The sequence below is a fragment of the Serratia sp. PGPR-27 genome (genome assembly GCF_022678525.1).
Classification (GTDB): Bacteria; Pseudomonadota; Gammaproteobacteria; order Enterobacterales; family Enterobacteriaceae; genus Serratia; species Serratia nematodiphila.
In genome coordinates this window covers 1-53,846 of sequence record NZ_JALBYS010000026.1, presented here as the reverse complement: position 1 = coordinate 53,846, position 53,846 = coordinate 1, and the positions used below count along the sequence as shown (strand labels likewise).

General features: G+C 60.9%; 57 protein-coding genes and 2 pseudogenes (1 of these 59 running past the window's edge). 20 read left to right on the top strand and 39 right to left on the bottom strand.

The window, feature by feature from the left end; translation table 11 throughout:
- The 8 genes from MMS95_RS15460 to MMS95_RS15425 all read right to left on the bottom strand — a co-directional run.
- On the bottom strand, nucleotides 1-1,039 hold the 5' portion of the coding sequence (locus MMS95_RS15460) for an HlyD family type I secretion periplasmic adaptor subunit (protein ID WP_004940475.1). It extends 293 nt beyond the left edge of the window; the window shows 1,039 of its 1,332 coding nt (coding positions 1-1,039); the start codon lies at nucleotides 1,037-1,039; the stop codon falls past the left edge of the window.
- Nucleotides 1,036-2,814, bottom strand: coding sequence for a type I secretion system permease/ATPase (locus MMS95_RS15455; protein WP_166444898.1), 1,779 nt, complete (start codon nucleotides 2,812-2,814; stop codon nucleotides 1,036-1,038). The genes MMS95_RS15460 and MMS95_RS15455 overlap by 4 nt, the downstream gene beginning before the upstream one ends.
- 72 nt (nucleotides 2,815-2,886) lie before the next feature.
- Complete coding sequence (locus MMS95_RS15450) at nucleotides 2,887-3,453, bottom strand: heme acquisition protein HasA (protein WP_004940479.1); 567 nt, start codon at nucleotides 3,451-3,453, stop codon at nucleotides 2,887-2,889.
- Nucleotides 3,454-3,531: 78 nt separating this feature from the next.
- Nucleotides 3,532-6,219: a TonB-dependent receptor gene (locus tag MMS95_RS15445; RefSeq protein WP_033634028.1), complete on the bottom strand. Its 2,688-nt coding sequence runs from the start codon at nucleotides 6,217-6,219 to the stop codon at nucleotides 3,532-3,534.
- 156 nt (nucleotides 6,220-6,375) lie between these two features.
- Nucleotides 6,376-7,329, bottom strand: coding sequence for a FecR domain-containing protein (locus MMS95_RS15440; RefSeq protein ID WP_242141905.1), 954 nt, complete (start codon nucleotides 7,327-7,329; stop codon nucleotides 6,376-6,378).
- Between the two features lie 76 nt (nucleotides 7,330-7,405).
- Nucleotides 7,406-7,906: an RNA polymerase sigma factor gene (locus MMS95_RS15435; RefSeq protein ID WP_033637263.1), complete on the bottom strand. Its 501-nt coding sequence runs from the start codon at nucleotides 7,904-7,906 to the stop codon at nucleotides 7,406-7,408.
- 147 nt (nucleotides 7,907-8,053) lie between these two features.
- On the bottom strand, nucleotides 8,054-8,254 hold the full coding sequence (locus tag MMS95_RS15430; RefSeq protein ID WP_015376810.1) for a YaiA family protein: 201 nt from the start codon (nucleotides 8,252-8,254) through the stop codon (nucleotides 8,054-8,056).
- Between the two features lie 47 nt (nucleotides 8,255-8,301).
- Nucleotides 8,302-8,706, bottom strand: coding sequence for a nuclear transport factor 2 family protein (locus tag MMS95_RS15425; protein WP_033634029.1), 405 nt, complete (start codon nucleotides 8,704-8,706; stop codon nucleotides 8,302-8,304).
- Nucleotides 8,707-8,802: 96 nt separating this feature from the next.
- On the opposite strand from MMS95_RS15425, the gene MMS95_RS15420 reads away from it, so the two are divergent.
- A complete protein-coding gene (locus MMS95_RS15420) occupies nucleotides 8,803-9,546 on the top strand; it encodes an AraC family transcriptional regulator (RefSeq protein WP_242141903.1) in 744 nt (247 codons plus the stop codon).
- Nucleotides 9,547-9,582: 36 nt separating this feature from the next.
- On the opposite strand, the gene aroL is transcribed toward MMS95_RS15420, so the two are convergent.
- The 4 genes from aroL to MMS95_RS15400 all read right to left on the bottom strand — a co-directional run bounded on the left by aroL (nucleotide 9,583) and on the right by MMS95_RS15400 (nucleotide 14,020).
- Nucleotides 9,583-10,107: a shikimate kinase AroL gene (gene aroL, locus MMS95_RS15415; RefSeq protein WP_033634031.1), complete on the bottom strand. Its 525-nt coding sequence runs from the start codon at nucleotides 10,105-10,107 to the stop codon at nucleotides 9,583-9,585.
- Nucleotides 10,108-10,216: 109 nt separating this feature from the next.
- A complete protein-coding gene (locus MMS95_RS15410; protein ID WP_004940503.1) occupies nucleotides 10,217-10,735 on the bottom strand; it encodes a GNAT family N-acetyltransferase in 519 nt (172 codons plus the stop codon).
- Between the two features lie 53 nt (nucleotides 10,736-10,788).
- Nucleotides 10,789-12,912: a TonB-dependent siderophore receptor gene (locus tag MMS95_RS15405; RefSeq protein WP_242141901.1), complete on the bottom strand. Its 2,124-nt coding sequence runs from the start codon at nucleotides 12,910-12,912 to the stop codon at nucleotides 10,789-10,791.
- Entirely contained in the window at nucleotides 12,905-14,020 is a 1,116-nt protein-coding gene (locus MMS95_RS15400; RefSeq protein WP_242141899.1) for an ABC transporter substrate-binding protein, read from the bottom strand. The genes MMS95_RS15405 and MMS95_RS15400 overlap by 8 nt, the downstream gene beginning before the upstream one ends.
- Before the next feature lie 219 nt (nucleotides 14,021-14,239).
- On the opposite strand from MMS95_RS15400, the gene MMS95_RS15395 reads away from it, so the two are divergent.
- Nucleotides 14,240-14,701, top strand: coding sequence for a GNAT family N-acetyltransferase (locus MMS95_RS15395; RefSeq protein WP_033634034.1), 462 nt, complete (start codon nucleotides 14,240-14,242; stop codon nucleotides 14,699-14,701).
- Here MMS95_RS15395 and MMS95_RS15390 read toward each other — a convergent pair whose 3' ends face one another.
- Complete coding sequence (locus tag MMS95_RS15390) at nucleotides 14,702-15,259, bottom strand: rRNA adenine N-6-methyltransferase family protein (protein ID WP_103085979.1); 558 nt, start codon at nucleotides 15,257-15,259, stop codon at nucleotides 14,702-14,704. It lies immediately after the preceding gene.
- A 241-nt stretch (nucleotides 15,260-15,500) separates the two neighbouring features.
- Nucleotides 15,501-15,785 (bottom strand): YdgH/BhsA/McbA-like domain containing protein, encoded by a 285-nt coding sequence (locus MMS95_RS15385; RefSeq protein ID WP_033634035.1) that lies wholly within the window; start codon nucleotides 15,783-15,785, stop codon nucleotides 15,501-15,503.
- Nucleotides 15,786-16,094: 309 nt separating this feature from the next.
- Here MMS95_RS15385 and MMS95_RS15380 point away from each other — a divergent pair, with 309 nt between their 5' ends.
- On the top strand, nucleotides 16,095-17,270 hold the full coding sequence (locus MMS95_RS15380) for a low temperature requirement protein A (protein WP_242141898.1): 1,176 nt from the start codon (nucleotides 16,095-16,097) through the stop codon (nucleotides 17,268-17,270).
- 197 nt (nucleotides 17,271-17,467) lie between these two features.
- Here the strand turns inward: MMS95_RS15380 and MMS95_RS15375 are convergent, their stop codons facing one another.
- The gene (locus MMS95_RS15375; RefSeq protein WP_085336572.1) at nucleotides 17,468-18,829 is read right to left on the bottom strand and encodes an esterase-like activity of phytase family protein; all 1,362 of its coding nucleotides are present in this window, start codon (nucleotides 18,827-18,829) and stop codon (nucleotides 17,468-17,470) included.
- A gap of 426 nt (nucleotides 18,830-19,255) precedes the next feature.
- Between MMS95_RS15375 and aqpZ the strand changes: the two genes are divergently transcribed.
- Entirely contained in the window at nucleotides 19,256-19,951 is a 696-nt protein-coding gene (aqpZ, locus tag MMS95_RS15370) for an aquaporin Z (protein WP_004940529.1), read from the top strand.
- A 57-nt stretch (nucleotides 19,952-20,008) separates the two neighbouring features.
- Here aqpZ and MMS95_RS15365 read toward each other — a convergent pair whose 3' ends face one another.
- Entirely contained in the window at nucleotides 20,009-20,779 is a 771-nt protein-coding gene (locus tag MMS95_RS15365; protein WP_242141895.1) for a class I SAM-dependent methyltransferase, read from the bottom strand.
- 117 nt (nucleotides 20,780-20,896) lie between these two features.
- On the opposite strand from MMS95_RS15365, the gene MMS95_RS15360 reads away from it, so the two are divergent.
- The 3 genes from MMS95_RS15360 (at nucleotide 20,897) to MMS95_RS15350 (ending at nucleotide 23,192) form a co-directional block, all read left to right on the top strand.
- Nucleotides 20,897-21,700 (top strand): helix-turn-helix transcriptional regulator, encoded by an 804-nt coding sequence (locus MMS95_RS15360; RefSeq protein ID WP_171403051.1) that lies wholly within the window; start codon nucleotides 20,897-20,899, stop codon nucleotides 21,698-21,700.
- Nucleotides 21,701-21,807: 107 nt separating this feature from the next.
- On the top strand, nucleotides 21,808-22,548 hold the full coding sequence (locus MMS95_RS15355) for a DUF2076 domain-containing protein (RefSeq protein ID WP_004928461.1): 741 nt from the start codon (nucleotides 21,808-21,810) through the stop codon (nucleotides 22,546-22,548).
- Nucleotides 22,549-22,643: 95 nt separating this feature from the next.
- The gene (locus MMS95_RS15350) at nucleotides 22,644-23,192 is read left to right on the top strand and encodes a GNAT family N-acetyltransferase (RefSeq protein ID WP_015376798.1); all 549 of its coding nucleotides are present in this window, start codon (nucleotides 22,644-22,646) and stop codon (nucleotides 23,190-23,192) included.
- Here MMS95_RS15350 and MMS95_RS15345 read toward each other — a convergent pair.
- The 6 genes from MMS95_RS15345 to MMS95_RS15320 all read right to left on the bottom strand — a co-directional run bounded on the left by MMS95_RS15345 (nucleotide 23,183) and on the right by MMS95_RS15320 (nucleotide 27,736).
- Nucleotides 23,183-23,434 carry a hypothetical protein gene (locus tag MMS95_RS15345; protein WP_004928468.1) on the bottom strand — a complete coding sequence of 84 codons (252 nt, stop codon included), beginning with the start codon at nucleotides 23,432-23,434 and terminating at the stop codon, nucleotides 23,183-23,185. The two genes, MMS95_RS15350 and MMS95_RS15345, sit on opposite strands and share 10 nt — an antisense overlap.
- Nucleotides 23,435-23,520: 86 nt before the next feature.
- On the bottom strand, nucleotides 23,521-23,979 hold the full coding sequence (locus MMS95_RS15340; protein ID WP_242141893.1) for a DCC1-like thiol-disulfide oxidoreductase family protein: 459 nt from the start codon (nucleotides 23,977-23,979) through the stop codon (nucleotides 23,521-23,523).
- A gap of 75 nt (nucleotides 23,980-24,054) precedes the next feature.
- Nucleotides 24,055-24,384, bottom strand: coding sequence for a hypothetical protein (locus MMS95_RS15335; RefSeq protein ID WP_015376796.1), 330 nt, complete (start codon nucleotides 24,382-24,384; stop codon nucleotides 24,055-24,057).
- Nucleotides 24,385-24,623: 239 nt separating this feature from the next.
- Nucleotides 24,624-25,799, bottom strand: coding sequence for a type I restriction endonuclease (locus MMS95_RS15330; protein ID WP_242141891.1), 1,176 nt, complete (start codon nucleotides 25,797-25,799; stop codon nucleotides 24,624-24,626).
- Nucleotides 25,800-26,109: 310 nt separating this feature from the next.
- Nucleotides 26,110-26,736 carry an isochorismate family cysteine hydrolase YcaC gene (gene ycaC / locus MMS95_RS15325; RefSeq protein WP_033653308.1) on the bottom strand — a complete coding sequence of 209 codons (627 nt, stop codon included), beginning with the start codon at nucleotides 26,734-26,736 and terminating at the stop codon, nucleotides 26,110-26,112.
- Nucleotides 26,737-26,854: 118 nt separating this feature from the next.
- A complete protein-coding gene (locus tag MMS95_RS15320) occupies nucleotides 26,855-27,736 on the bottom strand; it encodes a pirin family protein (RefSeq protein ID WP_015376795.1) in 882 nt (293 codons plus the stop codon).
- 125 nt (nucleotides 27,737-27,861) lie between these two features.
- On the opposite strand from MMS95_RS15320, the gene MMS95_RS15315 reads away from it, so the two are divergent.
- On the top strand, nucleotides 27,862-28,770 hold the full coding sequence (locus tag MMS95_RS15315; RefSeq protein WP_033634044.1) for a LysR family transcriptional regulator: 909 nt from the start codon (nucleotides 27,862-27,864) through the stop codon (nucleotides 28,768-28,770).
- On the opposite strand, the gene MMS95_RS15310 is transcribed toward MMS95_RS15315, so the two are convergent.
- Together MMS95_RS15310 and MMS95_RS15305 are read right to left on the bottom strand one after the other, a co-directional pair.
- Nucleotides 28,771-29,154, bottom strand: coding sequence for a VOC family protein (locus MMS95_RS15310; protein ID WP_121976153.1), 384 nt, complete (start codon nucleotides 29,152-29,154; stop codon nucleotides 28,771-28,773).
- Between the two features lie 2 nt (nucleotides 29,155-29,156).
- Complete coding sequence (locus MMS95_RS15305; RefSeq protein ID WP_004940586.1) at nucleotides 29,157-29,939, bottom strand: DeoR/GlpR family DNA-binding transcription regulator; 783 nt, start codon at nucleotides 29,937-29,939, stop codon at nucleotides 29,157-29,159.
- Nucleotides 29,940-30,111: 172 nt separating this feature from the next.
- On the opposite strand from MMS95_RS15305, the gene MMS95_RS15300 reads away from it, so the two are divergent.
- Nucleotides 30,112-30,729: a hypothetical protein gene (locus MMS95_RS15300; RefSeq protein WP_242141889.1), complete on the top strand. Its 618-nt coding sequence runs from the start codon at nucleotides 30,112-30,114 to the stop codon at nucleotides 30,727-30,729.
- A 36-nt stretch (nucleotides 30,730-30,765) separates the two neighbouring features.
- Here the strand turns inward: MMS95_RS15300 and MMS95_RS15295 are convergent, their stop codons facing one another.
- The 4 genes and pseudogenes from MMS95_RS15295 to MMS95_RS15280 all read right to left on the bottom strand — a co-directional run bounded on the left by MMS95_RS15295 (nucleotide 30,766) and on the right by MMS95_RS15280 (nucleotide 32,921).
- The gene (locus MMS95_RS15295) at nucleotides 30,766-31,029 is read right to left on the bottom strand and encodes a DUF333 domain-containing protein (RefSeq protein WP_016928925.1); all 264 of its coding nucleotides are present in this window, start codon (nucleotides 31,027-31,029) and stop codon (nucleotides 30,766-30,768) included.
- Between the two features lie 50 nt (nucleotides 31,030-31,079).
- Entirely contained in the window at nucleotides 31,080-31,568 is a 489-nt protein-coding gene (locus tag MMS95_RS15290) for a DUF2501 domain-containing protein (RefSeq protein ID WP_015376789.1), read from the bottom strand.
- Between the two features lie 126 nt (nucleotides 31,569-31,694).
- On the bottom strand, nucleotides 31,695-32,285 hold the full coding sequence (gene pagP, locus MMS95_RS15285) for a lipid IV(A) palmitoyltransferase PagP (RefSeq protein WP_015376788.1): 591 nt from the start codon (nucleotides 32,283-32,285) through the stop codon (nucleotides 31,695-31,697).
- Nucleotides 32,286-32,441: 156 nt separating this feature from the next.
- Nucleotides 32,442-32,921, bottom strand: a pseudogene (locus tag MMS95_RS15280) (universal stress protein).
- A 675-nt stretch (nucleotides 32,922-33,596) separates the two neighbouring features.
- On the opposite strand from MMS95_RS15280, the gene MMS95_RS15275 reads away from it, so the two are divergent.
- Nucleotides 33,597-35,276, top strand: coding sequence for a thiamine pyrophosphate-binding protein (locus tag MMS95_RS15275; protein ID WP_242141887.1), 1,680 nt, complete (start codon nucleotides 33,597-33,599; stop codon nucleotides 35,274-35,276).
- Between the two features lie 55 nt (nucleotides 35,277-35,331).
- Here MMS95_RS15275 and MMS95_RS15270 read toward each other — a convergent pair whose 3' ends face one another.
- On the bottom strand, nucleotides 35,332-36,435 hold the full coding sequence (locus tag MMS95_RS15270; protein WP_015376785.1) for a DUF1615 domain-containing protein: 1,104 nt from the start codon (nucleotides 36,433-36,435) through the stop codon (nucleotides 35,332-35,334).
- Between the two features lie 178 nt (nucleotides 36,436-36,613).
- On the opposite strand from MMS95_RS15270, the gene tehB reads away from it, so the two are divergent.
- Nucleotides 36,614-37,477: an SAM-dependent methyltransferase TehB gene (tehB, locus tag MMS95_RS15265; protein WP_242141884.1), complete on the top strand. Its 864-nt coding sequence runs from the start codon at nucleotides 36,614-36,616 to the stop codon at nucleotides 37,475-37,477.
- On the opposite strand, the gene MMS95_RS15260 is transcribed toward tehB, so the two are convergent.
- Both MMS95_RS15260 and ada read right to left on the bottom strand, forming a co-directional pair.
- Nucleotides 37,472-38,185 (bottom strand): 2OG-Fe(II) oxygenase, encoded by a 714-nt coding sequence (locus MMS95_RS15260; RefSeq protein WP_015376783.1) that lies wholly within the window; start codon nucleotides 38,183-38,185, stop codon nucleotides 37,472-37,474. The two genes, tehB and MMS95_RS15260, sit on opposite strands and share 6 nt — an antisense overlap.
- On the bottom strand, nucleotides 38,182-39,237 hold the full coding sequence (gene ada, locus MMS95_RS15255) for a bifunctional DNA-binding transcriptional regulator/O6-methylguanine-DNA methyltransferase Ada (RefSeq protein WP_103085975.1): 1,056 nt from the start codon (nucleotides 39,235-39,237) through the stop codon (nucleotides 38,182-38,184). The genes MMS95_RS15260 and ada overlap by 4 nt, the downstream gene beginning before the upstream one ends.
- Nucleotides 39,238-39,474: 237 nt before the next feature.
- Between ada and leuE the strand changes: the two genes are divergently transcribed.
- Entirely contained in the window at nucleotides 39,475-40,113 is a 639-nt protein-coding gene (gene leuE / locus MMS95_RS15250) for a leucine efflux protein LeuE (RefSeq protein ID WP_004940625.1), read from the top strand.
- Nucleotides 40,114-40,272: 159 nt separating this feature from the next.
- Nucleotides 40,273-41,772 (top strand): aldehyde dehydrogenase family protein, encoded by a 1,500-nt coding sequence (locus MMS95_RS15245; protein ID WP_099981839.1) that lies wholly within the window; start codon nucleotides 40,273-40,275, stop codon nucleotides 41,770-41,772.
- Nucleotides 41,773-41,805: 33 nt separating this feature from the next.
- Here MMS95_RS15245 and feaR read toward each other — a convergent pair whose 3' ends face one another.
- From feaR to MMS95_RS15230, 3 genes are all read right to left on the bottom strand, one after another.
- On the bottom strand, nucleotides 41,806-42,705 hold the full coding sequence (gene feaR, locus MMS95_RS15240) for a transcriptional regulator FeaR (protein WP_103086028.1): 900 nt from the start codon (nucleotides 42,703-42,705) through the stop codon (nucleotides 41,806-41,808).
- 138 nt (nucleotides 42,706-42,843) lie between these two features.
- Complete coding sequence (locus MMS95_RS15235; RefSeq protein WP_015376779.1) at nucleotides 42,844-43,485, bottom strand: protein disulfide oxidoreductase DsbA; 642 nt, start codon at nucleotides 43,483-43,485, stop codon at nucleotides 42,844-42,846.
- 107 nt (nucleotides 43,486-43,592) lie between these two features.
- On the bottom strand, nucleotides 43,593-43,997 hold the full coding sequence (locus tag MMS95_RS15230; RefSeq protein ID WP_033634055.1) for an Exc2 family lipoprotein: 405 nt from the start codon (nucleotides 43,995-43,997) through the stop codon (nucleotides 43,593-43,595).
- A 194-nt stretch (nucleotides 43,998-44,191) separates the two neighbouring features.
- On the opposite strand from MMS95_RS15230, the gene MMS95_RS15225 reads away from it, so the two are divergent.
- Nucleotides 44,192-44,440, top strand: coding sequence for a hypothetical protein (locus MMS95_RS15225; protein WP_004940639.1), 249 nt, complete (start codon nucleotides 44,192-44,194; stop codon nucleotides 44,438-44,440).
- Here MMS95_RS15225 and MMS95_RS15220 read toward each other — a convergent pair.
- On the bottom strand, nucleotides 44,437-45,204 hold the full coding sequence (locus MMS95_RS15220) for an NAD(P)H-dependent oxidoreductase (protein ID WP_085336581.1): 768 nt from the start codon (nucleotides 45,202-45,204) through the stop codon (nucleotides 44,437-44,439). The two genes, MMS95_RS15225 and MMS95_RS15220, sit on opposite strands and share 4 nt — an antisense overlap.
- A gap of 84 nt (nucleotides 45,205-45,288) precedes the next feature.
- Between MMS95_RS15220 and MMS95_RS15215 the strand changes: the two genes are divergently transcribed.
- Entirely contained in the window at nucleotides 45,289-45,669 is a 381-nt protein-coding gene (locus MMS95_RS15215; protein WP_004940645.1) for a helix-turn-helix domain-containing protein, read from the top strand.
- On the opposite strand, the gene MMS95_RS15210 is transcribed toward MMS95_RS15215, so the two are convergent.
- Nucleotides 45,666-46,247: a flavin reductase family protein gene (locus MMS95_RS15210; RefSeq protein ID WP_049242861.1), complete on the bottom strand. Its 582-nt coding sequence runs from the start codon at nucleotides 46,245-46,247 to the stop codon at nucleotides 45,666-45,668. The genes MMS95_RS15215 and MMS95_RS15210 overlap by 4 nt on opposite strands.
- Before the next feature lie 174 nt (nucleotides 46,248-46,421).
- On the opposite strand from MMS95_RS15210, the gene MMS95_RS15205 reads away from it, so the two are divergent.
- The 5 genes from MMS95_RS15205 (at nucleotide 46,422) to MMS95_RS15185 (ending at nucleotide 52,072) form a co-directional block, all read left to right on the top strand.
- Nucleotides 46,422-48,023 carry an ABC transporter substrate-binding protein gene (locus MMS95_RS15205; protein ID WP_099981836.1) on the top strand — a complete coding sequence of 534 codons (1,602 nt, stop codon included), beginning with the start codon at nucleotides 46,422-46,424 and terminating at the stop codon, nucleotides 48,021-48,023.
- A 278-nt stretch (nucleotides 48,024-48,301) separates the two neighbouring features.
- Nucleotides 48,302-48,826, top strand: coding sequence for a cytochrome b561 (gene cybB, locus MMS95_RS15200; protein WP_099981845.1), 525 nt, complete (start codon nucleotides 48,302-48,304; stop codon nucleotides 48,824-48,826).
- A gap of 53 nt (nucleotides 48,827-48,879) precedes the next feature.
- Nucleotides 48,880-50,166: a hypothetical protein gene (locus tag MMS95_RS15195; RefSeq protein ID WP_242141882.1), complete on the top strand. Its 1,287-nt coding sequence runs from the start codon at nucleotides 48,880-48,882 to the stop codon at nucleotides 50,164-50,166.
- Nucleotides 50,163-51,338, top strand: coding sequence for a hypothetical protein (locus MMS95_RS15190; RefSeq protein ID WP_242141880.1), 1,176 nt, complete (start codon nucleotides 50,163-50,165; stop codon nucleotides 51,336-51,338). The genes MMS95_RS15195 and MMS95_RS15190 overlap by 4 nt, the downstream gene beginning before the upstream one ends.
- Nucleotides 51,339-51,451: 113 nt before the next feature.
- A complete protein-coding gene (locus MMS95_RS15185) occupies nucleotides 51,452-52,072 on the top strand; it encodes a hypothetical protein (protein WP_242141878.1) in 621 nt (206 codons plus the stop codon).
- A 65-nt stretch (nucleotides 52,073-52,137) separates the two neighbouring features.
- On the opposite strand, the gene pqqE is transcribed toward MMS95_RS15185, so the two are convergent.
- The 3 genes and pseudogenes from pqqE to MMS95_RS15170 form a co-directional block, all read right to left on the bottom strand.
- Nucleotides 52,138-53,274, bottom strand: a complete 1,137-nt coding sequence (gene pqqE / locus MMS95_RS15180) for a pyrroloquinoline quinone biosynthesis protein PqqE (RefSeq protein ID WP_242141876.1) — start codon at nucleotides 53,272-53,274, stop codon at nucleotides 52,138-52,140.
- Nucleotides 53,267-53,545 (bottom strand): pyrroloquinoline quinone biosynthesis peptide chaperone PqqD, encoded by a 279-nt coding sequence (gene pqqD, locus MMS95_RS15175; RefSeq protein ID WP_103085264.1) that lies wholly within the window; start codon nucleotides 53,543-53,545, stop codon nucleotides 53,267-53,269. Before pqqD ends, pqqE begins: the two co-directional genes overlap by 8 nt.
- Nucleotides 53,545-53,846: pseudogene (locus tag MMS95_RS15170) on the bottom strand (pyrroloquinoline quinone biosynthesis protein C); the annotation flags it as partial. The pseudogene MMS95_RS15170 and the gene pqqD, both read right to left, overlap by 1 nt.

Sequence of the window (53,846 nt, the reverse complement as noted above, 5' to 3'; positions counted from 1 at the left end):
CCTGCACTTTATCGATCAACTCGACCGGGATGCGCGCTTCTACCTGCAGCCCGCGATCGCTGGGCACGATCTCCATCAGTTGCTGACCGGCGCCAATCACGCCGCCTTCGGTGAACACGCTCAACCCCACCACGGTGCCCGCCACCGGCGCTTTCACCTGCGTATGCCCCAGATCGGCCTCCGCCTTGGCCAGGCGGTTATCCAGCTCGTCCAGCTTCATCCGTACCTCGGCCAATTGGCTGCTGACCTCTTTTTGATACTCCTCCCGCCGCTGGATCGCCCGCAGTTTCAGCTCCAGGATCTGGCGCCCCAGACGGCCGATATTGCCGCTGTCCTCGGATGCCTGGCCGTCGATCTGCGCATGCTGCCCCTCCAGATCCAGCAGCCGATTGCGCGCCACATACCCTTGCGCCGCCAGCTTGCGCATGCCGCCCAGTTGCTCCTGCAGCATGGCCTTTTGCCGTTGCTTGCTGGCGTAAGACTGCCGAACCCCTTCCAACATCGCCTGCGATCCGGCGATGCTTTCCGCGATCGCCGCCAGCTCGCTCTGCAGCGCCGCACGGCGGCTGGTGAACAGCTGTTGCTGCAGCAGCATCAGCGACATCACCTCCGGCTCTTCTCGCCGCGTTTGCAGCGATGGCGGGAAAGCGATCGCTTGCAGACCGTCGCGCTCGGCTTGCAGCCGCGCCTGCTGCGCGGCGTTGCTCAACTGCTGGCTGCGCAGCGCATCGCGCTGGGTGCGGCTGTCGACGGTATCCATCAACAACAGCACCTGCCCGGCGCGGACCCGGTCGCCCTCATGCACCTGAATCTGCGACACCACCCCGCCGCTCGGGTGCTGCACCGCCTTGCGGTTGCCGGCCACCACCACGCTGCCGGAAACCGGCACGCCTTTGTCCAGCGGCGCCAACAGCCCCCACAGCAGGAAACCGCCAAACCCCAACAGCACCAGCCAGCCTCCCAGCCGCAGATAACGGCCTTCGTCGAACTGCCGGGAAAGGGCGTCGATATCGCCGGGGATCACACTCTGATTGCTCATACTTTTCGTTCACCGCTGGCCGTTTTGGCGAAGTTGGCGTAATTGACGTTGAAGCCGCCGTTGCTGCGCCCGGCATTGGCCGGTGCGGCGGCGGGCGCAAAACCAGGCAGTTTTTTCAGGATGGCGTCGCTGGGGCCGAAGTGCTGTATCTGGCCGGCGCTCAGCACCAGCAATTTGTCGGTGGTCGCCAGGATCGCCGGTTTATGGGTCACCAACACGATGGTGGTGCCGCGCGCCTTCAGCGCTTCGATCGCCCGCTGCAGCGCCCCTTCCCCTTCGCGATCGAGGTTGGCGTTCGGTTCGTCCAGCACCACCAGCGCCGGAGATCCATACAGCGCGCGCGCCAGCGCCACCCGCTGACGTTGGCCGCCGGACAGGCCGCTGCCGCCTTCACCCAGCTCGGTCTCATAGCCTTTCGGTAAATGCAGGATCAGCTGATGCACGCCGGCCAGCGCCGCCGCGGCCACCACCTTCTCGGCGTCGACCTGCCCAAAGCGGGCGATGTTATCCGTCAGGGTGCCGGCGAACAGCTGGATATCCTGCGGCAAGTAGCCGATATGCGGCCCGAGTTGTTGCTTGTCCCACTGCTGAATGTCTGCACCGTCCAGCCGCACGTCGCCGCTGAGCGGCGTCAGCGCGCCAACCAGTTGGCGCATCAGCAGGGTTTTGCCGGAGCCGGACGCGCCAATCACGCCCAGCACCTCGCCGGCCTCCAGGCGAAAACTGACGCCGTGCAACACCGGTGCCGTGCCGCCTGGCGCACTAGCGGTCAACTGATTCACGACCAATGTACCGCCGGGTGCCGGCAGCGGCAGACTCGGTATTCGTGGCGGGTTAGCGGCCAGCATCACCTCCAGCCGCTGCAAGGACTGGCGCGCAGATGACCACTGCTTCCAGGCGCCGATCAGCTGATCGATCGGCCCCAGCACCCTGCCGATCAGGATCGATCCGGCGATCATCATGCCCGGCGTAATGTCGCCGTTGACCGCCAGCAGCGCGCCGCAGCCCAACATCAGCGACTGCAGCGCCAGCCGCACGGTTTTCGACCAGGCGGTGACCGCGGCGATTTTCTCGCTGGCGCGGTTCTGCAGCAGCAGGAACTGCTGATGCTGCCGCAGCCAGCGCAGGCGCAAGTCGGTCAACATGCCCATGGCGGCGATGGCTTCGGCATTGCGCAGGTTGCCGTTGGCCTGCTGCGTGGCGCTCAGCGCGACGCGGCCGGCCTCCGCCAGCGGCGCCTGCGACACCCGCTGGTTGAGCCAGGCCAGCAGCACCAGCACGATCACCCCGGCGCTGGCCAACGCGCCAAGCCAGGGGTGGAGCAGAAAAACCACCAGCAGATAAACCGGGAACCAGGGGGCATCGAAAAAGGCGAACAGCGCATTGCCGGTGGCGAACTGGCGCAGGTTGGTCAGATCGTTCAATGCCTGCCCCGCCAGCGGGTTGCCGGTTTTCAAATTGGTTTCGAAGGCGGCGTCATAGACTCGCTGATTGAGGCGCATATCCATCTGGGCGCCAAGGCGGATCACCACCTGGCTGCGCACCCACTCCAGCAGGCCCATAAACAGGTAAAGGCCGACCACCATCAGGGTCAGCATCGCCAGCGTCATGCGGTTGCCCGACGGCAACACGCGATCGTAGACCTGCAGCATATACAGCGCCGGGGCCAGCATCAGCAGGTTGATCACTGCGGTAAACAGCGCAATGCCCCAAAATCCGCGCCGGTATGCGGCCAGCACGCTCATCACTTCTCCGCGCCTGACGGCGTTTTTCATGGCGTTTTCCATCGGCTAAAAACGAGAAAACGCCCGCCGGGGCACACGGCGCCGGCGGGCAAACGGCCGCGATCAGGCCGCCAGCAATTCCGGGCTGTCGGCGTGTTGCACGCCCACCGCCGTCGCCGCCGCCACCTGATCGAAGGTGGAGTTGACGCTCAGACCGTAGTCGTCGAGGATGCCGTTCAGCGCGGTTTCCAGCGCGCCGGTATCGCCGGACATCAGGCCGTACACCACCTGGTGCACCACGCCATCGTGGCCCTGCGCCTGCAGGCTGCTGAGATTCAGGCCGCCGAAGCTGACGTCAGGCACCTGGATGTTGTACGGCGTAGAGCCGCCGCCGTTAAGGCCGTCGCCGAACGACAGGGAATCCAGTTGACCGTACAGGGTGTGCGCCGGTGCGTTAAACAGGGTGTAGGTCAGGTTGCCGCCCGCCACGAACGAGGTGATGTTGTTGGCGGTGCTGGTCACGGCATATTGGCTGCCGGACAGGCTGCCGCCGTAGAAACCGCCGCTGTTGGAGTCGGTGACATTACCGTTGGTGTGGTTGATATCGCCAAACGACGACGCCCACTCGTTCAGATAGTTATGGATGCTGTAGCTGCCGAAACTGCTGTCATAGTTGACTGAAAATGCCATTTCTCTATCTCCATTGATGAACGGCGCCCCTTGCGAGGCGACCTCTGTGCTCAACGATGAGCAACGCCCTTTTACTGCTTAAAAACGGTACTCCACCCCGCCCTGCACGCTGCGGCCGCGCCCCAGGGTATTGGCCAGCGTCTCGCCGTAGCTGACGACGTAGGCGCGGTTGGTCAGGTTCTCCACCGAGCCGCGCAGCGTCAGGCTGTCGGTCAGTTTGTAGCTGGCGTACAGATCGAACAGGGTGTACTTCGGCCAGTCGGCCAGATACGGGTAGTTGGACGGCACCGAGCTGTCCTGATAGCCCGGCGCGAAGCGCACGGTCACCCCGGCGTCCAGCTTGCGATCGAAAGCGCGGCCGCCCAGCGTCACCGAGCCGCGATCGCCCGGCAGGTAAGCGGCGGTGCCGAACTGCGAGCCGCCGTCGCAGGACACGGCGTCATTCGCCGTCGGATCCTGCTCCGCGTAGAAATTGCCCGGCCGGGAGTTGGCGCCGTAACGCAGGCGATTGCCCAGCCAGGCGTTCCTGGAGCAAAACTCGTTTTTACCGATCATGTGGGTGTAGGTCAGGTCGGCGTAGAACACCCCGGCGTCATAGTTGAGCTGGTACTCCAGCCCGCGGAAACGGGTTTTCGACAGATTGTTGACGTAGGCGGCGTTGCCGATGCTCGGCTGCACCAGCCCCGGCTTGTCGCGGTTAATCGCCAGGTTGATGTAGTTATCCACTTTGGTGTCGAAATAGGCCACCTTGGCTGCCAACCGATCGCCCTCAAACCACAGGTCAGGCTGCTGCACGTTGAACCCCACTTCCCAGGCGCGCGAGCGCTCGGCCTGCAGGAACGGGTTGGGATATTGCGTAGAGGTGCTGTGCGCGCTGCCGTTGGTCAGCGTTTCGGTGATCGCCGGCGGCCGCCAGGATTTGCCGTAGGTGGTATACAGCTCCAGCCACTCCACGCCGGGACGCACCGCCAGCGCCAGCGTCGGCGACAGCTTGCCCTGATCGCGATCGACGTTCCACTCCTGCTGCGTGGTCGTCGCCAGGCAGTTGCGCAGCCGCAGCTGTTTGCAGGGATTCTCCGCCGTATACGGGAAGTCGGCGTAGCTCAGGCCGGTCTGGCCACGCAGGCGATAGCGGTCGTAACGCAGCCCACCTTCCAACGTCAGCCAGCCGTCGTAGTCATAGGTCAGGTTGGCGAACAGGCTGGCTACCGAACGGTTGCCGGCCGGCGTCACCCCTTCCATGCCTTGGCGGGAAGAGTCGCTGGTCGCTTTGTCGTAATAGAACTCCAGCCCGTAATTGGCGCGGAAGTCATGCCCCGGCGCCAGGCTGAAGCGCGAGGTGTTTTGCGCCTGTGCGCCATAGGTACGCAGGCGGGTGCGCGTCGCGTAGCCGTTGTCCAGCAGCGAACTGGTGCTGTAGGTGTCGCTGTCATCCTGAGTATCGACGTAATACAGCTTGGCCTGAAAATCGAGCCAGTCGACGTCTTCCGGCGCCAGGCTGTAGTCGAACGCCGCGTTGCGCGCCATCACGTCGGTGTAGCCGGTGCGCTTCCAGCCCAGTTCGTAGGGCGGGCGAGTGCCCAGGTTAGTCAAGGTGCCGGCGATCGGCGATGCGGTCTGGGTCTGCAGATAACTCAGCTGCAGGCGCTGGTTGGCGGGCAGATTCCAGCCCACCTTGGCCAGCCGCGAGTGCATGCGGTAATGGGTGTCGGGGATTTTGTTGTTCTTGATGCTCTCGGCGTAGCGATCGTAATTGCCGGTGTCGTTATTGATGCGAATGTTGCCGATGTCGCCCTTGTTGCCGGGCCAATAGTCGCCGAGGTGGCGTTCGCTGGCGGCCAGCAGGATATCGCCGGTTTCGTTGCCCAATGCCAGTATGCCGCTGCCGATGAAGTGGGTGCCGTTATCGCCGGTGCTGGCGTGCAGCTTGCCGCCCAGCTCTTTGCCCGGCGCCAGGAAATCGCTCGCGCTGACGGTATTGAAGGTGGCGATGCCGCCGAGCGTGCCGGCGCTGCCCATACCGCCGCTGGTGCCCTTGTCGATGGTCACGCCGGACAGCAGTTCAGAATCGATGTACATGGTGCCGTTACGCTGGCCATGGCCGCTCTTTTGAAAATTCTGCCGCATGCCGTCGATGTTCATGTTCACCCGGCCATAGTCTTGTATGCCGCGGATGTTGACCGACAGCGCCGGATCTTGCTGACTGACGCTAGAATAGGCCCCCGTGGTCTGTTCCAGAATATCGGCCGCGTGCCGCGCCGGGCGGTTGTCCATCTGTTCGCGGCTGATGACGCTGACCGAGCGCGGTTCGTCGTAAACCCAATCGTTGGCGTTGATGCCGCCGGCGCCCAGCACCGTCAGGCTATCCAGCGCCAGCGCGCCGCCATCGCCGTTCGCCGTCGGCAGCCGGCTCAATACGATCTGCCCCTGCGGCTGCAGGCGGAAAGCCACCGGATTGCCGCCGATCAAGCGCCTCAGGCCCTGTTCAACGCTCATGCTGCCGTTCAGCGCCGCCGCCTGCATGCCATCGAGCTTCACCTCGTCGAAAAACACCTGCATGCCGGCCTGCTCGGCGAAGCGCAACATGGCGCTCTGCAGCGGCTGCGCCGCAATGTTGAAATGCTTTTGCTGTGCAGCCTGCGCACCGTTCGCCTCAGCCTGGACGGCGAGCGCCACAGCCGGCTGAGTCAACATCATCGCCGCCAGCGCGGCGCGTACCGCCGTGGCCAAGCGGCCGGCCGGCGTGGTTCCCTTGTGAATAAGCATGCGTGTGTGTTCCACCCGAAAGAATGTCAAACCAAGTGATAATGGAAATCAATATCGTTTAAACATAAGGACGTTCCGGGAGGCAAAAACCCGTAAAGATTTTTTACAGAAAGTGAAAATAGCGGCGAGACGGGCATCCCGGCCCGCCTGCACCGCTCAGTAAAGCAGCGTAATGCCGGGGAGATTCAGCTGGCGGGCGGAGAGTTCCTGACGAATGGCGCCGACGCCGTCGTCGAGTTTATTGAGCGCGAACACGCCGCTGACCGTACGCGATCTGAGTTCGGGATTGATCGCTACGATGCGGGTTTCGCGATAGCGGTTGAGCTGCGCGAGCGCCTGCGTCAGCGGTTGGCGGTCGATCACCAGCCAGCCGCGCCGCCAGGCGTCATCACCGGCCGTTTGCCGCGTCAGCTGCAGCTGCCCGTTGCGGTAATGCGCCGCCTGGCGTTGCGCGACCACCAGCGAACGCTCACCGCGCTCAAGCGTTACCCGCACGCTGTGCTGATGCACGCTGACGTCGACGCCCTGCTCGGTGCGCGCCACGCTGAACTCGGTGCCCAGTGCCTGGGTGACGCCGTTTTCCGCCTCCACCCTGAACGGGCGACTTTCCGGCCCGCCCAACGGCGCGACGACAAAATAGGCGGCGCCGCTAAGCAGCCGCACCTTGCGTTCGCCTGCGGAATACGCCAGTGCGATCGCGCTGCCGCTGTCCAGCGCCACCCGGCTGCCGTCCGGCAACGCAACTTCGCGCACCTCGCCGCGAACGGTTTGATAATCCGCCTGCATGCCAATCCATAGATCCGGCCCGTGATAAACGCCGAAGGAAACGGCGATCGCCACCGCCGCCGCCACCGCCCAGCGGGGCCACCTGCGATGGGATGACGTTTTCAGCGTCGCCACCTGCGGTTGTAACGCCTGCCGCTGCTCAGGCGGCAGCTGTCCCAGCGTCGTCCACAGCAGGCGAGCCTGACGCAGCGCCGCCGGATGCTGCGGATCGGCGGCCAGCCAGGCGTCCAACGCTCGCCGCCGATCGGCCGGCAGCGCCCCTTCGGCCAGGCTCACGGCCCAGGCGGCCGCCTGCTGTCGCACCTGTGCGGTTAGCGGTTTCATAATGGCATAGACCTCTGTTTTTTCTGGTTATAGGTTAAGACGTCTGAGCGCGGATAAACCCGTAAAAAAATTGCCATTATTGTTCTTCCATCCGCGCCATCAGCCGCTCGAGCGCGCTGGCCAGGTGTTTTTCCACCGTGCTGAGCGACACGCCCAGCTGCGCCGCCACCTGCGCCTGGGTCAGGCCATCGAGCCGGTTAAGGCGGAAAATCTGCTGCGTGCGCGGCGGCATGCCCGCCAGCGCCTGCTGCAACAGCTGCAGCAATTGGCTATCGATCGCCAGTTGTTCAAGCGCCGGTTCACCGGAGGGATACTGCGCCAGAATGTCGTCTTCGACCGCTTCGGTCTGCCGCCGCTGCTGCTGGCGCAGATGGTCGAGCATCAGGTTTTTGGCGGTTTTATACAGGTAGGCTTCGATATCGAGAATGTTACCCTGCGGATATTGCTCGGTAAGGCGGGTAAAACTTTCCTGCGCCAAGTCCGCGGCCAGCTGAGGGTCGCGCAGTTTGGCGTTCAAATAGGCTTGCAGCGGCCGCATATGGCGCAGAAACAGCGCCTGCAACTCGGAATTGGACATCTCTTTTCCCAGAAGTGAAACACCCAATAGGGGCGATAAAAATCACATAAATGATTATCATTATCAATATTGTTCTGGGAAATATGTGCTAACGCGGGGGGGATAAACAGGAAACCGGCCTGGCGCCGGTTTCCGCTGGGCTGCAGGTCAGTGCTCTAGCGCCTCGTCTTCATAGCGGTGCTTGGCGTCGAGCGCTTCCTGCTCGGTTTCATGTTCACTGAGCAGCGTATTTGGCTCAATGTCGTCGGTGCGCACCTCAAAACGGCGCAGATGCAGGTTCGGGTCCCCCCGAAACACCTCTACGACGCGGGCGCTCCGTGGATAAGCAGGTTGATCATTTTCGCGCATGCCGTTCTCCCGTGTGTTTCACACAGTAGCAAGTATAGCAGCCGTCCTCATTCCGACACGCGCGAGCCGAGATCGCGATCGCCAGGGGGGCCCGCCAACAGCTCGGTCAATTCGTCGCAGGCGCAAATGCGGCCTTCGCGCACGGTGAAGTGCGCCAGCACCCGCACGCGGCAGCGGGAACCGTCACGCTTTTCCACCTCGACCAGATGGTGAGTCAGCACCGCCTCGCCCTGCTCCGCCGCCGCGATCACGCTCAGCGTCATGCGGCGAGTTTGCCGCTTCAGCAGCGCCATATGCTGCTCAAACTGCTCGAAGTTCAGCACCTTGCCATCCACCTGCTGGCGGTACCCTGCGCTGAAACGGGCGGCGAGCTGCGTCGGCCGATGCTCCGGGCTGGCGACCACCTGCTGCAGCGTATCGAGCACCAGGTTCAATGGGGTGAGTTGAGTCATCACATTTCTCCGAAATAGGGTGAACGGCGATCCTATCCCGGCCAGGCGATGGCATAATAACCACATCAAGACTTTCAATAACGTTAAACGGCCAACATGACGCAGATCCGCAGCCAACGCCTTCAGCATGAAAAAAAGCACCTGACGCCCTGGCACCGGCACGAAGGCGGCCAGATCTATCTCTTGACGCGCGGCATGCTGGCAATGGAACTCCCGGGCCGGCAATGGGCGATCACCGGCGGCACGCTGGGCTGGCTGCCGCCGGGATGCGCCCATCAGGCGCTGGCCTGTGGCGACGTGGCGGGCTGGAGCCTGTATCTGCCGGTGGAAAACGTGCCGGAGATGCCGCCGCTGCCGCAGCTGTTCACGGCCTCTGCGTTATTGCAAGCCCTGGTGGAGCGCATCGCGCAGTTCCCCGCCGGCCCGCTGAGTGCGCCGCAACGGCGGCTGCTGCAGGTGCTGCTGGACGAAATGCACGCGGCAAGCCGCGCGCCGTTGCAATTGCCGCTGCCGCAGGACGCCCGGTTGCTGAACATCGCCCGGGCGCTGCTGAACGATCCCGCCAGCCCGCGCAGCCAGCGCGACTGGGCCATCTGGGCCGGGCTCAGCCCGCGCACCCTGAGCCGCCGTTTTCTGCAGGAAACCGGCATCAGCTTCGCGCTGTGGCGCCAGCAGGCGCGGGTATTGCGTTCACTGGAGGGGTTATCACGCGGCAAAGCGGTTGGCGAGGTGGCCGACGCCTGTGGCTATGACAACGTCAGCGCCTATATCGCCGCCTTTCGCCGCCGCTTCGGCGTCACGCCCGGGGCCTACTTTGCGGCCGCTCGGCAAACGGAATAGAAAAACGGGCGCACAGCGCCCGAAGAGAAGAAAAGGTTATTTCACCGTCTCACGCGGCAGCACCGCGAGGATTTGTTCCACCACCCGCTGCGGATCGGCGGCGCCGTCCATCACGTAATGTGCGGCATCCTGATACAGCGCTTCCCGCGCGGCCAGCACCTCGCGCATCTCTTCGGCGATCGGCCTGCCGGTGAGCGTCGGGCGCTGCGCATCTTCCGGGTACTCTTCCAACCGCTGCGCCAACACGCTGGCCGGCGCGCGCAGGTAGATAACGGTGCCATGCTGGCGCATAAACTGACGATTCTCTTCCGCCAGGATCGCCCCGCCGCCGGTGGCAACTATAGTTGACGGCTTAGTCACGGTTTGCAACGCGACGGTCTCACGGCGGCGGAACCCCAGCCAACCCTCGCGCTCGACCATTTCCGCCACGCTCATCTGCGCCGCCTGCTGCATAAACAGATCGGTATCGACGAATTGATAGCCCAACGCCAGCGCCAATGCGTGGCCTACCGTGGTCTTGCCGGCTCCGCGAGCGCCTATCATGAACAGGGTTTGTGTCATTACGGGTTGTCCCTTATGCGGTGACTTGAGTGCATTGCATACCAAAATGCCGAGCGGGTGCGATGGCGTGGTGGCAGCATCATACCCTGCCCGCTCTGTATTTCAATATTTACGATAGTGTAAATTCCATGGCACAGCGACTGCCGACGGCAAAGCCGTGCGCCAGATCCTCATCCAGATGCCGCCGCAAGGCGGCCGTGAGCTGCGCGCCCTCAAGCGGCCGGAATCCCAGCCGCCGGTAGTAAGGCGCATTCCACGGCACCTCAATGAAGGTGGTGAGCGTCAGGCGGCCGGCACCCTGCCGTTTGGCCTCTTCCGCCACCGCGCCGATCAAGCGGCGGCCGACGCCCTGCCGCTGCCAGGTGCCGGCGACCGACAATTCGGCGATGTGCCAATCTTCCCCCTGAGCCAGCACGGCGATGAAACCGGCGCACTCGCCGTTGTCGCTTTCCGCCAGCCATTCACGGCGCTCGGCGATAAACGCGGCATGCTGCTGCGGGGCCATCACCTCGCCTTCGGCAATAAAGCGCCATTCCGGCTGTTGGCGAAACAACTGCGCCGCCGAGCGTTCAACCGCCATCAGATGCGCGATATCCCGCTGCTGCGCCAAACGAATCTGCAGGCTCATGGGTTCTCCTTAACGTTGGGGCGGTTATTTAAGCAAATTTCACCGCCCGTGGCTTAGAAATCGACACTGCCGCGCAGCACCACCTCACGCGGTTCCCCCACCGCCACGCGCAAATTGCCGCCGCTGGACGGGTAGTAGGTTTTATCGAACAGGTTCTTCACGTTCAGTTGCCATTTCACCCGATAGCCGTTGATCGGCATGGTGTAAGCGGCGAACGCATCGGCAACGGTGTAGTTATCCAGGTAGAAACTGTTGGCAGCGTCACCCGGGCGGTGCCCTACGTAGCGCGCACCGGCGCCAATGCGCACCTCATCGCCGCTGTAGAGACCCGGGCTGCCCAGGTTCTGGGTCAGGAACAGCGAGGCGGTGTGGCGCGCCACGTTGGTCATCTCTTTGCCCTTGTTGTCCGGATCGTCCACCACCCGTGCGTCGGTATACGCATAGGAACCGATCAGGCTCAGCGAGTCGGTGAGATTACCGGCCACGTCCAGCTCCACGCCCTGCGAACGCACGCGTCCGGCGGTGCGCGTCACGGTTTCGCCCGCCACCAGCTCACTGACCATCACGTTGCGCTTGGTGATGTCGAACAGCGCCAACGTGCCGGTAACACCGTTCGGCAGCGCCAGCTTGCCGCCGACTTCCCACGACTTGCCCTGCTCCGGCGGCAGCGAATCAATCTGGGTGGCGATGGAAGAGTTCGGCTTGAACGACTCGGTATAGCTGCTGTACAGCGACATGTAAGGCGTCAGCTTGTAGACCACCCCGGCGCGCGGCACCAGCTTGCCGTCCGAGCTGTCAGTATTGGTCTGGAACGGCCGCCCCTTGCCGGCATAGACGTCGAAAGCGTCGTAGCGCAGCCCGCCCATCACCAGCCATTTATCGGTCAGTTGGATGGAATCCTGCATAAACCAGCCGTAGCTGGTGAGATTTTCCCGCTGGTCGCTGTCTTTGGCGCTGACCGCGGTCGACGGCGGCATCAGGCCGTATACCGGATGATAAATATTGAAATCGCTGTTCTTTTTACCGCGGATCATGTCGCCGCGGTAGGTACGGTTATCTTCAAAATCAAAGCCGAACAGCATCTGGTGGTTGATGCTGCCCCAGTCCACATCACCATTGAACGTCAGCTGCACCGCGTTGGCGTGGCTGACGGCATGGGCGGTCGAGTCGGCCTGGCGGCTCAATGCGCCGCTCTCCGGGTCCAGCGCCGTGGCGCGCGCCTGGTTGTCGCTGTAGCTGTTGCGGCTGTAGGCGTAGGTCAGCGAGCTTTTCCAGCGCTCATTGAGCGTTTGATCGATCTGCAGAGTGACGCTGTCCTGATCGCCGCGGGTGGCGTTATAAGCCTCGTCGAAACGGCGATCGCGCGGCGTATTCACCGGTTTGCCGGTGCGCGAATCGATAATGGTGCCGCGATCGAACGGCACCAGATATTCCATATGCTCGTAGGCCAGCCGCACGGTGGTGTTCTCGCCGTACCACATCAGCGAGGGCGCGATCACCGTCTGACGATTGCGGCCAAAGTTGCGCCAGTAATCGGTTTCATCGTGATCGACGATCATCCGATAGGCGAATCCCGACGTGCCGAGCGGCCCGGTAACGTCGAGCTGGCCGCCGCCGCCGTTGAAACTGCTGCCCCAGCCTTCCACGTGGGTATGCTGCTGCAGCTGGGGTTTTTTGATGATCATGTTGATCATCCCGCCCGGCTCGCCCATGCCGTACAGCATCGAGGCCGGCCCCTTGAGCACCTCCACCCGCTCGGTGGTCGGCGTAAAGTTGCGCGCCTGCACCGAGCGCACGCCATCGCGCAGAATGGAGCCGTCGCGGTTGTCGCCGAAGCCGCGTTTCATTACCGCGTCCTGGGTGCCCCCCAGCGTGTTGGCCTGGGTTATGCCGCTGACGTTGTACAGCGCTTCGTCCAGGCTGCTGACCGCCTGATCGGTAATCACCTGTTGCGGCACCACGTCGATCGCCTGCGGCACGTTCAGCAGGTTGGTTTCGCTGCGGGTGCCGGTGACGCTGGTCAACGGCTGATAGCTCTGCACGCCGTCGGCGTCTTTGCGGCCGACCACCACCAGGCTCTCTTCCTGCGGCGCGGCTTTTTCCGCCGCCCACGCCGGCGATGTCGCGCAGGCTGCCAAAGGCAATGCGCACCACCAGCCGCGCTTGTTGTTATTCATTATCTAACTGACTCCAATAGGTCCCTGAAAAAGGTAACGGCAAAAACTGCTGATACAACTGTTGGAAGGTCTGCTGCGGGTTGATGTCGGCGAACAGATCCGGGTAAAACGCTTTGGCGAACATCTCGACCAGCACGACATGGTACGGGCTGAGGTAAAAGTTGTGCCAGACGCTCCAGGCGCGGTGGTTTTTCACCGCCTGCAGGCTGGCCAGCATCGGCTGTTTGGCGATCAGTTGGCGGAAGCTGTCGGCGGCCTCTTGTCGGCTGACCTGCGGCCCGAGGCGCAGATCGGACAGCCGTTTGCCCTGCGGCCCAGCCATGCCGGTGGCGAGGTACACGTCGGGATTGGCGCTCAGAATGGTTTCCGGGTTCAGCTCGCCATACACCCCTTTGACGCTGGCGTTGGCGATGTTGTCGCCGCCGGCGAAGGTCAGCAGATCGCCGAGGTTGCCGTGCGCGGCGGTGGTGCAACAGGTGTCGCGCCGCCCCAGATGCAGGTGCAGCATCACCTTGGGCTTCGGCCCCTGATAGCCCGCCAGCCGTTGCCGGATCACCGTCATATGCTGCTGATAAAACGCGATGAACTGCTCGGCGCGTTGCTGGCGATTGAGCACTTCGCCCAGCAGCCGCACGCTCGGCACGGTGTTGTTCAGCAGATCGATGCGCAGATCGACGTAGATCACCGCCACGCCGGCCTTGCTCAGTGCGGAAACCAGCAGATCGTTGTCGCCGTCTTCACGCGCGTAGCGCGCCAGAATCACCAGATCCGGCTTCAGCTGCAGCAGGCTTTCGATGTTGACCTGGCGAAAGTTATTACCGCTGATGACGGGGATCTGGGCTATCTGTGGAAACTTCTGCGTATACAGCTGCCAGCTTTGCGCATCAAAGCGCGCCAGATCCGCCGGCCAGCCGACGATGCGCTGCGCCGGGTTGCCCGGCTCCAGCAGCGCCAGCGTATACAACATGCGGCTCTCCCCCACCACGATGCGCTGCGGGTTGTCCGGCACCGCGACCTGGCGGCCGGTGATATCGATCACCGTCTTCGCCTGGGCGGAGAACATGCCGAACCACAGGGAAAGCAGCAGTAAAATGAGGGAATTGCGCATGATTGAGCCGAAACGGGGGAAATAGTGTGCGCATGATAATCACTCTCATTAGCACTTGCAATCCCACGCCGCGATTGCCAAAAGAAATCCGGGAAACGGTGCCGGGCACGCGGTAAAACACCGTAAAACCGCTAAAATAGCGGCTTTAAAAAGTTAAAAAAATGGCGGAAAAATCGGTTAAATAGGAGGGGGAAACAGCAAAAAAACCGGGAGACCTCCATGACTCAACGCATCATTCCGCTGTCGGAGTGCCCGCAGTTTGCCGATGTGTGCGCCGCCTGGGCTTTCGGACAATGGGGTTCACAGCGCGGCGGTTCGCTGGCGCGCACCCAGCTGCGTTTCGCCCAATGCAGCCGGCCAAGCGACGATCACCTGACGCTGATGATGATCGACGGCGATCGTCCGGTCGGCATGGCCAGCCTGTGGCCCAGCGACGATCGCCAGCGTCAGGATCTCACTCCGTGGCTGGCCGGCGTCTTCGTGCATCCCGATCACCGCCGCAAGGGCATCGCCCACCGTCTTGAAATGGCCATCGTCGAGGCGGCGCGGCAACGCCATCACTCGGTTCTGCATCTCATCACCGACAAGTCGGAAGCGCTGTACGCCGGCTGGGGTTGGCATCCCGTGGAACGCCGGCGGCAGCATGACGAAGAGGTGGTGGTGATGGCGAAAACGCTGTAGCTAACGCGGCGTACAGACATACACCAGCGCCGGCGGGAGGTTGCGCACTACCCGCAGGCGCTTCCAGTGAAAATAGCGCGACAGCAATTTTTCCGACAGGTGGCTGTATTGAAACAACACCAGCGTGCCGTTGCGCGCCAGCAGCCGCTGCCGGGCCTGCTGAAGAATGCGCACGCTGATCCTGACCGGGATCGACAACAGCGGCAGGCAGGAAAACACCACGTCGTAATCCGTGGCCATCCGGGTCGCAGAGTGGCCCATCACCTGCAGCCGCCGATCGTCTATCCCGCGCAGCCGATGCACGAAATGGGGTTGGATTTCGAAAGCCTCCAGCGCCGCATCGGCGCGCATCCGCCCCAGAATGCGTTTGGTCAACACCCCGTCGGCCGCGCCCAGTTCCGCGATCGACAGCGCCCGGGTCCATTCAATCTGGTTCAGCATCGCCTGACACAGCCACGGGGAAGAAGGCGCCAGCGTACCGACGGTGCGCGGTGAAGCCATAAATTGCTGCAGGTAAGCGAAGTGATTCATCAGTTGCAGCCGGGTCGCATTTAACATTGAGGCCTCCTTGGGTTAAGCCCTCAATGTGAGCCGAATTTCTTAAGTAATCATTAACATGATTCCGAAAGCGGTAGACACAGTTGTAATAAAATGCAACCTCATCAACGGCACGCAAAGAAAAACGGCCGTAATAATGACCTGAGAATAAGTCGTTTATACACCGACTATTCAGATAATTATTGCGACCGTTTATTTTATTGGCCGCGTTGCCGCGGCCAGAGGGTAAAAAAACCAATGCTTAGCGATAAATTTCCGCATTGCCGCGCCAGTTGCTGGAGTCCCCGGGGGTGTCCAGACCGATAATGCGATAATGACTGGCGCCGTCCGCCGCAGCTTTTTCTTTCAGGGCGGTGATGGCGTCATGCGGTGAGCCGCTAACGCCGGAAACCGACACAACGCCGAGGCTTTGCAGATTGGCGGCCTGCTCGCTGTTGACCTGTTTTACCGACGACAGCGGCGCGGCGAAAGTGGAAAATGAAGCGGCGGCGATCAATACGGCTGCGATGCTTGGGATGAGTTTCATGATTGACTCCAGGTGTTCTTGTTTATTAGCTCGTGGTCAGTGATGTTAATTATCCGCTAGCCAATGAAAACGGACGTCATGCAACGTAAAGAACATCAATCATTGTGATGAGAATAAGGAGGAAGTGAGAGCGGGTGTGTATTTTCAGGCGGGAATGACTTTATAGGCCTCACCTTACCCCTATTTGATGAACAATTAAAGACGGTGCGAGATAAAGCATGCGCGCCGCGTCTATTTAAGATTTTTTACCCGCCGGAGCGCGCTGAGCTACGCTGATTTTGTGGCTTACCCTTTTAAGGAAGAACGCTTATGTCGCAAAACCTGCTGCGCGTGCGTGACGGTCAGGGCGCGTCGGTCTCATTTTCCGAGCTGCTGTTCGATCTGATCTACGTTTTCGCCGTGACCCAACTTTCCCACTATCTGTTGCATCACCTGACGCTGACCGGCGCGCTGGAAACCCTGCTGCTGTGGTTCGCCGTCTGGCTGGCCTGGCAATACACCGCCTGGGTCACCAACTGGTTCAATCCGGATACCCGCCAGATCCGCCTGCTGCTGTTCGCGATCATGCTGCTGGGGCTGTTCGCCGCCGCCGCGCTGCCGCAGGCGTTTGGCGAGCGCGGCCTGATCTTCGCGCTGTTTTATGTCGCTATTCAGGTCGGCCGCTCCGCCACGGTATTGCGCCTGCTGGCGCCTGGCCACCCGTTGAAACAAAACTTTCGCCGCATCCTCGGCTGGCTGTGCATCTCCGCCGTTTTCTGGATCGCCGGCGGGCTGGCGGAAGGCCATACTCGCCTGGCGCTGTGGGCGATCGCCGTCTTGTGCGAATACGTCTCGCCGATGTTCGGCTTCCGTCTGCCGGTGCTGGGGCGCTCGGACAGCAGCAGCGAATGGACCATCGAAGGCCACCATCTGGCGGAGCGCTGCCAGCTGTTCGTGATCGTGGCGCTGGGGGAAACCATTCTGATCACCGGCGCCACCCTGAGCGAAATGGAAAGCTGGAGCCTGCCGGTGCTCATCGCTTCGCTGGTGGCCTTTCTCGGCAGCCTGGCGATGTGGTGGGTTTACTTCGACACCAGCAGCAAAGCCGGCAGCCACGCCATCAGCCAGGCGGAAAACCCCGGCCAGCTGGGCGCTTATTTCCACTACGTGCACGTCGCGCTGGTGGGGGCCATCATCGTCTGCGCCGTGGCCAACGAACTGGTGATCGCCCATCCTGACGGCCGCATCCAACACGCCACAGCGGCGGTGCTGCTGCTCGGCCCGGCGATTTACCTGTTCGCCAACGCGCTGTATAAACGGTTGGTGTATCGCCGCTTCCCGCTGTCGCACCTGGTTGGGCTGCTGGCGCTGGCGGTATTGGCCCCCGCGGCCTATTTAACCGATCTGCTGATGGTCAATGGCCTGACGACGCTGATCATGGTGGTGGTGGCGGTGTGGGAGAGCATCTCGCGCGGCAGAGCGCCGCAGCGGCACGTGGAGACCTGAAGCCAACGGGGGCGTCACCGCCCCCGCTGTGAGATTGATGACAAACCTCATGCCATTGCCGGGGTTGCAGAGAGCAGCGGATAAAAAACAAGGAAAATCAATTTATTGATTTTCGGCTGATGGCCACAAAGGAGGAAAAACCACGTTTTTTCCTCCTTTTTCAACGGTCTGACGGGGGCGCTGTCGCCCCCTCTCGATCACTTCAAGGGTTGCGGCAAGGTGAGCACCCAGAGCTCACTCAGCGACTCCGGCTGCTCCAGCGGGCGCAATTCGATACGGGCATCGGTCTTATCGCCGTCGAGGCTCAACCGCCCTCCTTTCTCCAACTGGTAGTCACCGATTTTTTTGCTCTTTGGCGACGCATCCACCAGCTTCGCCTGCAAGCCGAAATCGTTGTCATTGATCACCGCCAGCGTGCGATCGTCGATCAGCGCCAGCCCTTCCGCTTTCTCCTGGCGCCAGCCCAACTGGCGCAGATCCGCCACTTCCCGTTTCTGCGCCAGCTTCACGCCGCGTTTAGCCAGCTCTTGCGCATCGTCGAACTCCAGCGCTTTGCCCTGGCCGTCAAACGTACTCAGATCGCTGGCCTGCGCGAGATCCACCAGATAGATCTTGTTGATCATCGTCTTATCTTTATCGGTTCCCTGTTCAATCAACAGGATGCGCTGGTTGTCCAACGCCACGATATCGCCAATCTTGGCGTCTTTGGCTTTTTTATAGCGGTCGATATCGATGGGATAGCCATACATCGCAGTTTTGCCACTGCGCGGATCGAAGCTCACCAGCCGGGTAAACTGCGCCTTGTTTTTGCTTTTACCATCGACATCCAGCGTGCTCTGCACCGCCGCCAGAATGCGCCCATCCGGCATCCGGGTCAGCCCCTCAAAACCGCGGTTGGGCTGGCGCCACTTCAGGATGTTCGGCAAACCGCTCGCCACCGCCTGCTCGCCGGCCTGCGGCGTTGGGCCATATTTGGCGAGAATTTTGCCTTTGTCGTCGACATGGATCAGAAACGGGCCATACTCGTCACACAGCCAATAGCCGCCGTTGCCGTCACCGATGACGCCTTCGGTATCCAACCCACGGCGATCGCCGGACAGCGGTTGCAGCGCGTCGTTCAACGCCACTTCGTTCGTGGAACCAATCAGTTCGCTCGGCAGCGGCAGCCCGCTAATCGGCCCTTTTTCGTCATGCAAGGGCCGCGCATTCTCGGCCACGGCCTTGCCGCCGCCGATACGAATGTCCATCAACAGAGGCGTGAATTGCGGATTGGCGAAAATCTTGGCTTCTTGCTTGCCCACCGCAGGGGCATCAGCATTCGGGCCGCGATCGGTCAGCGTCGTCAGTACCAGATCGTCGCCCTGCTTGCGATTGAACGACAGCCCTGAGCCGATCCCCACCGGCAACCCCTGCGGGAAATGCTTGGCAAACGCCCCCTGATAGGCGACGCGTTCCCCGCCGGGGAAGCCGACCACATAACGCGCCACCTCAATATCTGCAGCGTAGGTGAATACCGGAAACAGCGAAGCCAACAGCAGGGAGAGCGATTTTATTCTCATGTTTTTTACCCGAGGTTGAATGAAGCGTTATCAGGCAGAAGAAGATATTAATTTAGCATGACACTTAGATGACAACAGGCGCTTCGTCAAATGTAAAACAAGCAATAAGGTTGGCTGGCAAATAGAAATTAGCAATTAACCTGAGCGTATTGAATGGAGAAAACCGCTGGAAAAAACCGCCCGAAAATAGCCCGCCATTTTGCTTAGGGTAAATTCTTATAGCAAAGATAAAAAAATCGGCAAACGCGCGTCGGCACGTGGAAAAACGGTGTTTTTCTCATAGACAAAATAAAATGTCAGGGATTTAATACCGCCGTTATTCAAGGTGCATTAAGAAAATTCTATAGAATATCTGCATGAACTCAAAAAGCTGTTCTATAGTTTTTAGTGCTAACGCCCGTTAGTCTATTCCGCAGGATGGAATCTATGTCAAAGCGACTTTTTGCTGAATTTTTTGGCACATTTTGGTTGGTGTTTGGTGGTTGTGGTAGCGCAGTATTGGCAGCGGCATTCCCACAGCTGGGTATTGGTTTCCTCGGCGTCGCGCTCGCTTTCGGTCTGACCGTGGTGACGATGGCCTATGCCGTCGGCCATATTTCCGGCGGGCATTTTAACCCGGCCGTCACCGTCGGCTTATTCGCCGGCGGCCGTTTCGCGGCGAAAGACGTTATTCCTTACGTTATCGCTCAGGTCATCGGCGGCATCGCCGCAGCGGCGGTGCTGTATTTGATCGCCAGCGGCAAAGCCGGTTTCGACGCCACCGCAGGCGGCTTCGCCTCCAACGGTTACGGCGAACACTCACCGGGCGGTTATTCTCTGCAAGCCGCGATCGTGATTGAGCTGGTACTGACCGCCTTCTTCCTGATCGTTATTCACGGCGTGACCGACAAGCGCGCGCCGGCAGGCTTTGCCCCGCTGGCGATCGGCCTGACGCTGACGCTGATCCACCTGATCAGCATCCCGGTGACCAACACCTCCGTCAACCCGGCGCGCAGCACCGGCGTAGCGATCTTCCAGGGCACCTGGGCGCTGCAGCAGCTGTGGGTCTTCTGGCTGGTGCCGCTGGTCGGCGGCATTATCGGCGGCCTGATCTACCGCTGCCTGCTGGAAGACAAAAAATAAGCGTATCGCAGTCAATCGCGTTTCACGGGGCAGCCTTCATCGGCTGCCCCGTTGCTTTCAGCCCTTCGTCACTTCAAACATCATGATGTCGCTGGTAAAGGAGCCGTCCAGCTGAATGGCAAAATGCGCCGCCACCTCTTCCGACACGCTTTGTTGCAGCGCGCGGATCGCGGTGACGAAATGCGCCGGCGTGCGCATACGCGCCACCCAACTGCCGAACTCCAGCATCAATCGATCCGCCGTCACTTCGCGTACCATCAGCCCGGCTTCGGTCAGCAACGTCAGCCACTCGCCCGGCGCATAGTTGCGCACGTGCGAGGTGTCGCGCAGCACTTCCACGGTTTGCAGGTAGATATCCAGCAGCGGATGCCCCGGCGAGACCACGTCCATAAAGATCGCGCTGCCGCCCGGTTTGAGTACCCGCCTGACCTCGCGCAGCGCCTGGCCGACGTCGTGCCAGTGGTGCGCCGAATAGCGGCTGATGACCAGATCGAAGCTGGCGTCTTCAAACGGTAAAGACTCCGCCACGCCCTGCTGCTGCTGAATGTTATTCAGGCCTTTTTCCGCCGCCGCCTGCTTCACCACCGCCAACATTTGCGCCGACAGATCGTAGGCCACCACCTGCGCCACCCTGGCAGCCGCCGTGAAGCTGGCATGCCCGGCGCCGCAGCCCAGATCGAGCAGGCGCGCGCCGGCGTGCGGTTCCAGTAACTGTGCAAGGCGTTGCAAATCCTTGCCCTGCGCATGCACCGCGCTGGTTAAGTAGGCGTTGGCCTGCTCGCCGAACTGCCGGTCTACCGCGTTTTTATGGCTGTTGCTGATGCTCATGTTTGCTCCCGTTATTATCCGGCTTGCGCCTGTGCCTGAAGGCTTTCGGCTACTATAATCAGGCTACTATACGGGTACAATATGAGCAGTTATCCTGGTATAAATAGGTACCACGCTATGTCATCAGAAGCTTTATCCGGGCCAAAGGCCCTCGGCGCGTTCCTGCGGGCGCACCGCGAACGCATCACGCCGGAAATGCTCGGCCTGCCCAGCTCCTCGCGCCGTCGCACCAGCGGCCTGCGGCGCGAAGAGCTGGCGCAAATCAGCGGCATCAGCGCCACCTGGTATACCTGGATCGAACAGGGCCGCGAGGTATCCATTTCCCCCTATACGCTGGCACGCATCGCCAAGGCGCTGCGGCTCGGCCCGGCCGAACGCCATTACCTGTTTACCCTGGCGCGCATCGCCGACCCCGAGCAGGAAACACACCGCGAAACCGCCAACGACGCGGTGCTGCAAAGCGTGCACCAGATGACGGTGCCCTGCTACCTGCTGGACGTGACCTGGAACGTCGTCGCCTGGAACCCGCAGGCGGCGGCGCTGTTCAGCGGCTGGCTGGATGTGGCCAACAGCCCCAACCTGCTGCACTTCATGTTCTTCCACCCATTAGCGAAAACGCTGGTCAGCGATTGGGAGGAACGCGCTCGCCGCGTGGTGGCCGAGTTTCGCGCCGAGACCAGCCATCATCAAAATACCGAAGAGATGCGCGCCTTCGTGCGCAACATGACGCACAACAGCGCAGACTTTAATCACTGGTGGAAACAACATGACGTCATGGCGCGCGAAGGCGGCGAACGCGCGTTCGAGCATTCTCGGCAAGGCACACTGCGCTATCGCCAACTGACCTTCCACCCGGCAGAGCACGCCGGTCTGAAGCTGGTGATGCTGATCCCGCTGCCGCAATTGGTAACAAATTCATAGGCAAGTTTACCCGCCATTTATTTATTGGTTCATGTAAACGCGCTAGGGTGATTAATATCGATGATAATGATCATCCAGCACCGTTATTTATCTCCTGAGGTACTCCTATGCAATCCGAAGAACAACGCCTTATCGATGGTCTGTTTGGCCGCCTGAAAGAAGCCGAGACCAAGACGGGCCCACGGGATCTCCAGGCAGAGCAGCAAATCAACCAGCATATTCGCGAGCAGCCTTCCGCCCCTTATTACATGGCGCAGGCGATGATCATTCAGGAAGCGGCGCTCAAGCAGATGGATCAGCGGGTCAAAGAGCTGGAGGCCCAGGTGGCGCAGCTGCAGCAAACCGCCAACGGCCAGCAGAGCAGCGGCGGCTTCCTGGCCGGTCTGTTCGGCGGCGGCAGCCGCACGCCAAGCCCGCGTGAACAGTATCAGGCGCAGCAGCAAAATACGGCGGCCTGGAACAACGCGCAGCAGGGGGGCTACGCGCAGCAGCAGCCTGCCTATGCCCAACCGCAGCAGGCGGCGCCCTCACGCGCCGGCGGCTTCCTGGGAGGCGCCTTGCAAACGGCGGCGGGCGTCGCCGGCGGCGTGGTGTTGGCCGACATGCTGACCGGCATGTTCCGCCATTCGCAACCACAGGAAATCGTAAATATTATCGAGGAAACCCCGGCGCCGCTGGACGACAGCGCAATGCGCAATTTCGACGCCTCCAACAACCTTGATACCTTCAACAACGGCGATGGTGGCAGCTTCCTGAACCAGGACAACGGCTTCCAGAACGCCAGCTATCAGGACGACACGGATTACGCCGACGACGATTACAGCGACGACGACGACTCCTTCCTGTAATTCCCTTCGCCCCCTCTCACCCGCAGAGGGGGATTCCCCGTTTCACCAATCTGGTCTACAGTGAACACTGTTCATTTATCCAGCCGGGAGAAACGATGATGAGCCTTACTCCTTCAGACCCTTTTTTCAGCGAACGCCTGCAGATGCGCCCGCCGGTGATGGCGGATCTCGAACGCTTCTACGCCATCTTCGGCGATCCGCAAACCCAGCGTTTCAATCCCGCCGGCCCGCTCACCAGCGAAGCGCAGGCTATCTCGGCGCTGCAAGAGAGAATTTCCGGGTGGCAACAACACGGTTACGGTTCCTGGGCGATCGCCCTGCGCGAACGGCCGGATTGGATCATCGGCTTTGGCGGATTGTCCTGGAAACCGCTCGGCGCGCAGCGCACCGTGAACCTCGGCTATCGATTCGATACTCGCGTCTGGGGCATGGGGTTGGCCACCGAGATGGCGCGGGCTTCGCTGCAATATGGTTTTGTCGGATTGGCGATGGAGGAAATTTCCGCCATTGTGCGCGCGGAGAATCAGGCGTCGTGGCGAGTGCTGGAAAAGATCGGCATGCGGCGGGTGGATACGCTGGATGACGTGCCCGGCGCGGCGCCGAGCCTGGTGTATACACTAAAGCGCGGCGACTATCAGGGCTGATCGTCGCTGATTCTGGCCAATGCCATGCGATAAGATTTGACCTTCTTACGCTTTTTCAGCCAGGTGGTGGTCGACACGATGAACACCGCGCCCGACATCGCCAACACGCCGGTCGGGTGGCCGTAAAACACCATCAAGGCAAAGTACACGGCGGAAACGATCGCCACCCATTTCGCCGTATTGCCCATGTCGTTTTTCTCCTGGGTCAAACGGCGAATGCGCTCTTCTTCACTGATTCCCATACGCGCTCCTTGTTGGTTGAATGTTCCATTATATGGAGCTGGAGTGCTGATATTTCAAGCGGTTGGATGGTAAAGAAGCGTAAAGCTCAGGCCGGCGGTTCCCGTCGCCGCGGCAGATAGCGCCCGGGCTGATCGGCACCCGGCAGACCGGCGCCGTCGTTGCGGCCAAACAGCCGGTAGCGATTGCCGGCGACCGCGTCGTACACCTTGTCCGCCAGCTTCGACGGCAGATAACGCCCCAGCGCCAGCGCCAGCGCGCGGTATGGCCAAGCCAATTGGCGCAGCGCCTGAAACAACGCCGCCGAACGCAGCCAATAACGCCCCTGCTCAACATAGACCACGGAATCGAAACGATCGGTCGGCAACCCCAACGCCAGCAGGATCGCCTGCCCTTCGACGGATTGCACCGTTGCCAACAGAATACGCCGCTGCCGATCGGCGCGAATAAGGTATCTCACCAGCCCGTGACACAGATTGCATTCGCCGTCGAACAACAGCGCGCGCTCGCCGGGCTGGAGATAAGGCAGCTGTGATAAAGGGGTCATCCCGCCTCCCGTAAAACGCTCTCCTTAGCCTAACGCGCCTGGCGCGCTCAGGCCAGAGCGGGATGACAGAGTCCGTTAAGGCGCAGGCGGTGCGTCAGGCACGGCCACCACCGCGACGCGCACTTCGTAATGTTTGGCGCTGCCCGCCGGGATCACCGCCGTCAGTTTGTTGATGGTTTCCACCGGATTGTCGCTGGCCGAGGTGGCGCAGAACAGCTCGCCGCCGTGGCAGAACCCCGGCTTGGGCGGGTGCCCGCCCGGGAAAGGCGGCATGCGCATCGGCGCATCCATCAAAGGCGGCAACGCGTTGGCCGCAGGCTTCTCAGGCGCCGACATCGCGCTCGCGCTGAACAATAGCGCCATGCCCATGCAGGGCAGCGCCAGGATCTTGATTGCTTGTTTCATTGAATTAGCCTCATTTGCCGGGTTCGGGATTACGCTACCCCGCCCCCGGCCAATGAGAAAGCCGCTTTTCGCTACCTTTTCGCCCCGCTGCGCTTTGCTTACATCCCGCGTCTAACGTGATGAAAACAGAAGATTTGGTAAGCATTCAGATCTTTCCCACTTTCCGCACGGCACATGCCGCCCTACGTGGAAAGCTCTTCATGTTCTTTTTCCAATCACCGGCTTAAAGTGGGCATGGACTAACTTTCCTGCTTATCTTTTCTCTTCTGCCTAAAGTTTTCGTCATTAATACAATATTGGTAAGAATCAACGATCAAACCCGTTAGCCGCAAAATATTTTCCGGGCGGTCGATAATGATATGCCCCCCTGCAGCCAACTCCAGGCCGGCGCGAGTTATCTCAGCCTGCCTGGCATCGTCTATCTCAAGCGGAAGCAAAATGGTTGGGCGTTGTTTATTGTCGAAATAACGCAAAACCCATCGCGTCGTCTTTCCTTGAAAGAGGATGCTGTAATAGCTTTCCGTGTCTTTCGCAATCAACTCTGCCTCAGTGCCCAAGATCATCGCCACATTGTCAAACAAGCACCTTTCTGCAAAGGTCGTCACTATTTTACTATTCTCGGGGTCAACGATAGGGGCGAGCGGATCGGGTCTGTTTTGCGTTTCACCTTCATCTGAAGGTTCAGACGCTACAACATTTTCCGACGTCACTGACAGACCAGAAACGACCATCGCACTCACCGCTTTTTCAACAGCCAAACGAACCAATGGCGTTATTGTGTCCAAAAATCGTTGGTTTAGCTGACGCTGAACGTTAGAGCGACTTGCCACATAACGAACAAAATCTGAATCAACGTCTCGAAGGCTGGCGCTGATAGTTTTTGTAAATGAAATCAGATAGATACTTTCTTCAGCTAAAGTCCGCAGCGCTTCCGGCTGAAATTGGTCGTGTCTAAATCTATAGAGCTGATCAATATCAGAATCATTTAGATTATTAAAATCTATTTTCAGGAATGGCGTATCATCCATGATGTTCTTATCTTTCAGATCGGTGAAAAATCGCCATTCTTTTCCATTGGTTATTGCAGAAACCGTGACCTCCGGTGTCGCATTAAAATAACGAGATAGCTGGGGGCTATGATTTGACAGATTTTGATTGAAAGACTTCGCCTCGATGAACATAACGGGAACCGCATGGCAAAAAAGGGCGTAATCAACGCGCTCACCTACCTTAACACCTGGAAAATCAGCACCATACTCCGCCTTCACTTTAGTCGGATCATATGGATGAAAGCCTAGGGTTTCTAATAACGGCAAAATTAATGCCTGCTTAGTCGTTTCCTCAGTATTGCAATGCTGACCTACAGAGGCCACATGAAGAACATGAGCCTTAAGCTTATCTCTGAATGCATTCATCAACCATCCCTCTGCTGTGTTAAATCGCTGTAGTCTTAAATTACACGTTCAAAAGTGCTTTTCTTGCAACAAAGCGGGGCTCTTAAATAGAACTCCGTCAATATTTAATAGAATTAGCATTAATTATTAGTTATATAGCAGAACAAATAGCCTTAATCAAAATGGGAACAAAAAGACCTAAAGCCGATCACAATAAAAAATAGAGAAGTATTAACAGATGGGAATTTATAGCGAGTGAACCATTGTTGGTTGGTACTTCTACAGAATCCAAATACAAATGATGGGCAGCAAATACTGCCCATCTATCGCGTTACTTACCGTTGGTCAGCGTGTTGTAGCTGGTCATCAGATTGCGGTAGTCCGGGATATGGTTGGAGAACAGCGTGCCCAGGCCTTCGATATCGTTGCGCCAGTCGCGGTGCAGCTCGCAGGCGACGCCGAACCAGGTCATCAACTGCGCGCCGGCGGCTTCCATGCGGCTCCAGGCCGACTGACGGGTCAGTTCATTGAAGGTGCCGGAGGCGTCGGTCACCACAAACACTTCGAAGCCTTCATTGAGCGCAGACAGTGCCGGGAATGCCACGCACACTTCGGTCACCACGCCGGCGATGATCAGCTGCTTGCGGCCGGTGGCTTTTACCGCGTTGACGAAGTCGTCGTTGTCCCAGGCGTTGATCTGGCCAGGGCGCGGAATGAAGGGAGCATCGGGGAATTGGGCTTTCAGTTCCGGCACCAGCGGGCCGTTGGGGCCGTTTTCAAAACTGGTGGTCAGAATGGTCGGCAGGTTGAAATACTTCGCTAAATCACCCAGCGCCAGCACGTTGTTTTTAAACCGATCGGGATCGATGTCGCGCACCAGCGAAAGCAGCCCTGCCTGATGATCCACCAGCAATACGGCGGCCTGATCTTTGTCGAGGCGTTTGTAATTTGCAGTCATGGTTTTACTCCTGTGGGGTTTGATGTTGCGGATGAAATGCCCCGCCGGTGTGGCGGGGCGTTGAGGTTTAAGTGTGGCGTCTGGAACCGAGAACACTTCCCGCCCCAGATGCCAAGGTTCAACCGGCGCTCGCTTCGGCGTTCATGCTGCCGAACTTGCCGCTGTTGAAATCGCGGAACGCCTGCTGGATTTCCGCTTCGCTGTTCATGACGAACGGGCCGTAGCCGACGATAGGCTCATCGATCGGTTCGCCGCTCAGCACCAACAGCGCGACGTCGTTGTTGGCTTCGATAGTGATCGAATCCCCCGCCCGGTCGAAACGCACCATTTGGGTTTCACGCACCACATCTTCGCCGTTAACCAGGATCGCGCCGTGCAGCATCACCAGCGCCAGCGTATGGCCTTCTTTCACCGTCAGCGTGGTGGTATGGCCGGCATTCAACTTCATGTCCCACACGTTGAGCGGGCTGAAGGTGCGCGCCGGGCCGGCATGGCCGCCGAAGTCACCGGCGATCACCCGCACCTGCCCTGCGCCGTCCGCCAGCGGAACCACCGGAATATCGGCGTTCAGCAGCGTCTGGTAACCCGGCTCGGCCATTTTGTCCTTGGCCGGCAGGTTGACCCACAGCTGCACCATTTCCATGGTGCCGCCGTTGCGCGAGAAGTCCCGCGAATGGAACTCTTCGTGCAAGATGCCGGAGGCGGCGGTCATCCACTGGACGTCGCCGGGGCCAATCACCCCGCCGCTGCCGGTCGAGTCGCGGTGTTCCACTTCGCCCTGATAGACGATGGTCACCGTTTCAAACCCGCGATGCGGGTGCTGCCCCACGCCACGGGTGCCGGAGGCGGAACGGAATTTGGTCGGCGCCGCGTGATCCAGCAGCAGGAACGGGCTCATTTCCGCCCCCAAATCGTTATAAGAGAACAGCGAATTCACCAGGAAACCGTTACCGACCCAGTGTGCTTCCGGGCTGTTGTGAATACCGAGGATTTTTTTCATCTTGAACTCCCGTTTCAGACCTCACGGCCTTAAGTTGATGCCAGAAGTTTAATCCGCCGGGGTTTGCTGCAGTAGTGGGCAAGATGTACACTCAGCGTTCTACTGATAGAACGATAAGGAATGCGATGCTGACCGATCTGAACGATCTGTTTTTCTTCGCCAGCGTGGTCGATCACCAGGGATTCGCCCCCGCCGGCCGGGCGCTGGGCATTCCCAAATCCAAGCTCAGCCGCCGCGTGGCGCTGCTGGAGGAGCGGCTGGGCGTGCGCCTGATCCAGCGCTCGACGCGGCGCTTCTCGGTGACCGAGGTCGGCCAAACTTATTACGCGCACTGCAAGGCAATGCTGGTGGAAGCGGAAGCGGCGCAGCAGGCGATCGAGCAGACGCGCGCCGAGCCCTGCGGCACGGTGCGCATGTCCTGCCCGGTGGCGATCCTGCACACCCGCGTCGGCAGCATGGTGGCGGCCTTTATGGCCGATTATCCCAAGGTGACGGTGCATCTGGAGGCCACCAACCGCCGGGTGGACGTGGTGGGGGAAGGGTTGGATCTGGCGATCCGCGTGCGGCCGCCGCCGCTGGAGGACAGCGATCTGGTGCTGAAAATCCTGGCGCAGCGCACCTGGTGCGTTGCCGCCAGCCCGGCGCTGGTGCGCACCCTCGGGCCGGCGCACACGCCGGAAGACCTGCGTAAATACCCGACGCTCGATCTCGGCCCGGCGCGCGGTCAGCACCAATGGCGGCTGACCGGCCCACAGGGTGAACGGGTGGAGTGGGAACACACGCCGCGGCTGGTCACCGACGACATGCTGATGCTGCGCACCGCCGCCATCGCCGGCGCCGGCATCGTACAACTGCCGGCGATGATGATGCGCGACGACATGCTGCGCGGCGAGCTGGTGCAACTGTTGCCGGGCTGGCAGCCGCAGGGCGGCGTGGTGCATGCGGTTTACCCGTCGCGCCGCGGCCTGCTGCCGGCGGTGCGGCTGCTGCTCGACTATCTGGGCGAGCAATTCGCCAGCATTGAAGAAGAGTGATCAGGCGGTGATTTCGATCGCGTTGCCGTCTGGATCGCGAATGACGGCCTCGTAGAAGCCGTCGCCGGTCCAGCGCGGCGCGGACAGCAAAATGCCCTCCTGCTGCGCGCGCTGCGCCAACCGCTCGACCTGCCGCTCATCCCCCAGCGACAGCGCGATGTGCGCCCAACCGACCCGCTCCTCCTGCTCCTGCGCCGGCAGCAACGTCGGCACGTGCATGATCTCCAGCGACGGCCCGGCCGCCAGGCTGACGAAGCGGGAAACGAACCCCGGCCGGTTGCGGCTGACATACTCCTCCCCCGCGGCACCATTGAAATAACGCTGCCAAAATGCCAGCTGCGCGTCGATGTCACGGGTCCACAGGGCAACATGGGCTATTTTCATCATCATTCTCCGGTCGGTAAATCGCTGTGCCAAACCTGGCCGCCGCCCTGCGCCACCTGCAGCTCAAGCTGCGGGTGCGCGCCGCGCGCCGTCACCAGATGATCCACCCGCCCGGCGGGCAGGAAGGGGTAAGGGGCGTAGGTATTGAGCTTGTCGCGGGTGCACAGCACCGCCACGCTGCCGGCGCGCGTCAACAGCCGCTTTTTAAAGGTGGCGTCCTGGTAGCTCAGCGCGGAGAAGCCGCCGGCCGGGTCGTAGGCGCAGATGCCGGTAAACACCAAATCGAAATGGAAACCGTCGATCTCTTCCGCGGCCTTGGCGTCCACGCAGCCGCCGACCTGCGCATCCAACTCGCCGCCGATCAGGATGGTGCGGATCCCCGGCCGCTCCAGCATTTTGCCGGCGATGCTCAATGCATTGGTCACCACCGTCAAACGCCGGTCGCGCGGCAACAGATCCGCCAGATACAGGTGGGTGCTGCCGGCGTCGAGGAAGATCAGCTGTTCTTCACCGATCACCCCCAGCGCGGTCTGTGCCAGCGCCAGCTTCTCGTCACCGCTGAGCGCAATGCGCGCCGCAACGGGCCCCTCGGCCGGCGTCGGCGCCAACGCGCCGCCATAGATGCGTTTGCACAGGTTCTGCGCCGCCAGCTGGCGCAGATCGCGGCGGATGGTCGCTTCGGTGGTGTTCAGCCGCTGCGCCATCTCCAGGGCCAGCACCCGCCCCTGTTGGCGGAGCGTGTCAAGAATGGCCTGGTGACGCTCATTCGGTAACAGTTTGGACATCATGTCAATCCGGTGACGCTAAAGTGATCATGAATGTACACAAACAAACACAAACGTACAATGCAGAGCGGAAGAAAAATCGCCGGGCAGGATTTTCGCCTGCGGGATGTTGGCTATACTGAGGCAAGCGAAGTTACCGCAGACGTAACGGCTTGGACGCTAAGGGAAAACGATGTTATTGACGATCGCAAGGTGGCTGTTTCAACTCCCCGGGAAGCTGTTCGGGCTGATTTTCAAAAATCGCCTGAGGATATTTTTGTTCTTCATGCTGGTCGCCGTTGGGGTGCTCGGCGCCAAGCGCTATCTGCGCGCCCACCAATATGACGACGAGTTCAGTCTCGCCGCCCCCGCCGATTACAATCGCGCCATCAAGCGCGAAATGCCGCTGCGGGAGGCGCGCGAACAGTGCGGCGGGCCGCTGCATGACAATGCCGGGCAGCCGTGGCCCGCCTCAGCGGGTTATCTGCATCAGCCAACGCGGCTGCCCGCATCCGGCCTGCATCGGCTGACGTTGGATAATCAGGGCAACGATTTCGCGGTGCTGGTCAAGCTGGAAACGCCAGCGGCGCCGCAACAGCTGGCGGAAGTCTTTATTCCGCCCGCCGGCAGCTTCGAGGTGAAAATCAATACGAACGCGGAACACGTGATGAAAATCAAGAATATCAAGACCGGCTGCATGTTCCGCTCCCGGCCGTTCAACCTGGATAAACAGCGTGATTGGCGCATGCCGCTGACGCTGCGGAAGGACGGCAGCCTGCAGCTGCAGCCGATAGGCGATCGCCAATTCTGAGCGGGCGCCGGGCAGCAGAGCCGGCGCCGCATAGGGTTACTTTTTCACCGGATGATCGCGGCGGAACAGTTCCCAGCTTTCAATTTCCTGCCCACTCGGCAAGGTACAGGTGGAATACTGGCCTGCCGCATTCTCTTTGGCGTTCAGCTTGCCGCCGATTTGGGTGCAGTACACGTCGGCCGGGTTCGCCATGCCGATCGGTTTCACCTGCGGCGGTGGCGGCGCCTCGTTAGATTTCACGGAACACCCCTGCAACATCGTCATCCCTGCCAGCAGGGAAAGCATCAACGTTTTTTTCATTTTTCCAGCTTATACAAAAACGAACGGCGGAGCGCTCCGCCGTTCTTAGATCATGAAATAAAGGATTTGCCCTGTTTCAGCACCAGATCGCAGGCTTTTTGCTTCACCTTCTCGGTGATCTGCGAGGTGCCCAGGCTGTTGAGATCCAGGCTCTTGCCTTCGCCGGTCTGCAGCAAGCCGCCCAGGCCCTGCTGATAATCCTGGCTCTTGGCGTTTTCGGTGCTGGTGATGCCCAGCTTGCTGAGCAGCTGATCTTTCACCCCTTCGGCACCGTTAGCCGACAGCACGTTGTTTTTCACGCAGTACTGCAGGATACCGGCGGCATTGGTCATGCTGCTGGAGCTCAACGCCTTGTCGCCGCCGTTCAGCAGGCCGGTCAACGAGGAGAGCGACATGCCGCCGCTGCTGTCGCCGCCCGACTTGCTCAGTTCGCCCGCCGCGCTGCTGAGGGAATCCATCAGCCCGGCGGCCTGGGTGGCGCCGCTGGCCAGGGTCGCGGACAGCGCCAAAGCCAGCAATAAACGATGTTTGGTGATCATAGTGGTGAAACTCCTGTCATAACGGCATGCAATCGGCGCAGCGCGCCGGGATACCTCTCCGACGCCGCCTGCGGCGACAAGTTCCTTTTATCTCGCCGCCGCGCCGTTTTTCGGAATTCAGGAAGTTTAGAACTGCCAGCGCAGCCAGGCGAAGAACACGTTGCCGTTGTTATAGGTGCCGGGAATGTAGGTCGCCTGGAACGTCAGCCGCTGATAGCCGATAGAGGCCAGCGGCAGCGGCGCCGGGATAGGGATGTAATTCCAGTTGTCGCGCGCGGTGACGCTGGCGGTGAAGCCCAGCCCCAGGCGGAAATCCTTGTCATCCAGCGGGCGCCAGATCTTCTCGTAGGCGTAGCCGCCGATCGGCTCCCATTTGTTGAAGGAATCCTTGAACGCCATGATGTAGATGCCGTGCCAGTCACCGTCGCTGTCGTAGCGGGAGATGCCGTAACCGGCGCCCCACGGGCGTTCGTTGTACTTATCGATATGCTCATCATCATAAGTCCAACGGTTGTGCCAGGTGATGGCCGGGATATAGAGATCGTGGTTAGGCGAGTTGTTCCAGGTCTCCGCCACGTTATGGGTAAAACGCTGCCATAGACCCGGTTTTTCAGCCTGCGCGGTATTGCCACTTTCTGTACCAACCTCAGCGTAAGAAGGCAGTGCAGGAAATATCAACGCCAGAGAACATGCCAAAAGAGTCCGTTTGAGAAACATCGTAAAGCTCCTGTAAAAATACGGCCGCAGATTTTTACCGATAGCCCAGGCAAGATCAAGCTGTATCTAATTTATCCAACGCCCGTTGTGCTTTGGTTAAGTTTAGCACCGGAAAATTCCCGATAACTTTTAACAGGCTGCACCGGCCTGCGTATGCTATCGCCTTTCGGGCGGCAAAGCCGTGGGAAAAGTCCGCTTTGTCGCACACGACTCGCGGGCAAGGTGCTTGACCAACACATCGACATCGAGACGATTCACAAACTCCAGGGAATAAGAGGAATAGAGACCGAACAGGCGATTTTGGTGCCCGACCACCACCAGATCGATACCGGCCTGATGAATGAAATCGCTGACGTCCTTAAAGCGCCGGATAGTGACGATTTCCTTGACCGCAACCGGCGCCTCGACGGCGCTCACCAGCCGGCTCAGCATCGCCTTGGCGGCGATCACCTCCTGCGCCTAGCGATCTTTGACCAGCGCATCGCTGCCGTACTCCAGCTCCGCATAGTCGGCGTTAAGGTGGCCGACGGTGATGGCGATCGGCAGCCCACCCACCATCGCCACCGTTTTACGCAACAACGGCAGCCCATCGCGCTCATCGTGAATCAGTACCAGAATGTGTCGATAGCCTTTCATCACACGCCCCCCTCTCAGGCCAGCACCGCTGGGACATGAGCCCCTCTGGTAGGTATACGCCATCCGTGCGCACGTAGAGAAAAGTTTACGTATCACTTCCCACAGAATGTGACGACCGCCACGTTATATTAGCGCCCGTGGCGGCGTATTTTAACGCCGGCCCGACGCGGCGCGCATTGCGGCATCTGTAAAGCAAAACTGACAACCATGACCGAATAAAAAAACCTCATTGTTAATTTTTTGTTTTTAATTGGTTGCTGGAAGGTTTCTTTAAATAAGCGTGCGGCGGATCACCAAAATCCCCCTTTACGTCAGCGTCGGTTTTTCTTTCTCAGACTCACAGCCGGGTGCCGCCTGGCAGGATTTAACGCGGCATCAAAAGTACCGGGTAACTCCCCCTGCGTCATGATAAATGCCAACGCGGCGCCGTTTCTCTGCTGATATTCCATCAAGGAAAAATACCGCCGCACGCCAATACGCAATACCCCTACTTTTTATGTATTACTCAATCGCGTAAAGCGCCGAATACAAACCGCCCATTTTCCGGCTGCCAACCCTATCTTGAACAAGCCGACACTTTAAATAACTGTTAATGCTAACGACACAACATCGCCAGCAATTTATTTTTGCTGATTTTCGCCTGACAAAATAAAGATAAATAATCCGGAGCAATCAATGAAAATAACTATCGGGTCATTCATTCTGCAACAGCTTCACGCCCTGAACGTCGATCGTATTTATGGCGTGCCCGGCGACTATAACCTCAGCCTGCTGGAGCTGCTGGAAAACGACGAGCGGCTGGCGTTTGTCGGCAACTGTAATGAATTGAACGCCTCCTACGCCGCCGACGGTTACGCACGGATGAAAGGCGCCGGCGCGCTGATCGTCACCTACGGCGTCGGCGATCTGGCCGCGCTGTCCGGCATCGCCGGCGCCTATGCCGAATCCTCGCCGGTGGTCTGCATCGCCGGCACGCCGCCGCTGCACGCGATGAAGAATCATCAGCTATTGCACCATACCCTGGGCGACGGCAATTTCGACAACGTCATGAACTGCTTTAAACAATTCACCGTCGCTCAGGCTCTTATCACGCCGGAAAATGCCGCGCAGGAAATTCCACGCGTTATTTCTCGCGCCTGGATAGAGAAGAAACCGGTGTATTTACAGCTGCCGTCTGATATTTGCGATATCGAAATTGAAATCACCGCAGCCGCAGCAGCGCCGCAATTGCCGGCGAGCGATAAATACAATTTGCAATTGGCGGCAATGGCGCTGTTAACCAAAATAAAGCGCGCGCAGCGCCCGATCATATTGGTCGACCAAATGGTGGATCGCTACCAGTTGCAGCAGCAGGTTATCGATGTCGCTCACCGCTTCGCCATACCGCTGACCAACATGCCAACCGCCAAATGCATTATCCCGGAAAACACCGCCGGCTGGATGGGCGGCTACAGCGGCAACCTGTCGCGCCCCGAATTGTATGAACGCATGGCCCACTCAGACTGCGTGCTGAGTTTCGGTGTGCGTCTGGTGGACTCCACCACCGGCTATTTCTCGCAGCAAATTCCCGCCGCCGCTCAGGTGGATATTCAGCCGTTCTCGATGACGTTGGACAACACCTCCTACCCGGCGGTAGCGACGGCGGATCTGCTGCAGGCGCTGCTGGATCTGAGCGAAGACGCGCCGGCGCAGTTTTTATCACCGCTGGCCGATCCGCGTGACAAGCTGGCGACGCCGAGCGACGCGCCTATCGACCAGGCCTATCTGTGGCGGCGGATCCAACGCTTCATCCGGGCGGATGACGTGGTGGTGGTGGAAAACGGCACCTCCGGCGCGGCCATCGGCGGCATGCGCATGCCGGACGGCGTCAAGGTGGTCAACCAACCGATTTGGGGCTCGATCGGTTATACCCTGCCGGCGCTGCTCGGCACCCTGATGGCGGCCCCTGAGCGCCGTCACCTGCTGTTCATCGGCGACGGCTCCTTCCAGCTTACCGCGCAGGAAGTGTCCACCCTGCTGCGCTGCGAACAAAAGCCGATCATCTTCCTGATCAACAACGACGGTTACACTATCGAACGCTATATCCTCGGCGAAAACTCGTCCTACAACGACATCAGCCCGTGGGACTACGCCAAACTGCCGGCGGTATTGAATACCCAGGCGCAGCCGTTCAGCGTGGCGGTGGAAACCACACAACAGCTGGAAATGGCCCTGGAACACGCCTCGCGGCAGGATCGGCTGGCGTTTATCGAGGTGAAAGTGCCGATGATGGACACGCCGCCGGTGATGAAAGAGTTCTGCAACCGCTGCAACAGTTTTAACTTCGGCCTGACCAACCCGCGCCGCAGCGCCTGAGGCGCGATCATCGCGCCGCCGGTGGTTCAGGCCACCGGCGGCGTTTTTCATACCGTTACCCGCCGGCACGCGCCATGCAGCGCTGCCGGCGTTCATCCACCCGCTTGGCGAACCAGGCGGTGGTCAGCTTGCGGGTGATTTTCGGGCTTTCCAGCTGAATACCCGGCAGCATCTCACGCGGCAGCTTGCCGCCCGCCAACGCAAAGACCTTCTTATACAGGTCGGTATCTGCAAAGTCAGCCGTATCGCCTTTCTCAAGCGCCCGGCGAATGGCGCTGTCGCTCATGTTCAGGCGCTTGCCGAGCGTACGCACCGCCAGCTCGGTCGAGCCGGGCTTGTCGCTGCTGAAATCGATCAGATCGCCGTCCAGCGCCAGCGGAATGGCGCTCGCCCGGCTGACCGCGTTTTGGAACGCCGCGTTGCGGCTGGCGTACCAGCCGGCGTTGAAGTCGGCAAAGCGGTAAATCGGCCGGCTGTAATCGGCCGGGTACCCCAGCAAATGCATAATGCCGAAGTACATGCCGCCGCGCCGGCTGAAAACTTCGCGGCGAATCGAGCCGTCGACCGGATAAGGATACCCTTTGGCGTGCGCCTCGGCGAAGGCGATGCTCACCTGCATCGGGCCGCCGGTATGTACCGGGTTCAAATGGCCGAACAGCTTCTGTCCCATCGGCACGCGGTCGATCATGTCATCGAAGATATCGCTCAGATCCTTCTCCGTGCGCACCTTATCCAGACGCTCGCTGTAGCTCTGGCCGTTCGACGACGAGATCTTCAACGCGGTATGCACCAAAAAGTTCGGGATGTGCATCTGATCGGCACGGCGGTCGATCTCTTTCCAGGCGATCTTCGGCAGCCCCGGCACCTGCGGGTTAGCCTGGAACGTCGACTCTTGTTCGGTCACCGCCAGCACCGAACACAGGTTCTCATCGCTCGGTTCAATGCCCTGCGCGGCGAAGGCGGCGGTAATATCGGTGGCCCAGCCCTGACGATCGCCGGCGTTGGCCGGGATCAGCGTCATCAGTCGGGCTTTGACGTCGGCGGGGCGCGCCGCCGGCACCGTGGTGGTGGTTTTGCTGGTACAGCCCGCCAGCGCCAGCAGCGCGGCCAGGCTCAGCAAACGGAAGGGCATCGGGTGGAATAAACGAGATATCGGCATCTTTTCCCTGAACGTGATGACATGAACAGCACTGAAATTAGCCCAGCCGCCGCGCACAATCCAGTATAAAGATATCGCCGCGCCTTTCCGTCAGGCCGCTATGTTCAAACGATCGATAAAGATGTATTTTATATACATCATATAAATCACTTTGTTTGCCCAGCCAGAGGAGCCCCCTATGGAGCAGCAGCTGCTTTGCTATAAAACCCTGCCGGAATGGAACAGCGACACACTGCCGGAAGCCTTTCGCCAGCGCCACAACACCCAGAGCGGCACCTGGGCGAAGCTCACCGTGCTGAGCGGCAACCTGACGTTCGCCATGATGACCGAAGACGCCGCTACCACCGAGACCTGGCAGTTTAGCCCCGAAAGCCAGCCGCCGTTTATCGAACCGCAGCAGTGGCATCGCATCGTTTCCTTCTCGGACGACATGACCTGCCGGCTGGCGTTCTACTGCACGCCGGAAGATTACTACCACAAGAAATACGAACTGACGCGCACCCACTCCGAAGTGATCGAGGCGGCGGCGCGCATCGCACCGGGCAAGGCGCTGGATCTGGGCTGCGGCGGCGGCCGCAATTCGCTCTATCTCAATCTGAAAGGTTTCGACGTCACCGCCTGGGACAAGCACGTGCCGTCGATAGCTCGCCTCAATCAGATCATCGACGCCGAGCAGCTGACCCGCCTGAGCGCCGGGGTGCAGGATCTCAATACTCACCGCTTCAGCGGCGAGTACGACTTCATCCTGTCCACCGTGGTGTTGATGTTCCTCGAGCGCCAGCAGATCCCGCATATCGTGCAAAACATGCAGGACAGCACCGTGCCCGGCGGCCATAATCTGATCGTGGCGGCGATGGATACCGAAGATTATCCCTGCCCGCTGCCGTTCCCGTTCACCTTCAAGCCGGGCGAGCTGAAGCACTATTACCGCGACTGGCAGATCCTCAAATACAACGAGGACGTCGGGCAACTGCACAAGACCGACGCCGCCGGCAACCGCATCTCGCTGCGCTTCGCCACCCTGCTGGCGCGCAAGCTATAACGCGTCGTGAAAGATCACCCCTAGCGTGTGGCGTTGGCCGGTGCGTATCCGGCTGACGCCGTGGCGCAGATTGACCCGATAGTAGCCTCTCGCCCCCGCCACCGGCCGATGATGCACCGCGAACACCACCGCGTCGCCCTGCTGCAAGGGCACCACCTCCGGCCGGCTCTGCATCCGCGGCCGCTGCTCGGTCAGCACAAACTCGCCGCCGGTGAAATCCCGTTCAGGGGCGGAGAGCAAAAACGCTACCTGCAGCGGAAACACCCGTTCGCCGTACAGATCCTGATGCAGGCAGTTGTAATCCCCCTCCGTGTAACGCAACAGCAGCGGCGTTGGCCGCCGCTGGCCGGCCTGATGGCATTCAGTCAGGTAGGCCTCGTGTTCGGCGGGATAACGCGCCGCCAGACCCAGCATGGCGTTCCAGCGATTGGCCAACGGCGCCAACCGCGCGTACAGCAGGCCGCGCACTTCGGCCACCGGGGGCGGTAACGGATACGCAAAATACTGGTACTCGCCGCGACCAAAACCGTGCCGCGCCATGACAATGCGGCTGCGGAAGTGCTCGCCATGCGGATAAAGCGCCGCCAATTGCCGGCACAGCTCGGCGCTGAGCACGCCCGGCAGGCGCGCGCCCCCCTGCGCATCAAGTTCGCGTTCGATCGCCGCCCAGTCCAATTCGGCCAACCGCGCCGCCAGCGCGCCGCTCATCGCTGCGCCTCCTTTTCCAGCAAGGCTTTCTTGCGCTCGACGCCCCAGCGATAACCGGACAAGGCGCCGTCGTTGCGCACCACCCGGTGACAGGGGATTGCCACCGCCAGCACGTTGGCGGCGCAGGCGCCGGCCACCGCGCGCACCGCTTTCGGCGCGCCGATGCGCCGGGCGATATCGGCATAGCTGACGGTTTCGCCGACCGGTATCGCCTGCAGCGCCCGCCAGACCCGCTGTTGAAACGCAGTGCCGCGAATATCCAGCGGCAGCGCCAGCCCGCTCTCCGGCGCTTCGATCAGGCCCACCACCTGCGCCATCAGCACTTCATACTGCGCGTCACCGCCGATCAGCTCGGCGTTGGGGAATTTATCCTGCAGATCCTGCACCAGCTGCTGCGCATCGTCCCCCAGCAGAATGGCGCAAATGCCCACCTCGCTCTGCGCCGCCAGGATCTCACCCAGCGAACAGCGCCCAACAGCAAAATGGATGCGCATGCCTTTGCCGCCCGCCCGGTAGGCCTTCGGCGTCATGCCCAGCGCGGCGTTGGCTTGCTGGTAGAAGCGGCCGTTGGCGCCATAGCCGGCGTCGAATATCGCGTCGGTCACCGTCTCCTGCTGTGAAAGACCGGTGCGCAAGCGCTGGCTGCGCTGCGCGTCGGCGTAGCCTTTCGGCGTCAGGCCGGTGATCGCTTTGAACAGCCGGTGGAAATGGTATTGGCTCAACCCGACGTGGCGCGCCAGCGTCTGCAGCGACGGCGCTTTCTCCGCCCGTTCGATATAGCGGCAGGCCTCGGCTATCTGCCGCGCATGCTGCTCCGTCAACGGCGTCAGCCCCTGGCGGCAGCGTTTGCAGGGCCGATAACCCGCCGCCTCCGCCTGTTCCGCATCGTCGAACAGCTCCACGTTTTGCCGATTCGGCTGGCGTGACGGGCAGGAAGGCGAGCAATACACGCCGGTGGTTTTCACCGCGTAGATAAAGCGGCCGTCGGCGTGCTTGTCGCGGCTGACGATCGCCAGCCAGCGCGGATCGGCGCTGTCGATTACGTTTTTCATCATCCGTTCCTCACTGCGGTTTCGATGTTAACCAGCATAGTGACGGGCCGTTGGCGAAACACGCCGACTCTTGCTTTTTAATTCGATGCCGACGTTTTCAACAATGTTTCGACAATTTTTAACCAACAACATGAAGTTTATTACGTTGCCAACCCGCTTGCACGGCGTTAGGATCGCGGCCGGTCACGGGCGTGGCCAGTGTTTTTGCCTGTTAGTTGCGCGCATGGAGAGGTTATTGTGTTAGAGAGTTTTGGCGTCCTGAATCTATGGACCTATTTGGCCGGGGTGGTCTTCATCATCATTCTGCCGGGGCCGAATACGCTGTACGTGCTGAAAACCGGCATATCGCGCGGCGTGCGCGCCGGCTACACCGCGGCGCTGGGCGTGTTTATCGGCGATGCGATCCTGATCTTCTGCGCCTATATCGGCGTGGCGTCGCTGATCCGCACCACGCCGTTCCTGTTTACCCTGGTGCGTTTTCTCGGCGCGATTTACCTGCTGTTCCTCGGTGCAAAAATCCTCTACGCCACCTTCGTGCAGAAGGCGCAGGCGCAACAGCAGCAAATTGAAGGCGGCCACAGCATTCTGCGCAAGTCGCTGACGCTGAGCCTGACCAACCCGAAAGCCATTCTGTTTTACGTGTCGTTCTTCGTGCAGTTCATCGACTTCAACTACGCGCACACCGGGCTGTCGTTCACCATTCTGGCGCTGATCCTCGAAGCCGTCAGCTTTATCTACATGAGCACGCTGATCTTCTCCGGCGCGATGCTGGCGCATTTCTTCAACCACAAGAAAGGCCTGGCGAAGCTCGGCAACGGCCTGATCGGCCTGCTGTTCCTCGGTTTCGCCACCCGTCTGGCGACCCTGAGCTCGTGATCCCTCCCGGCCGGCGCCCGCCGGCCGCGGTTTACTCTCCCGTCACGGCAAAATGACACGCAGGACAAACCGAATGTCAGGCAGACCAAAGCCGCCGCTTTCCCGCTGATCTAGACTCTCAGGGTTAACGATAACCTGATGAGCCTGATCGGAGGATGTATGTCTGACAATACCGTAGCCGTGCTGGATAGCGTGTCGCGTTTTCTCGATCGTCAGCATGGGCTGTATATCGACGGCCAGTGGCGCGCGTCCGCCGCGGAAGGCCGCCTGGCGGTGTACAACCCCGCCAATGGGCAGCAGATCGCCACCACCGCCGACGCCAATGAACACGACGTCGCGCTGGCGGTGCAGTCCGCCCACAAAGCCTTCAGCGAAGGCGTCTGGGCGCAGCGCCTGCCGGTAGAGCGCGAGCGCATCCTGCTGCGCTTCGCCGATCTGGTGGAGCAGCACGCCGAAGAGTTGGCGCAGCTCGAAACCCTTGAGCAGGGCAAATCCATCAACATCGCCCGCGCCTTCGAAGTCGGCAGCACCCTGAACTGGATGCGCTACACCGCCGGGCTGGCGACCAAAATCACCGGCCAGACGCTGGATGTCTCCATTCCGATGCCACCGGGCGCCAAATATCAGGTTTATACCCGCAAAGAGCCGATCGGCGTGGTCGCCGGCATCGTGCCCTGGAACTTCCCGCTGATGATCGGCATGTGGAAAGTGATGCCGGCGCTGGCCGCGGGCTGCTCCATCGTCATCAAGCCGTCGGAAACCACCCCGCTCACCCTGCTGCGCATGGCCGAACTGGCGAGCGAAGCCGGCGTGCCGCCGGGCGCGTTCAACGTGGTCACCGGCCGCGGCACCGTGTGCGGCAAGGCGCTGACCGAACATCCGCTGATCGCCAAAGTCAGCTTTACCGGCTCCACGCCGGTGGGCAAAAGCATCGCGCGCGCGGCGGCGGATCGCCTGACCCGCGTGACGCTGGAGCTGGGCGGCAAAAACCCGGCCATCGTGCTGAAAGATGCCGATCCACAGCAGGTGATCGAAGGCCTGATGCTCGGCAGCTTCCTCAACCAGGGGCAGGTGTGCGCCGCCAGCTCGCGAATCTATATCGAAGCGCCGATTTATGATCGGTTGGTGGCCGGATTCGAACAGGCGGTGAAATCGCTGTCGGTCGGGCCGGGGATGGATACCGGCGCGCAAATCAACCCGTTGGTATCGCTCGCGCACCGCAACAAGGTGGCGGCCTACCTGGACGACGCCCGGGCGAAAAACGCCGAGCTTATCGGCGGCGCGGCCGGGCCGGACGCCAACGGCTTCTACATTCCGCCGACCCTGGTGATCAACCCGAACGATAGGCTGAACCTGACGCGCGAGGAAGTGTTCGGCCCGGTGGTCAACCTGATCCGGGTGGCGAGCGCCGAAGAAGCGCTGAGCAAGGCCAACGACACCGACTTCGGGCTGACCGCCAGCCTGTGGACCACCAGCCTGCAGCAGGCGATGGCGCTGACGCCGCGCATTCAGGCCGGCACCGTGTGGGTCAACACCCATACGCTGATCGACCCGAACATGCCGTTCGGCGGGTTCAAACAGTCGGGCAGCGGCCGTGATTTCGGCCCGGATTGGCTGGACGCTTACACCGAGTCGAAATCGGTCTGCATCCGCTATTGAGTGAAGCGGCGCGGGCCTGGCCCGCGCCCTGACTTACTGATACTGCCGACGGTACTCGCTCGGCGACATGCCGAAACGCTGCTTGAAAGCGGTCGAGAAATGGCTGTGATCGGCGAAGCCCCAGTCGAGGCCGACTCCGGCCAGCTTTTCTTGCCCGGCGGCGCTGCGCAGCGCCTGCGCGCACAGATCCAGCCTGCGGTTCCTGATGTACTGGGCCACCACCAGCCCCTGGCGGGCGAACAGCCGATACAGACTGCGCAGCGACACCCCCAACTCGGCCGCCACCCACTCAGGGCGCAGCTGCGCCGACTGAATATGCCTGTCGATCAACGCCAGCGCCTTGTCGAAGACCGGTTGTTGCCCCTCCGGACGTGCCTGTTCGAGCGCCAACGCCGGGCGCAGCAGCGCCGCCAGCGCATTCAGCACCGCCTCGCTTTCCGCCGCGGCGAGCTGAGGATCCTGCATGCTGCTCAGCACCAGCTGGCGGCTGAGGCGCACCGCGCTGAGCTCGGCCCCGAGACGCTGCGCACCAGGCGGCGGCAGCGGCAGGCAGCCGCGCGGCAACAACAGGGAGATTTGGCACGAATCGCGCTGGAAGGTGAAGCTGCTGGGCCGTGAGGCATCGATCAGCGTCATGTCGCCGGGGGAGAGCAGCGTTTGGCGATCGCCCTGCTCCATCAACGCGCTGCCGCGCAGCTGGATGACGGTGAAAAAGTGCGCGCCGTCGCTGCGGGCGATCTCACGCGGCGTGCGGTACAACCGGGCCTGAGACACGTCGACCACACTCAGGCGCAGGGCATGGGCGCGAAACTCCTGCATCGCCCCGCGAAAGCCGGGCCCCAACGTTTTCGCGCAGAATCGGCCGCAGGCGGTGTTGATTTTCCCCAGCCACTCTTCAAAGCCGACGTCCCGGAGCGTTGCCAATGCCGTCATGATCTCTCCCTTCAAACAGCAGCGGTGCTGCGCCGTTGAACAGAAAAACACCATAACAATCCGTTAACACACAATCAATGGCGAGCGGGGGATTTGGCGCCGCGATCACAGATCACCGGGCGCCGGGGAGGCATCGCCTTAAGGCTGCGTATCCAACAGATGGCGCACCACCGCCGCGTACTCTTTGGCGTAACCTTCGACGCTGGTGCTGGCCATGCCGGCATTATCTATCTTGTATTTGCCTGCCACGTAGAACGACGGGGTGCCGCGCACCTCGAACGCTTTCACCGCTTCGTTCTGCTTGGCGATCAATCCTTTGACCAGCAGGCTGTGGCGCGCGTTTTCGTAGGTGGCGGCATCGATGCCGGCCGCCGTGAACACCCGCTGAATATCGTCGGCGCCGTTGACGGCGCGCTGTTTCTGCACCGCGTCAAACATCGCGCCTTCAATCTTGTCTTCCACGCCCAGCACCGTCGCCACCGCCCAGGCTTCGGTCAGCTCATTGCCCAGTTTGCCCATCAGGCTGACGTGATATTTGGTGACTTTCTCACCGGCGGGCAGCGCCTGCGCCACGGTGCTGCCTACGCGGTAGGTTTCGGCGAACTGATAGCAAGGCCCGCAGTAGAAGGAGAAAAACTCCACCACCGCCGGTGCGGCGGCCACCGGCTTATCCAGCCGGGTATATTGCTCGCCCGCACGGTAATCCGCGGCCTGCACCGCGGGCAGCGCCAACATCAATACGACGGCGGCGGCGAACGAACGCTTAACTTTTGCCAACATAAACACTCCTGGTTTCTTCTATGAACATCGTCCTTAGCGGCGGTTTTTATAATCAAATAACCGCCAGAAGGCCAGTTTTTATTACCTTCTGTTTATGTGGGATTAAGTCAGCGCCCTTCGTAGCCGTCCCAATAGGCGCCTACCGCTTCCTGCGACAGCACCTGGCGGCGTTTAGGATTGTCGGTGCTGCTGTAGGCGCGATTGATGAAAATGGTTTTGTGTTGCATGTTCTGCTGAAATTCCGCGCTGGCCAGGTAGTCGGCCTTTTTCTGCGCTTCGCTGCGCGCCACGCCCGCCGCGCGATCCTTTTTCCCCTGCTGATAGAACTGTTCGAACATCGGCACGGCGTTTTTAATGCTGCCGTTCACATCGGTGCGGAATTGCGGATCGAAGTCGTCGCGGGTTTGATAAACGTAGTGTTTGGCATGCTGCTCTGCGCTGCTGAGGGAGTGAGTGCAGGCGCTGAGCGCCAACAGCGGCAACAGCAGCGCCGCGCTTTTCAGTCTTTTCATGTCGTCTGTCCCTGTCAGTGAGGAAGGTTCCTTTAGCGCCAAGAGCATAGCGCCAGCCCCCGGTGAACGTCAAACGACAAAAATACGCATCACTTTGTTTTATATTAATATTATATACATTGATTGGTATTCATTGCCTGAAACACTATGCTTTAACAGAACAGGGTAAACACTCACCGACAGCGAGGCGGCCAATGAAACCGATCGACAAAAGCGTGGGGGAGTACGACCTCACGGCGGAAAAAAAAGCGGGCATGATCACCGGCACCATCCGCGGTGAACTGCCGGACAGCGACGCGAATCTGCCGCTGCTGCCCTTCTCCGGCACCTTCGCCGGCCCGAGCGTGGCCGAAGCCATCGCCGATATTCAGCAGCAGTTCCCCGACATCGAACCGGCGATTATCGACGATTTGCGCGAGGAACTGCTGAAGGCCGGGTTCTAAGCCGGATCTCGGTGCCGCACGAACGGACTGTAGACCGGCGCGCCGGGCTTCAGCGCCAGATCGGCGTCAAAATCTTCATTACGGTTGAACGGCACCGCCGGCCAGGCGGCAAGGTCGCTTAAGCCAGCCCGATACGCCTGCGTCACCTGCGCCAACGCGGCGTTTTGCGCCTGCCGCTCCTCGCCCGCCAGCCCGCCGCGCACGCCATAGACCAGGAACGGCTCCAGCACGCTAAAGCCGATATAGTGCAGCGCATGCATGATCGGCCACAGCATCAGCCGCATGTCGCCGTCGCGCCCGTCCGGCGCGCAGGCCTGTGCGGAAGCGCCGGCGGTGACGGTCAGCAGCGCCCGCTTGCCGCGCATCACGCCGTTCTCATGGCGGTGGCGGCTGTCGTAGATCCCGCCGTAAACGAACACCCGATCCATCCAGCCCTTGATGATGGCCGGCGCGCCGAACCACCAGAAAGGGAACTGCAGCACCAGCGTATCCGCCCAGCTCAGCAGCTCGATATGCCGCCGGATCTCCGCCGGCAGCGCCTGGATCGTCCAGTGATGGCGCTGCTCCTGCATCGCATCGAACCGGTCCGCCTGCTTTCTGCTGGGGTAGTGGCCGGCGCCCTCGCGCGGATCAAACCCCTCCTGATACAGATCGACCGTTTTCACCTGATGCCCCTGCGCCAACCAGGCCTGCCGCGCCTGTTCGGCCAAATGGGCATTGAAAGAATGCGGCTCGGGGTGAGCCAGCACAATCAGCACGTTCATCCTGTTTCTCCCGTTGTAAGGTGGTGCTGTTATGCTGTGGCTTTATCGCCCCCTTGGCAATTACGCACCTGAAGGTAACCCCCAATGGCTTATCCCGGCGACGTCTATTCGAGCAAGTGCTCCGCGCGCGATGCGCTGGCGCTGATTTCCGGCAAGTGGGTAATGTTGATCCTGCCCGCGCTGGCGCAGCGGCCGATGCGCAACGGCGAGCTGCTGCGCCGCATCGACGGCATTTCGCAGAAGGTGCTGACGCAAACGCTGCGCCAGCTGGAACGCAACGGGCTACTCGAGCGGCTGGATTTAAGTGAAAAGAATCAGGCCCATGTGGAATACCGCCTCAGCGCCGTCGCCTGCTCGCTGGTCGAGACGCTGACGGCGCTGGATAAGTGGGCGGAATACCATTTCCCCGAGCTGGACGCCGCCCGCGAGCGCTATGATGCAGACCGCAAACGCGAGGCCGATTAAAGCGGTTTGGCCCGCAGCGTCTCGCCGATGCGCACGAAGTTGCCCGCCCCCAGATGATGAATGGTGTGCAGATCCGCATTGGCGGCGGTGAAGTGCCAGCGCCCTTGCTGGAACACTCGCTCATCCGCCGCCGCGCTCAACACCTCGCCGAAGCAGGTGTCGTATTTTTCCTGCGCGCCGCTTTCCGGCAGCAAGCGACACTCCAGCCACGCCACGCAGCCCTGTTCGATCAGCGGCACCTGCAGCGTGGCGCTCGGCGTCGCTGCGATATGGAAACGGGAAAATTTGTCTTCATCCAGCCCGGACACGCTGCCCACCGCGTAGGTGGCGTCGATGAACATCGCCGCCGGCACGCAAATGCCGAATGCGCCGCTCTCCTCGATCATTTGCCGGCTATGCGCCCCTTTGTCCACCACGATGGCGATGCGCGGCGGGCTGAACTCCACCGGCATCGACCAGGCGGCGGCCATCACGTTGCGTTTGGCGCCGTCATGGCTGCGGCTGGTGATCAATACCGTCGGACCGTGATTCAGCAGGCGGCTGGCGTGTTCGAGGGCGACAGGACGAAAGTGGCTCATCGGGAAATCCTTGCGAGTGACTGTTTGCCCAGCAGTGTAGATCTGCGCCGCAATGGCAGGCAACGCGGGGCGCACAGAATGCACCGATGAGGCGCTTGTTCCCCATCTCGCCATCCGTTATCTATAGTTAAATCAATTCGCCGGTAACGGCTCATTCCACCTGAGGATCTTGCCTTGACGTTTTTAAAACACCCTATCGCCGGATTGGCGCTGGCCGGCTGCGGCCTGTTGTCGGCGGGCGGCGCGCTGGCCGCTTCCGATGCGCTGGTGTACTGCACCGTCGCCTCGCCGGAATCGTTCAACCCGCAGCTCTCCAGCTCCGGGCCGACCTTTATCGCCACCTCGCAGGTACTGTACAACCGCCTGGTGACGCTGCGCGAAAGCGATAAAACGCCCGCCCCTTCGCTGGCCACCGAGTGGAGCGTCAGCCCGGACGGCAAGACCTACACCTTCACCCTGCGCCAGGGCGTGAAATTCAACAGCAACAAATACTTCACCCCAACGCGCGACTTCAACGCCGAAGACGTGGTGTTCACCGTGATGCGGCAGAAGGATCCCGCCAACCCGTATCACAAGGTCTCCGGCGGCAACTATGAATACTTCACCGACATGGGCCTGGATAAGCTGATCACCAAGGTGGAAGCGGTGGACGAGCACCACGTGCGCTTCACGCTGAGCCAGCCCAACGCCGCCTTCGTCGCCGACTGGGCGATGGATTTCGCCTCGATCCTGTCCGCCGAGTACGCCGACGCGATGCTGAAAAAGGGCACGCCGGAATACGTCGACAACTGGCCGATCGGCACCGGGCCGTTCGCGCTGCAGCAGTACAAGCAGGATTCGCTGATCCGCTACATCGCCAACCCGCACTACTGGCAGGGCGACGTGGCCAGCAAGCACCTGATCTTCTCGATTACGCCGGATCCGCAAACCCGGCTGGCCAAGCTGAAAACCAACGAATGCCAGATCATCCCGGCACCGCTGCCGGAGCAATTCGCCGCCATCAAGGCCGACGACAACCTGCAACTGCACGACATTACCGGGCTGAACGTCGGCTATCTGGCGTTCAACACCCAGAAAAAACCGTTCGACAACCTGCTGGTGCGCCAGGCGCTGAGCTACGCGGTAGACAAGAAAGCGATCGTCGCCGCCGTGTTCAAAGACAGCGGCACCCCGGCCAACTCGCTGCTGCCGCCGGGCATGCTGGGCTACAACGATAAACTGCCGGAGTACGCCTACGATCCGCAGAAGGCGCGCGAACTGCTGAAGCAAGCCGGGCTGGAGCAGGGCTTTGAGACCGACATCTGGTCGATGCCGGTACAGCGCCCTTACAACCCGAACTCGAAGCGCATCGCCGAGATGATTCAGAGCGACTGGGCGAAGGTGGGCGTGAAGGCCAAGATCGTCACCTGGGAGTGGGGCCAGTATCTGGCCGGGCTGCGCAAAGGCGAGCAACAGAGCGCACTGTACGGCTGGGTGTCCGACAATGGCGATCCGGATAACTTCGCCACCCTGCTCGGCTGCGCCGGCGTGCAGAGCGGCGCCAACGTGGCGCGCTGGTGCGATAAGGATTATGACAGCCTGATCCAGCAGGCGATCCAGGAGAACCAGCCGCAGGCGCGCGCCAGGCTGTATCAACAGGCGCAGGTGATCTTCGCCAAACAGGCGCCGTGGCTGCCGCTGGCCACCGGCAAAGTGTTCTACGCCACCCGCAGCAACCTGAGCGGCTACGTGGTGGACGTGAACGGCAGCGACTTCGCCAAGGCCAAATTAAACTGATCCCAGGCGCCGCGGCGAGAGCTGCGGCGCTACCCGCCTCATCGCTTAATAAGCTGCCAGCCTCTGAACCTACCGCGCATTAACTTCACAACTTACGATGCTAACTGCCTCCCCTGTCGCCAGGCACTTAACCCACTAAATTCATAGCTTAATAAGCGGCGTAATCCCTGGCATTTTGCTTAAACTGCATGCAGGCGCTTTCCTCGCCTGTAACATTTAGTTACCATTGGCACACAGACCCTTTAACATCAAAAGGTAACCCGGTGCAGAACACCTACATGCCGTGGCAAATTCGCCTGCACTGGCTGGTGGCGATCCTGCTGGTCATCACCTGTGTCACCATCGAGCTGCGCGGCTATGCCGAACCGGGCAGCGCCCCCTGGTACGCGCTGGTTGTCACCCACTTCAGCTGCGGCGTAACGGTGTTTGCGCTGATGATCGCCCGTCTGTTCCTGCGCTGGCGCTACCCCTCGCCCGCCATCGCGCCCAAACCGCCGAAGTGGCAAACCGGCCTGGCGCACCTGACGCACGCCCTGATTTACCTGCTGCTGCTGACGCTGCCAGTGCTGGGGGTGTATTCGCGCTATCTGGGCGGCAAGGAGTGGTATCTGTTCGGCCTGTCGATGCCGTTCGCCGACGTGGCCGATCGGCCGCAGGCACGAATGATTATCGGCTGGCACAAAACGCTGGCGTCATTCGGCTACTGGCTGATCGGCCTGCATACCGCCGCCGCGCTGTTCCACCACTATATCGTCAAGGACAATGCGCTGGGGCGCATGCTGCCGCTGATGAAAAAACGCTGAATACCCGGCGCCAGGGATGAATTTTCGGGCCACGCCCACTGACAGGGAATGACATGCAAACCCAATTTTTTAATGTGACCGTCGAACAATGCGCCTACCAGCAGACGGCGCCCGACAATCTGGTGAGGATCATCGCCTCCGGCCAGACGTTCTTTTTTTACCGCGACGACTTCAGCGACAGCGAAAATCTGCTGGCCAGGCTCGCCGCCGGCGATCGGGTGAAGATCGGTGCCCACCGCCTGCAAGACGGCAGCTACTGGCTGCACTGGCTGCTGCACGGCACGAAAGGCCGGCTGGAGCCTGACAGAACGCTGAAATACAAGCTGAAATACTTCGCCCTGCTGCTGCTGGGCGCGGTGCTGGCCGGCGGTTTCCCGGCGGCCTTTTTCATCATGGACGGGGAAGATTCCTGGCTGACCATCGTCCTGTTCTTTATCGCCATCATCGCCGGCCTTATCGGCATCGGCATGGCGCTGTTCGTCGGTTCGGAGCTCCTGCTGATCGGGCACCGCGGCCGCAGGCGCCTGCTCCGGGCGCTGGATCGCGTGCTGCTGGGGCAAGACGTCACGCCGCCCGGCTCGCTCAGCCTGAAAATCCCCGGCATCAAATACCGGGCCGTCCGCGCAGACGCTGTGCCGGCGACCGCACCGCTGCAGACCGCGCCCCCCCTCCCGGACGGCGTCGAGACCTCTGGCATCGAGACGGTCAACGCCCTGAACTACGAACTCTGCCACTATGAGATCCCGCGGCAGATGCAGTATTTGGATACGTATGCGTGGCGTCAGAAGGAGACGCACTTCGCGTTGACGACCCGCGCGCTCAATGTCCCCAATACCAAACTGCACCCGGTATTTCGTCGGCAACATCCGCTTTTCATCGCTAAAGGCGATCCGCTGCAGGTGCTGTATTGCGAGAACGACGTCATTCCCGAGTTGCCCAAAGTGCGTGGGATCATCAATCATCGCGATCGCCAAACCTATCTCATCGGCGGCAATCGCTACTTCACCGAAGCCGGCCTTAACCTGTGCGCGCGCGTTGTCTTCATTTTTGGGGCAATCGTGGCGTGTTTTGTACTCGGCATGATGGTGGTGGATAACGCCGATACCCCGGCCGGCTTTCACCTGGATGCCTGGACCCTGAAGCGTCTCGGCAGCGAATTGCCGCCGATTATTCTGCTGCTGATGCTGATGGTCAGCGGCCTGGCGCTGTTGATCGAGGGGTTCGCCCAGATCTGCCGCCTGTACTCTTTTGACCAGCACCGCACGTTTAAAACGTTTAAATACCTGCGAAATCTGCGCCGCAGTTTATGGCGGCAGGCTCAGGTGACGGAGCTGAAATGATGACGTTAGCGCTTTATAAAAGACCCCTTATTATCCTGACGCTGTTTTTGGCCAGCGCGCTGGGCGTCTATTTGCTCGCCCCTGAGCAACGCTATGCGCAGTGGCAATGGACTCAGGGCGACCAGGCGTTGCCGACAATAGCCCGTTACGATCTCATCCACAGCTACCCGGCGCAGGACGGCGCCCTGCTGCTCACCAGCAAAAGAAGTGAAGACCGCGCGTACAATAGCTTTTACGGCTGGGCGGCCAACTATCTCAGCCAGGTGTTGTTTGCCGGCCCAAAAGGGTTACAGATGCTGGGGGAACTCGACGACTTGATCCACGATGCGGTTTGCGGCGAGCAGGAGTGCGTGCTTTTTCTCTCTAAGGGCCGCAGGCTGGTTGATGTGCAACGGGGAACCATCGGGGCGCTGATCCCCTGGCCGGAGGGCGACGACAACCGGCCTTCCTTTGTCGGCGGCAAACTGGTGGCGCAACCGGGAAAACGCGCGCTGTATCTCATCAGCACCGAAGGCGTATTTTACAGCCCGGACTTCGGCGCCCATTGGCGGCAGACGCTGGATCTGCCGGCGCTGCTGGACGCGCGGCAACTGCTGGGCTTTGAGCGCGGCGAGGAGGACTCACCGACGGCTTACGCCTCCGGTAAGCGCAAATCCGTACCCGAGATCTTCACCGCCGTTGATGGCGATCGCGTGCATTTCTGGATGAACCCGGTGCTCGGATCCGGCGCGTTACACATCGCCGTTAACGGTAAAACCGGCGAGGTGATTGAACTGCATTGGCTGCTGGTGCGCGTGGAGGAAAGCGCGCAGGCCCCGGACGGCGGCATCTACCTGATCGCCCAAACGCTGGACAGAGGACTGTATCAGCTTCTGCGTTATCAATCCGACGGGCAGTTGAAGGTGCTGCTGGAGACCGGCGATAAATCGCTGTATCAGCTCTGGGCGGGCAACGATAAGCTGGTCGCCCAAACGGATAACGGCGATGCCCGTCTTTCGCTGATTTTCAATCTGCGTTCATCCGAAGTGCGCTACCGACAGCCGTTGGAGTACCGCTACAACGGGCGCGACGACGCACGCCAAACCGTGATCGAACCGGAAAGCCACTATGGCGATGACGGGGAGACCCCGGCGCTGCCCTACTTCATTCGCTATCGCTCCACCACGCCGTGAACATAAGGAACTTGCCATGCTGTTAGGTTATGGCGCCGGCGTCGCCGGCCTGCTGGCGCTGTTATTGGCCCTGCTGCTCGCCGGCATCCTGCTCGCCTGGTGGGGCTGGCGATATGCCGCCGCCCGCTGCGGCCGCCCGCTGCGGCCGCCCGCGCCCGCCGCTTTCCTGGGGCGGCTATCTATTGGCCTCGGCGCTGGCGATCTACCCGGTAGCGTTCGCGCTGATGCTGATCGACATTGCCATCCAGGATCTCAAGAGCCAGCGGGCGGAAGAACGCTGGAATCGGCGCAGCTACCTGACGCTCGAGGCGGCCAGGCCGTTCGGCGAAATCACCCTGCCAAAGGGAAGCTGGATAAACCGGCAGGAGCCGCGCCAGCCCGGCACCGAAGACAGCCCCATCACGATGGACGGTGTAACCGCCGTGCGCTTCCCTCAGCCGCAAAGCGTGGCCGGCGTGTCGATCATCGCTTTTGAGGTTTTACCGCCGGTGATGGAGCTGGCAGATGCGCATACCTTCACCCGTCCAACCGGCCAAAGGGCGCACTGCGAAGCCGGTTGGCTGGTCTCTTTCTCTTTGCCGTCGGATCAGCCGACCCCGCAGTGGGAGGAGTGGCAGGCCGGGCTGCCCGCAGCGGCGTTTCGGCCCAGCGGCTGGCTCTTTAAGGAGTGCTTCTCCGGCAGCCCTATCGCAGTACTGACCTTGCAGCACGGCGAAGTCAGGGTGCTGCCTTAAGCGTTAGACCGTGGCGTAATTTTCAAAAGGCCGTTCCGGCAGATCTCAGTGAAGACAGCACCACGCTATCCCTTGAAGATCAGTCGGGAGTTGGTCTGATTGCGAAAACGCAGCTGATCGATACCGATCTGCGAGTGATTCGCCGCTTCACGCGCCGCCAGAATGGTGCCGTGGTGCGGCGATTTGCCGCACACCGGGTCGGCGTTGTCGGCGTTGCCGGTCAGCATGAACGCCTGGCAGCGGCAGCCGCCGTAGTCTTGCTCTTTCTCCGAACAGGACCGGCAGGGCTCCGGCATCCAGTCATAGCCGCGATAGCGGTTAAAGCCGAAGGAGTGGTACCAGATATGCTGCAGATCGTGCTCCAGCACCGACGGAAACGTAATCGGTAACTGACGGGCGCTGTGGCAGGGTAACGCCATGCCTTCCGGCGTCACGCTCATGAAGATGGCGCCCCAACCGCCCATGCAGCCTTTAGGCCGCTCCTCGTAGTAATCCGGCGTGACGAACAGCAGGTTGGCCAGGTTGCCGTCGGCGGCCATGCGCTCGCGATAGCGTTTCACCACCGCTTCTGCCTCGGCGATCTGTTCGCGGGTCGGCAGCAGCCCTTCGCGGTTCAGGTGCGCCCAGCCGTAAAACTGGCAGGTCGCCAGCTCGACGTCGTCGGCATCCAGCTGGATCGCCAGTTCGATGATGCGGTCGATCTGGCCGATATTATGGCGATGCAACACGAAGTTGAGCACCATCGGGTAGCCGAGCGCCTTGACTGCCCTGGCCATCGCCAGCTTCTGCTGAAACGCCCTGGCGGAGCCCGCCAGCGCGGCGTTCAACGTTTCGTCGCTGGCCTGAAAACTGATCTGAATATGATCCAGCCCGGCGTCGGCGAAGGTTTGCAGCTTTTTCTCGGTCAGGCCGATGCCGGAGGTGATCAGGTTGGTGTAAAACCCGAGATCGCGCGCGGCGGCGATCAGCTCGGGCAGGTCTTTACGCACCAGCGGCTCGCCGCCGGAGAAGCCGAGCTGCACGCTGCCCATCGCCCGCGCCTGGCGAAACACCTCTATCCACTGCGCGGTGGTCAGCTCTTTTTCCTGCGCGGCAAAATCGAGCGGGTTGGAGCAGTACGGACACTGCAGCGGGCAGCGGTAGGTCAGCTCCGCCAGCAGCCAGAGGGGCGGATTCACCGCCGGCGCACGTGGTTCAGTCACGGAAGGTCACCCATTTTTGTTCGTAGGCGCGCTGGAAAAACTCCAGCACGTCGTCCGCCAAGCCGTCGGCGCCGGGGAAGCGGGCGTTCAGCTGCGCGATGATGCCGTTCAGCGTGGTGTGGCTGTCGACCAGCTGCAAGATGGCGGCGGCGCTGTCATTCAGTTTGGCCATGCCTTCCGGGTAGAGGATCACGTGGCTGTTTTGCACCGGCTCCCATTGCAGGCGGTAGCCACGGCGGAATACGGGGGTGTGTTCAGGGTTCAGCGTCATTACACCAGCCTCTGGTTGTGCCAGACCCGCGCGGCGGTCACGCTGTGGTAAGGCGGGCGGTTCAGGGTGTAGGCCATGCTCATGGCGTCCAGCATGCTCCACAGAATGTCCAGCTTGAACTGCAGGATTTCCAGCATGCGCTGCTGTTTTTCTACGGTGTCGCAATAGTCCAGCGCCAGCGCCAGGCCGTGTTCCACGTCGCGGTTGGCCTGGCCGAGGCGGCTGCGGAAATAGTCGTAACCGGCAGCGTCGATCCACGGGTAGTGTTGCGGCCAGCTGTCGAGGCGCGACTGGTGGATCT

What these genes read in the sequence shown, in the direction of transcription:
- MMS95_RS15320 (WP_015376795.1), bottom strand. Translation starts at nt 27,736, where the DNA reads ATGAAAAAAATCCTCGGTATTCACAACAGCCCGGAAGCACACTGGGTC.
- MMS95_RS15365 (WP_242141895.1), bottom strand. Translation starts at nt 20,779, where the DNA reads ATGAGCATCAGCAACAGCCATAAAAACGCGGTAGACCGGCAGTTCGGC.
- MMS95_RS15290 (WP_015376789.1), bottom strand. Translation starts at nt 31,568, where the DNA reads ATGATCACCAAACATCGTTTATTGCTGGCTTTGGCGCTGTCCGCGACC.
- MMS95_RS15295 (WP_016928925.1), bottom strand. Translation starts at nt 31,029, where the DNA reads ATGAAAAAAACGTTGATGCTTTCCCTGCTGGCAGGGATGACGATGTTG.
- tehB (WP_242141884.1), top strand. Translation starts at nt 36,614, where the DNA reads ATGGAGCAGCAGCTGCTTTGCTATAAAACCCTGCCGGAATGGAACAGC.
- pagP (WP_015376788.1), bottom strand. Translation starts at nt 32,285, where the DNA reads ATGTTTCTCAAACGGACTCTTTTGGCATGTTCTCTGGCGTTGATATTT.
- MMS95_RS15345 (WP_004928468.1), bottom strand. Translation starts at nt 23,434, where the DNA reads ATGGGAATCAGTGAAGAAGAGCGCATTCGCCGTTTGACCCAGGAGAAA.
- MMS95_RS15220 (WP_085336581.1), bottom strand. Translation starts at nt 45,204, where the DNA reads ATGAACGTGCTGATTGTGCTGGCTCACCCCGAGCCGCATTCTTTCAAT.
- MMS95_RS15355 (WP_004928461.1), top strand. Translation starts at nt 21,808, where the DNA reads ATGCAATCCGAAGAACAACGCCTTATCGATGGTCTGTTTGGCCGCCTG.
- MMS95_RS15420 (WP_242141903.1), top strand. Translation starts at nt 8,803, where the DNA reads ATGACGCAGATCCGCAGCCAACGCCTTCAGCATGAAAAAAAGCACCTG.
- MMS95_RS15230 (WP_033634055.1), bottom strand. Translation starts at nt 43,997, where the DNA reads ATGAAAAGACTGAAAAGCGCGGCGCTGCTGTTGCCGCTGTTGGCGCTC.
- MMS95_RS15400 (WP_242141899.1), bottom strand. Translation starts at nt 14,020, where the DNA reads ATGCGCAATTCCCTCATTTTACTGCTGCTTTCCCTGTGGTTCGGCATG.
- MMS95_RS15450 (WP_004940479.1), bottom strand. Translation starts at nt 3,453, where the DNA reads ATGGCATTTTCAGTCAACTATGACAGCAGTTTCGGCAGCTACAGCATC.
- MMS95_RS15245 (WP_099981839.1), top strand. Translation starts at nt 40,273, where the DNA reads ATGTCTGACAATACCGTAGCCGTGCTGGATAGCGTGTCGCGTTTTCTC.
- MMS95_RS15260 (WP_015376783.1), bottom strand. Translation starts at nt 38,185, where the DNA reads ATGAGCGGCGCGCTGGCGGCGCGGTTGGCCGAATTGGACTGGGCGGCG.
- MMS95_RS15440 (WP_242141905.1), bottom strand. Translation starts at nt 7,329, where the DNA reads ATGAAACCGCTAACCGCACAGGTGCGACAGCAGGCGGCCGCCTGGGCC.
- MMS95_RS15395 (WP_033634034.1), top strand. Translation starts at nt 14,240, where the DNA reads ATGACTCAACGCATCATTCCGCTGTCGGAGTGCCCGCAGTTTGCCGAT.
- MMS95_RS15385 (WP_033634035.1), bottom strand. Translation starts at nt 15,785, where the DNA reads ATGAAACTCATCCCAAGCATCGCAGCCGTATTGATCGCCGCCGCTTCA.
- MMS95_RS15360 (WP_171403051.1), top strand. Translation starts at nt 20,897, where the DNA reads ATGTCATCAGAAGCTTTATCCGGGCCAAAGGCCCTCGGCGCGTTCCTG.
- MMS95_RS15390 (WP_103085979.1), bottom strand. Translation starts at nt 15,259, where the DNA reads ATGTTAAATGCGACCCGGCTGCAACTGATGAATCACTTCGCTTACCTG.
- MMS95_RS15225 (WP_004940639.1), top strand. Translation starts at nt 44,192, where the DNA reads ATGAAACCGATCGACAAAAGCGTGGGGGAGTACGACCTCACGGCGGAA.
- MMS95_RS15300 (WP_242141889.1), top strand. Translation starts at nt 30,112, where the DNA reads ATGTTATTGACGATCGCAAGGTGGCTGTTTCAACTCCCCGGGAAGCTG.
- aroL (WP_033634031.1), bottom strand. Translation starts at nt 10,107, where the DNA reads ATGACACAAACCCTGTTCATGATAGGCGCTCGCGGAGCCGGCAAGACC.
- MMS95_RS15380 (WP_242141898.1), top strand. Translation starts at nt 16,095, where the DNA reads ATGTCGCAAAACCTGCTGCGCGTGCGTGACGGTCAGGGCGCGTCGGTC.
- MMS95_RS15210 (WP_049242861.1), bottom strand. Translation starts at nt 46,247, where the DNA reads ATGAGCCACTTTCGTCCTGTCGCCCTCGAACACGCCAGCCGCCTGCTG.
- MMS95_RS15335 (WP_015376796.1), bottom strand. Translation starts at nt 24,384, where the DNA reads ATGAAACAAGCAATCAAGATCCTGGCGCTGCCCTGCATGGGCATGGCG.
- MMS95_RS15185 (WP_242141878.1), top strand. Translation starts at nt 51,452, where the DNA reads ATGCCGCCGCCCGCTGCGGCCGCCCGCTGCGGCCGCCCGCGCCCGCCG.
- MMS95_RS15235 (WP_015376779.1), bottom strand. Translation starts at nt 43,485, where the DNA reads ATGTTGGCAAAAGTTAAGCGTTCGTTCGCCGCCGCCGTCGTATTGATG.
- ycaC (WP_033653308.1), bottom strand. Translation starts at nt 26,736, where the DNA reads ATGACTGCAAATTACAAACGCCTCGACAAAGATCAGGCCGCCGTATTG.
- cybB (WP_099981845.1), top strand. Translation starts at nt 48,302, where the DNA reads ATGCCGTGGCAAATTCGCCTGCACTGGCTGGTGGCGATCCTGCTGGTC.
- MMS95_RS15195 (WP_242141882.1), top strand. Translation starts at nt 48,880, where the DNA reads ATGCAAACCCAATTTTTTAATGTGACCGTCGAACAATGCGCCTACCAG.
- MMS95_RS15410 (WP_004940503.1), bottom strand. Translation starts at nt 10,735, where the DNA reads ATGAGCCTGCAGATTCGTTTGGCGCAGCAGCGGGATATCGCGCATCTG.
- MMS95_RS15425 (WP_033634029.1), bottom strand. Translation starts at nt 8,706, where the DNA reads ATGACTCAACTCACCCCATTGAACCTGGTGCTCGATACGCTGCAGCAG.
- MMS95_RS15435 (WP_033637263.1), bottom strand. Translation starts at nt 7,906, where the DNA reads ATGTCCAATTCCGAGTTGCAGGCGCTGTTTCTGCGCCATATGCGGCCG.
- MMS95_RS15445 (WP_033634028.1), bottom strand. Translation starts at nt 6,219, where the DNA reads ATGCTTATTCACAAGGGAACCACGCCGGCCGGCCGCTTGGCCACGGCG.
- ada (WP_103085975.1), bottom strand. Translation starts at nt 39,237, where the DNA reads ATGAAAAACGTAATCGACAGCGCCGATCCGCGCTGGCTGGCGATCGTC.
- MMS95_RS15340 (WP_242141893.1), bottom strand. Translation starts at nt 23,979, where the DNA reads ATGACCCCTTTATCACAGCTGCCTTATCTCCAGCCCGGCGAGCGCGCG.
- pqqD (WP_103085264.1), bottom strand. Translation starts at nt 53,545, where the DNA reads ATGACGCTGAACCCTGAACACACCCCCGTATTCCGCCGTGGCTACCGC.
- MMS95_RS15350 (WP_015376798.1), top strand. Translation starts at nt 22,644, where the DNA reads ATGATGAGCCTTACTCCTTCAGACCCTTTTTTCAGCGAACGCCTGCAG.
- MMS95_RS15315 (WP_033634044.1), top strand. Translation starts at nt 27,862, where the DNA reads ATGCTGACCGATCTGAACGATCTGTTTTTCTTCGCCAGCGTGGTCGAT.
- MMS95_RS15275 (WP_242141887.1), top strand. Translation starts at nt 33,597, where the DNA reads ATGAAAATAACTATCGGGTCATTCATTCTGCAACAGCTTCACGCCCTG.
- feaR (WP_103086028.1), bottom strand. Translation starts at nt 42,705, where the DNA reads ATGACGGCATTGGCAACGCTCCGGGACGTCGGCTTTGAAGAGTGGCTG.
- MMS95_RS15405 (WP_242141901.1), bottom strand. Translation starts at nt 12,912, where the DNA reads ATGAATAACAACAAGCGCGGCTGGTGGTGCGCATTGCCTTTGGCAGCC.
- MMS95_RS15190 (WP_242141880.1), top strand. Translation starts at nt 50,163, where the DNA reads ATGATGACGTTAGCGCTTTATAAAAGACCCCTTATTATCCTGACGCTG.
- MMS95_RS15215 (WP_004940645.1), top strand. Translation starts at nt 45,289, where the DNA reads ATGGCTTATCCCGGCGACGTCTATTCGAGCAAGTGCTCCGCGCGCGAT.
- aqpZ (WP_004940529.1), top strand. Translation starts at nt 19,256, where the DNA reads ATGTCAAAGCGACTTTTTGCTGAATTTTTTGGCACATTTTGGTTGGTG.
- MMS95_RS15430 (WP_015376810.1), bottom strand. Translation starts at nt 8,254, where the DNA reads ATGCGCGAAAATGATCAACCTGCTTATCCACGGAGCGCCCGCGTCGTA.
- MMS95_RS15310 (WP_121976153.1), bottom strand. Translation starts at nt 29,154, where the DNA reads ATGAAAATAGCCCATGTTGCCCTGTGGACCCGTGACATCGACGCGCAG.
- MMS95_RS15270 (WP_015376785.1), bottom strand. Translation starts at nt 36,435, where the DNA reads ATGCCGATATCTCGTTTATTCCACCCGATGCCCTTCCGTTTGCTGAGC.
- MMS95_RS15455 (WP_166444898.1), bottom strand. Translation starts at nt 2,814, where the DNA reads ATGAAAAACGCCGTCAGGCGCGGAGAAGTGATGAGCGTGCTGGCCGCA.
- MMS95_RS15305 (WP_004940586.1), bottom strand. Translation starts at nt 29,939, where the DNA reads ATGTCCAAACTGTTACCGAATGAGCGTCACCAGGCCATTCTTGACACG.
- MMS95_RS15330 (WP_242141891.1), bottom strand. Translation starts at nt 25,799, where the DNA reads ATGAATGCATTCAGAGATAAGCTTAAGGCTCATGTTCTTCATGTGGCC.
- MMS95_RS15375 (WP_085336572.1), bottom strand. Translation starts at nt 18,829, where the DNA reads ATGAGAATAAAATCGCTCTCCCTGCTGTTGGCTTCGCTGTTTCCGGTA.